The following is a 57,020-nucleotide window of genomic DNA, read 5'->3' as shown; positions in this document are numbered from 1 at the left end:
TGCTGCACGTTGCTCGTGCCCTTTTCGTGCTGCGTGATGCCCATGCCGTAGGTGACGATGGTGGCGTTGGAACGCGCATAGGCCTCGGCCACCAGTTCCAGGTCGCGCCGGCGCAGGCCGCTGGCCTGTTCGATGTCGGTCCAGCTCGTGGCGTCCAGGTCCTGCGCGAAGGCCTCGTAGCCGTTGGTGTGCCGCGCAATGAATTCGTGGTCCAGCGTGTTGCGCCCGCCGCGATCCGCGTCCATCAGCGCCTTCATGATGCCCTTGAGCGCGGCGGCGTCGCCGCCGACCTTGACCTGGTAGTACGTGGAGGCGATGGCCGTGGAGCCGAAGGTGCCCATCTCGATCGGGTCCTGCGGATCGGCAAAGCGTTCCAGCGAGCGCTCGCGCAGCGGGTTGAACACGATGATGGGCACGCCACGGCGCGCGCACTCGTGCAGGGTGCCCATCATGCGCGGATGGTTCGTGCCGGGGTTGTGTCCCATCGAGATGATGAGGTCGCATTTGTCGAAGTCGTCCAGCGACACCGTGCCCTTGCCGATGCCGATGGCCTTGGGCAGTCCGACGCTGGTGGCCTCGTGGCACATGTTGGAGCAGTCGGGGAAATTGTTGGTGCCGAACTCTCGGGCGTACAGGCTGAAGAGAAATGCGGCTTCGTTGGACGCGCGGCCTGACGTATAGAACTCTGCCATGTCCGGGTCGGGCAGGCTGGCAAGCGTCTGGCCGATGCGCGCGAACGCGGCGTCCCATTCGATGGGCTGATAGGTGTCGCTGGCGGTGTCGTAGGCCAGCGGATGGGTCAGGCGGCCCGCGTTTTCCAGGTCGTGGTCGGTCCAGGTCAGCAGTTCGGTCACCGTGTGCGCGGCGAAGAACTCGGGCGTCACGCGCTTGCGGGTGGCTTCCCAGGTGACGGCCTTTGCGCCGTTTTCGCAGAATTGGAATGTGGACGTATGCGCCTTGTCGGGCCAGGCGCAGCCGGGGCAATCGAAGCCGTCGGGCTTGTTGGTGCGCAGGAGCAGCACGGGCGCTTCGGCAATGCGCATCTGGTTGGCCACCGCCTGCGCGGTCGCCTTCAGGGCGCCCCAGCCGCCCGCCGGGGCGTCGTAGCGGTGGATGCCAATGGGTTTGCCTTGGGTCATGCGGGTCTCCGGGAACTTCAGGATGCGTTGCGCGCGGCGGCGGCAGGGGCGGCGGCAAGCCGGTCGCGGCGGGCCGCGCAGTAGCGGCTCGTCAGCACCGAGCCGGCCACCGCCACGATGATGGGAACAAGAAAGGCCTGGTCGACCCGGGTGAATTCCAGGATCAGCACCACCGCGGTCAGCGGCATGCGCATCGACGAGGCCAGAAAGGCGGCCGCGCCCACCACGGCAAACGCGCCGGGCGGCGAGTCGGGCCAGGCCATGCTCCACAGCCCCCCCAGCACGACGGCAAGCGACGCGCCGACGGCGATGGCGGGGGTGAGCAAACCGCCCTCCGCGCCCGCGCGCAGCGTGCAGGCGACGACAACCACCTTCATCACGGCCAGCGTGGCGGCCAGGGCGATGGTCAGCTCATTGTCGAAACTCAGTTGCGCCGGGCCCTTGCCGTTGCCCAGCAGCGCGGGCAGATAGATTGCAAGCAGGCCGAGCAGCGTGAAATTGACCAGGCAGGCCACGGGCAGTTGCCAGCCCCGGGCGGCCTTGGCGCGCGCTGCGGCCGTCAGCCGCTGAAAACCGTGGGCCGCGCATCCGAACAAGGGGCCGGCAACGATGGCCCAGGCCACCAGGCTGGCGCTGATCTGCATGGCGGGCACGGCGTACTGGATGTCGTTGCCCAGTCCCGCCCATGCCACCACCGCGCCAATGCAGCAGGCGATAAGCGCTGCGACCACCGCAGGCCAGGCGAACGATCCCAGCAGCACCTCCAGCACGAACAGGGCCGCGCCGAGCGGCACGTTATAGACGGCGGCCAGCCCCGCGCCGGCGCCACAGGCGATGACGATCCGGTGCTGCGCGGGCGGCAGCCGCAGCAGCGCGGCCAGCCGGCCGCCGGCCAGCGCGCCGACTTCGCGCGGGGCGACCTCGCGGCCCAGTGGCGAGCCCAGCCCGACGGTCACGATCTGCAGGATGGCGTGCGCCATGGTCGTCGCCGGGGGCATCGCTTGCGTGGTGTCTGACACCGCCTTCTTGACGCTGACCAGGGGACGGCCATAGCGATAGATCATCCACCATCCGCCGCCGGCCGCCAGGCCGCACAGCACCAGCGCCAGCACGCGGCGAGGTCCGCTGGCGGCCTGCACGCCTTCAAGGAATGTTTCGTGACTGATGATCTGGCCGCCGCCGTAGCCGTAGGCCAGGTGCTGGACGGCGTGCAGCAGCATGCCGAGCAGCATGCCGCCCAGCCCTGCGAAGAGGCCGGTCAGGACCACCGCGAGAAGAAACCGCGGTCGCAGCCAGGACGGATCATCGGACGTTGGATCGTTCATGCCAGGACGGGCTCCCATCGGGTGGTGCGCCGGCGCATCGGGCCGCGCGCTGCGATGAGGCAGTGTAGGGCCCGATCCTTTCATTCCGGCCACGTCGGGCCGCAAACCCATACCAATTGGTTAGGGCTTAATCCCGAATTCTCTCGGGCGCGCTCAAAAAGGCGCCCCTGATGACGCAATGCAGTTGCCGCGCCCATCCGAGCAAGGCCTGGTCTTCGTCGGTCCGCGCAACCCACTGCACGCCGACCGGCAGGCCATTGTCCGCGCAGCCCGTCGGCAGATGCAGTGCCGGCCAACCCAACAGCGACCATATGCGATTAAAGAGGGACGAGCCGGTGGATCGCACCCCCTCGGGCGCTTCGGACGGGGCGCTGGGCGTGATGATGAAGTCCACGTCGCCGAAACGCGCCTGCCACTCGCGGGCCAGCTGCACGCGGCGGTGCTGGAGCGCCACGTACTCCGCGTACGGAATCGCCAGCCCTCGGTCCACCGCCGCACGCAGCGCCGGCGACAGCAAGCTGCCTTGCGCGCCGAGCGCCACCGGCAGCAGGCCGCGCGCCAATTCGGCGAGCATGGTCTGCGAATGGATGTGCAGCAGTGTCTGCAGATCCCCATCCACTTCCGGCGCGGTAATGTGGGCGCCCTGTTCCCGCAGGACTGCCGCGCAGTCATTGAGCGCCGTTCGCGCGGCGTCACTCAGGTCGCCGATCGCGCTTGCGGTCACCAGTGCGACGCGCGGCGCGCGATCGGGACGCGGTGCGGCCGAGCCCGGCAGCAGCACCGAGGCCACCAGCTGGGACTGCTCCACGTCGCGCGTGAACCAGCCGATGGTGTCCAGCGAGTCGCACAGCACGTGCATCCCTTGCCGATGCACCCGGCCGAAAGTGGGTTTGAAGCCGACCACGCCGCAAAAGGCGGCGGGGCGGATCATGGAACCGCCCGTTTGCGTCCCCAGCGCCATGTCGACCATGCCCGCGGCGACCGCCGCCGCGGATCCGCTCGACGAGCCGCCCGGCGTATGCGCCGGATTGCGCGGGTTGCGGGTCGGCCCCGGCGTGACATACGCGTACTCGGCGGTTACGGTCTTGCCGATGGGCACGGCGCCAGCGGCGCGCAACTGCGCCACGCAGGTCGCGTCTCGCCGCGCGGGCTCGGCCGACTCAGCGGCGGAGCCCGAGCGGGTGGGCAAGCCCGCGACGTCGATCACATCCTTTACGCCGAACCCCGCGCCCGCCAGCCCGCCCGTCCCGGACTGGGCAACCGCGCTTTCATCGGCCAAGCAGACCCAGGCCTGGACCTGCGCATCCCCCGCCTTGCTTCGGGCAAGGGCTTCCTGCGCTGCCAGCATCATTGGACCTTGATCTGCTTCTGTTGGATGAGCTGCGTCCAGCGCGCGTTTTCGCTGGCGATGAAGGCCTGGAACTGTTCCGGCGTGCCGCCTGCCACCTCACCGCCTTGCGACTCCACCACGGCGCGGTACTGCTTGTCCTGCAGGGCGCGGTTGATGTGGTCATTCAGCGTCTTGATGACATCGGGCGGCGTGCCTGCCGGGGCGATGACGCCGAACCAGTTGGAGACGACCATATCGGGCATCCCCAGCTCCTTGAAGGTGGGTACGTCCGGCAGGCCCGGCGCGCGCTTGTCCGCAGCCACCGCCAGGATCCTGATGCGGGCATCGGGTCCCGAGGCGTGCGGCAGGAACAGGCTGGGCAGTTCGATGTAGAAGTCCACGTTGCCGGCGATCAGGTCGTTCACGGCGGGCGCGCCACCGCGGTAGGGCACGTGGGTCGCGTTCGCGCCGGCTTGCTCTTTGAACAGCTCGGTGCTCAGGTGCGACGCGCTGCCCGCGCCGGTGGACGCGTAATTGAGCTTTTCGGGATTGGCCTTGGCGTCACGCACGAGCGCGGCCGGGTCGGCATAGGGAGATTTGCTGCTGACGCCCAGCGCCATCGGGCCCAGTTCAATCAGGGCCACGGGCGCGATGTCCTTTGCCGGATCGAAGGGCATCGTATAGAGCGCCTTGTTGACCGACATGGGCGCGAAGTTGCCCAGACCGATCGTGTAGCCGTCCGGCTTTGCCGAGGCGATCTGCGCCGTGCCGATGTTGCCGCTTGCGCCCGGCTTGTTGTCGACCACGACGGGTACGCCCAGCGAATCGCTGAGTCTCTGGGCCAACTGGCGCGAGCGCGTGTCCGAACTGCCGCCCGCCGCGTACGGCACGATGAACTTGATGGCCTGGTTGGGATAGGCCGCTTGCGCCAGGGCGCCGGGTGAGGCAAGGCACAGGCTGGCGGCAAAGGCCCCGGCCAGGAACTTGAGGGTGAAGGAGGCAGCAGGCATGGCATTTCCCTTGTCATGGAGGCCGTCGTCCCGGCCCGTTGATTGTGAGCGCATAGTAGGAAGCCGCCATTAGGATGTCTAATACCTTATTCTCCCGCTATTGATTCGCCAGGAAAATAAATGCTCATCGACAGCCGTCTGCTCCAGGTGTTCGCCGTGGTCGCCGAAGAGCTGCATTTCGGGCGCGCGGCGCAGCGCCTGCATTTGAGTCAGCCTCCGTTGAGCCAGAGCGTGCGCAAGCTCGAGGAAGAGCTGGGCGTGCAGCTTCTGGAACGCACCACGCGCACGGTCAAGCTGACCGCGGCCGGCGCGGAGCTGCAGCGCCGGATCAGGCAGATGGCGGTCGAGCACGAGGCCACGGTACGGCACGTGCGGCAGGCGGCCAGCGGCGAAGCCGGCCAGCTGACAATCGGCCTGACGCCCAGCGCGGCCTATTCGAACGTGCCGCAGGCACTGTTCGTGTTCCGGCAGCGTTTCCCCGGCGTGGTGCTGGACCTGCAGGAAATGAATTCGAGCGAGATGCCCGAGGCGCTGCATCAGCGGCGGTTGGATCTGGCGCTGCTGCGCCCGCCGTTTGCGGATGCGGACCTGTCACCCTTGCCGCTGTTTTCCGAGCCGATGGTGCTCGCGCTGCGGCGCGGCCACCCGCTCGCGAGCAAGCGCTGGGTGACCATGGAGCAAGTGTTGGACCTGCCGCTCGTGGGTTATGCGCGCGACCGGTCGCGCTACTTCAGCCAGGTGCTGCGGCAGATGGTCGAAGCGGCGGGCAAGCCCGCCAACATCGTGCAGGAAAGCATGATCCCCACGATTCTGACCCTCGTCGAAGCGGGCTTCGGCGCGGCGGTGGTGCCCGCGTCGCTGGCGCGGATGCGCATGGATATCCTCGCGTACGTGGGCATCCGGGGGCGCGGGGCCTTCCGCGCGGAACTGGCCGCCGCACGCCATCCCGATCACCGGAATCCCGCGGTGGATGCCTTCGTGGCGATCATGCGGGAGACCAAGCAGCAGTCCCGCGAGCCGGCGTAATCATGACGCGGGCGCCTGCCGCGCGTTGAACGCCGGATAGTCCGTCAACCCGCGCGCATCGCCGCCGAACAGGGTGTTCCTGTCATGCTCGGCCAGCCGTTCGTCGTGACGCAGGCGCTCGGGCAGGTCGGGGTTCGCCACGAACGGACGGCCGAAGGCAATCAAATCCGCCCAGCCGGCTTGCAGCGCATCGCGGGCGCGCTCGGCCGTGTATTTGCCGGCGTAGATGAGCACGCCGGGATAGACGCGGCGTAGCGCCTCTTTGAAGGACAGCGGCATGTCGGGGGCGTCGTCCCAGTCGGCTTCCGCAATATGGATGTAGCCCACGCCGATCTCGCCCAGGCGCTTGGCGGCCGCGGTGTAGGTGGCGACAGGGTCCGCATCCACGCAGCCGTTCAGCGTCGTGAGCGGCGCCAGACGGATGCCGACGCGGGCCGGGTCGCCCAGCGTCTCGACCAGCGCGCGGGCCACTTCATCCAGGAAGCGGATGCGGTTCTCCAGCGAGCCGCCGTACGCGTCGGTACGGTTGTTGGCCTCGGAATCCAGGAACTGGTTGACCAGATAGCCGTTGGCGGCGTGCAGCTCCACGCCGTCAAACCCCGCGGCGATCGCGTTGCGCGCGGCCTGGCGGTATTCCTCGACAATGGCCTGGACTTCCGCGGCCGACAGCGCGCGCGGCGCCGAGGCCTGCACGAAGTTGGGGCTGCCGTCCTCGTTCTGGATGAAGACGTTGACGCCCTCTGCCTGAATTGCAGAGGACGACACCGGCGCCTGCCCGCCGAGCAGGCTGGTGTGGCTTAGCCTGCCCACGTGCCAGAGCTGCGCGTAGATGCGGCCGCCGGCGGCGTGGACGGCGTCGGTCACGCCGCGCCAGCCCGCCACCTGGGCGGGGGTGCACAGGCCGGGCGTGCCGGCATAGCCCTTGCCCATCGGCGAGATGTACGTGCCTTCGCTGACGATGAGGCCGGCGCCGGCGCGCTGCGCGTAGTAGCGCGCCATCAGCGCATTGGCGCAATCGCCCGGCTGCGTGGCGCGCGAGCGCGTCATCGGCGGCATGACGATACGGTTGGGCAGCGTCAGGCTGCCCAGCGCCAAGGGTTGGAACAGCGGATCAGTCGTGTGCATGGTTCGGTCCCCTTCGGTTCAATCCCACGTTGCGGCCAACCCTTCCGGGCTGACTTCGCGGCCATTGCGTTCCAGCGCGGCGATCTGCGCCATGTCTTCGTCCGTCAGGCGCAGGTCCTGGGCAAGCAGGTTGCTGGCCAGGTTCTCGCGCTTGGTGGACGAGGGGATCACGGCATAGCCCAGTTGCAGCGCCCAGGCCAGCGCAACCTGCGCGGGCGTGGCTTCGTGGCGCTGCGCGATCTGGCCGATGACCGGATCCTTGAGCACCTTGCCGTACGCCAGCGTCATGTACGAGGTGACGTGAATGCCCTGTTCCTTCAGGAAGGCGGTCAGCGTGCGGTTCTGCAGGTAGGGGCTGAGCTCGATCTGATTGGTGGCGATCTCATCGCGGCCGACGGCGGCGATGGCGGCGCGCGTTTCCGCGATGGGGAAGTTGGAAATGCCGATCTGGCGGGTCAGGCCCTGCGACTTGGCGTCGGCCAGCGCAGTCATGAATTCGTCCACGGAAACGCCGTTGTCCGGCGCGGGCCAGTGGATCAGCGTCAGGTCCACGTAGTCGGTGCGCAGCTTGGCCAGGCTGTCCTTCAGGCTGGGGACGAGCTTGTCCTTCGCGTAGTTGGGCACCCAGATCTTGGTGGTGATGAACAGGTCTTCGCGGGCCACGTTCGATTCGGCGATGGCCTGGCCGACGTCGGCTTCGTTCTCATAGATCTGGGCGGTGTCGATGGCGCGGTAGCCGACGTCCAGCGCGTTGCGCACCGAATCGACGACGGTCTGGCCTTGCAGACGGAAGGTGCCAACGCCAAAGGCGGGAATGCTCATGTAAAACTCCTGGGGGTGTGCGTGGCCGAACGTGCGGCGTTCGGGAATGGACGTAGTGTGCCTGCCGCATCCTTGCGGAAAAATACCGGTATGGGCGAAATACTTTTGATAAAACGTCAAATATGAAAACGACCCTCGACGAAATGCAGGTCTTCATCGCCATCGTGGACAGCGGCTCGATCACCGCCGCCGCCGACGTGCTGGGCCAGACCATCTCCGCGACCAGCCGCACCATGAGCCGGCTGGAAGAAAAGCTGCAAACCACGCTGATGCGGCGCACGACCCGGCGCCTGGCGCTGACCGAAGAAGGCAAGGCCTACCTGGAGCAGGCGCGGCGGATCATCGCGTCGGTCGAGGAGGCCGAAGAGTTGATGAACCTGCGCCGCAACCAGCCCGCGGGCCTCCTGCGCGTGGATGCGGCGTCGCCCTTCATGCTGCACGTGATCGCGCCGCTGGTGCCGGCCTATCGCAAGCGCTATCCGCAGGTGGAACTGGAGCTCACCAGCAACGAAGGCAACATCGACCTCTTGGCGCGGCGCACCGACCTGGCGTTTCGCATCGGGCGGCTGAAGGATTCGTCGCTGCACGCGGTGGCGCTGGGCACGAGCCGGGTGCGTGTGCTGGCCAGCCCGGGTTATCTGGCGCGGCACGGCACGCCGCGGCGCGCAGCGGATCTGGCCTCGCACGTGCTGCTGGGATTTGCCCAACTGGAACCGCTGAACGAATGGCCGCTGCTGGATGCGGACGGGCAGCCGGTGCATATCAAGCCGCAGGTGCGCGCTCACAGCGGCGAGACGCTGCGCCAGCTTGCGCTGAACGACGGCGGCATCGTGTGCCTGTCCGACTTCATGACGCGCGGCGACCGCGCAAGCGGTGCGCTGCAGCCGCTGTTTGTGAAGCAGTTGCTGGAAGAGCGGCAGCCGATCAACGCGGTGTATTACCGGAACACCGCGATCTCGTCGCGCATCAAGTCCTTCATTGATTTCGTGGTCGAGACGGTTGGGACGCGCGGATTCGAGGAATAGCCGGCCCGCGAAGATGTATCCAATGGCGACCTCGGCGATGAATGCGCCGGCGGGGTCCTTATACTGTCCCCGTTTTTATTTCGAACCTTGGATACGTATGAGCATCTTCTCCCGTTTCTTCGGCCGCAAGGAAGAACCCACCGGCGCCGCCGACCCCACGGATTCCACCGCCTTGCTGGCAAATCCGGACATCGCGCAACCGCTGAGCCTGCAAGTCCTCTTTGCCGCGCCGCTGGCGATTTCCGAGTCGGCGCTGGCTGAAGCGCTGCGCGCCTACCACCCGACCATGAAGGACGCCCGCGCCGAAATCGCGCCCGACATGCCGGAATTCCTGGGCATGGCCGGCTGGGACAAGCACGTCGTGCGGCTGGTGGGCTTCAATGCGCCCTATCCCAAGGACGCGCTGGAAACCTGCGTGGCGCCGTCGCACTATCCGGCCACGTTGAAGGATGAGGTCCGCGCGCATGTGAGTCACGTCATCCTGTATTACGCGGGCTACGAAACCGATCCGCTGGAGCAGTACGTGGCGCTGGCCGCAGTGGCGGGGGCGTTGGCCAATTTCAAGGCGCTGGCGGTGCTGAACGAGCATGCGCACACGTCGCTGCCCGCCGGCGTGTTTGCCGACGAGTCGCTGGGCGACGAGAGCATGGAACTGTTGCGCACGCTGCCGCTGAACATGCTGTATTGCGGCTTCGTGAAATACGAGGTGGAAGGTGTGCAGGGCGTGTGGATGCGCACCTATGGCGCCGATGCGTTCGGCCTGCCGGATTTTGCGGCGCTGGCAACGGGCCATGACGAGGGCGAGATGTACTCGACCATGTTCAACAACATCATGAGCTACATGCTGGAAAGCGGCGCCGTACTGGCCGCTGGCCACACCATGCAGATCGGCGAAGACGCCTACATGAAGCTGCGCGAACCGGCCAAGGAAGAGTATTACCTGGATGGCCCGGGGCAGGTGTTGGTCGCCGAGATCATCACGGCGGATCAGATCAACACGCCGGAGTAAGCCACGGAGTGCGTCACGGGGTACGTCACAGCAGGCCCGCGCTGCGGGCCCGCGCCACCGCCTGCGTCCGGCTGTCCGCACTGAGCTTGACGTTCAGGTGGCGCAGGTGCGTGCGCACGGTGCTCTCCGACACGAACAGTTGCCGCGCGATGGCGCTATTGGAATGGCCCTCGGCCAGAAGGCGCAGCACGCGCAGTTCCTTGGGCGTGAGGCCTTCCACGCCGGGCGCCTCGCCCACGGGGGCAATCGGCGCCGCCGGGTTCAAACGGGCCTGCGCCAGGTAGCGCTGCCACCACGCGCGCGCGCCGTCCGGCGCCAGCCATGCACTGCCGGCCGGCGACGCGGCATGGCGCTGCAACAGGCCGGCCAGCGTCGCGCCCTCGTCCACCAGCACGCGGCACAGGCCTTCGGATTGCGCCGTGTGCAATAGCGGCGCAAGCTGCGCCGCCGCCGCGCCATCGTCCTGCATGCGCGCCAGCGCGACCGCGCGAAACAGCTGAAGCTTGTACGCGCGCCGCACGCGCTGGGCGGCCAACGCCTTTGCGATGTCCTGATCCAGTTCACGCAGCGCGGCGGCGGGATCGCCGTCAAAAGCCGCGCACCGCAATCGTCCCAGCCGCGGATACAAGAGGTCATTGGCCGGCAGCCGCAGTGCTTCCACGCGGCGCCACAGGTCCGCGTCGTCCGCGCGCAGCAGTTCGTCGCGCGCGGCGTGCGGATGGCCCTGCATCAGCAGCACGCGCGCGCGCTCGACGCGGGCGCTGGCCGCGATGCGCGGCAGGCCGCGCTGATGGCCCAGGTATTCCAGTTCGCCCAGCAGGTAGAAGGTCTGCTCGGGATCGCCTTCGTAGAACGCCACACGCGCCTGCATCAGGTAGCCCAGGATCAGGTGGTCCGGCAGCCCGACGTCGCGTCCGAGCGGCACGTACACCTGCAGCAGCCGCGCGGCCTGCGCGAGGTCGCCGGTCTCGTAGACCCACGCGGCATACAGCACGCCGGCCCAGGCGTTGCCGTTGGCCTGTCCGTACGCGCCCTTGCGCGTGGCCCGCACCGCCATCCGAAAACGCGCGCCGGCCTGGCGCATGCGCCCTTCCTGCAGGTCGATGATGCCTTCGACCGCTTCCGAGTACATCAGGTTGAACGTGCTGGCGCTGCGGCTCTGCGCGCGCCGCGCGGTGTCCAGCAGTGCGCGCGCCTCGTGGTAGCGGCCCAGTACGGCGCTGACGTTGGCCATGGCGTTGGCCAGCGCGGTATCGGTGAACGACAGTGCGTCGCCCAACGACGCGACGCTGGGCAGGCCGGCGGCGTAGGCTTCCTCGTGGCGATCCATCATCGACAACAGCAGGGGTTGCAACGCGCGCACGTGCGCCTGCACCGCGGGATCGGCGCTGCCGGCCAACTTCAGGTCTGCCATCAGCGCAGCGGCCTCGCCGGGACCGCGCGTGAAACAGGTGGCCCACACCTGCATGGCCTGCAGCAACGGCCGCGTGGCGAGTACGGCCGCGGGCAGCTGGCCCAGCCAGCGCGACAGCAGGCGCATCCGGCCCTCGGCCAGCAGCGGCTCGGCGTGCGTCTGCAACAGCGCCAGCGCGCGGCCGAAGTCGCCGCCGTCGATGGCGTGGTCAATCGCTGGTACGGGCCGGCCCTGCGTCTCGTACCAGCGCGAGGCCGCAAGATGCAGGTGTGCGATGTCGCCGGGCGCCTGCGCGCGCAGCTGCGATTGCAGGTAGCTGGCGAACAGGCTGTGATAGCGGTAATGGCGCTCGTCGGCTGCGGTGCGCGTGAGCAGCACGTGGCCGTCTTCAAGTTGCCGCAGCAGGTCCGCGCAGTCCATGTCGGGCACAAGGGCCTGACACAGCGGTGCGCTGAGCTGCTTGAGAATGCTGGTGCGCAGCAGGAAGCGGCGCAGCGCGGGCGTCTGGCTGGCAAGCACGTCCTGCGCCAGATAGTCGGCCACGGATTGGTCGCTGCCGGAGAACCGTTCGATGAACGCGGCGGCGGACGGCTGCCGCGCGAGCGAGGCGGACGCCAGGCACAGCGCGGCCGCCCAGCCCTCGGTCTTGCGATGCAGCAGTTCGACTTCGGCGGACGTCAGCATGGGCTGGCGGCGCGCAAAGAACTGGGTGGCCTCGTCCATCGAAAAGCACAGCTGCGCGGCGTCGATCTCCAGCAACTGGTTGGCCGCGCGCAACCGGCCCAGCGCCAGGCCGGGCGAATGCCGCGAGCCGATCAACAGCCGGCCGTGCGCGGGCAGGCGTCCGATCAGGTCCTGCACCAGGTCCAGCACGGCGGGGGCGGTGATGGCTTCGAATTCGTCCAGCACCAGGGCAAACGGCGCCTCGTGCGACGCCACGGCCTCGACCAGCGCCAGCGCCAGCGTGTCCTCCGAATCGCGGGCTGCGAACGCCGGACTTGCGCCGCCGGACAGTGTGCCCAGCGCCGCCATCAGGCAACGCAGAAAGCGCGAGAGGTCGTTGTCGGCGCGGTCCAGCGTCAGCCAGGCGGTGCGCATCGGTCCGGCCTGAAGACGCGCCTGGCACTGCGCCAGCAACGTGGTCTTGCCGTAGCCTGCGGGACCGCGCGCCACCACCACCTTGGGTCCTTCCGGACGGCAGATCGCCTCGCACAGCGCAAGCCGGGCGACATGGTCGCCATGCGCGGCCGGGGCATTGAGCTTGCCGCTGGCCAGCGCCTGTTCCATCGAGAACGAATGACGCATGGGCTGCCTGTTCAGGGACTGCGGTTTGCGGGGATCGTTGCGGGAAAACCCGCGATACGCACGAAAAATCGTCGCTTTGGACGAAGGCGAAATCGCGTGCCTACGATACAAAAGGACGCTCCCCGGAGCAATACGCACACCGCCGCAAAGACGGCGTAAACCGATAACGGAGACAAGTCCATGGCAATCCCCAAACTGACGCTCGCGCTGGCGGGCGCGATCCTGGCCGCAAGCGGCGCGCACGCGCAAAACGCGGCGGCCCCCGTGAAGATAGGCATCATGGCCGACATGAGTTCGGCGTACTCGGACATCGGCGGCAAGGGGCTGGTCGAGGCCGCGCGCATGGCGGTTCAGGACTTTGGCGGCTCGGTGCTGGGCAAGCCGATCGAGCTGGTCTTCACGGACGGCCAGAACAAGGTGGACGTCGCCAGCGCCGCCGCGCGCCGGTGGTTCGACCAGGACGGGGTGGACATGATCACCGACCTGCCGACGTCCGCGCTGGCGCTGGCGATCAGCGAACTGGGCCGCGAAAAGAAACGGGTTGTCATGGTGACCAGCGCATCCACGTCCGAACTGACGGGCAAGGCGTGTTCGCCCTACACGGTGCACTGGACCTACGACACCTACGCTCTGGCCAACGGCACCGGTGCGGCCGTCACGGAACAGGGCGGCAAGAACTGGTTCTTCATGACGGCGGACTATTCGTTCGGCTACGCGCTGCAGGGCGATGCATCGGCGGTGATCGAGCGCAACGGCGGCAAGGTGCTGGGCGCGGTGCGCTCGCCGCTGAACACGCCCGATTTCAGCTCGTACCTGTTGCAGGCGCAAAGCTCCAAGGCCGGCATCATCGGCCTGGCGTTGGGCGGCAACGATGTCATCAGCGCGATCAAGCAGGCCGCGGACTTCGGCATTGGCCGGCCCGGCAGTTCGCAGCGCCTAGTGGCGCTGCTGGCGTTCCTGTCCGACGTCAAATCCATCGGCCTGCCGCTGGGCCAGGGGCTGCTGCTGACCGAAGCCTTCTACTGGGACCAGAACGACGCCACGCGCGCGTGGTCGCAGCGCTTTCAGGACAAGGTCGGCCGCAAGCCCACGATGACGCAGGCGGGCACGTATGGCGCCGTCACGCACTACCTGAACGCGGTCAAGGCCGCGGGCACCAAGGACGCCGACGCCGTCATGGCCAAAATGCGTGAGATGCCGATCAACGACTTCATGACGAAGGACGGCAAGCTGCGCGTGGACGGCCGCGTGGTGCGCGACATGTACCTGTTTGAAGTGAAGAAGCCCGCGGACTCCAAGGGCGAATGGGACCTGTACAACCAGGTCGCGGTGATTCCGGGCAACGTGGCGTTCCGTCCGCTCGACAAGGGCGGCTGCGCGCTGGCCAAGTCCGGGGGCGCGGAATGATCAGCTATCAGGTCACGGCATTTGGCGAACCGCTGACGCGCGCCGAACGCCCCACGCCCGCGCCGCAAGGCAGCGAGGTGCTGCTTCGGGTGCTGGCCGCGGGCGTGTGCCACACCGACATTCACACCTGGGAAGGCTCGTATGACCTGGGCGGCAGCAAGCGCTTGAGCATGCAGCAACGCGGTGTGTCGCTGCCGTTGACGCTCGGCCACGAGACCGTGGGCGAAGTGGTTGCCACGGGGCCGGACGTGCCCGCAAACGTGCAACCGGGGCAGCGCTACCTCGTCTATCCCTGGATCGGCTGCGGCGACTGCAAGGTGTGCCGCCGCGGCCGTGAAAACCTGTGCGCATCGCCGCGCTTTCTGGGCATCTTCCGCCCCGGCGGCTACAGCGATCACATCGTGGCGCCGCACGCGCGCTATCTGGTGGATATCGGCGAGCTGCGCCCCGAGCAGGCCGCGCCCTATGCGTGCTCGGGCCTGACCACGTACAGTGCCATTCTCAAGATCCCGCAGGACGTGCTGGCCGAGGAATCGGTGGTGGTGATCGGCGCGGGCGGGCTGGGGCTGATGGGCGTCACGCTGCTGCGCGCGATGGGCTGCGGCAACGTCGTCGTGGTGGAGCCGGACGGCGCGCGCCGGGGCGCCGCGCTGGCCGCGGGCGCGCATGCGGCCATCGACGCCGGCGCAGCCGATGCCGCCGCGCAGGTGGGGCAGGCGGCGGGCGCGGTGTGGGCCGTGATCGACTGCGTGGGCGCGGCCAGCACGGTGCAGTTGGGCCTGGATCTGCTGACCAAAGGCGGCCAGCTCATCCTGGTGGGTCTTTTTGGCGGGGAGCTGACGTTGTCGCCCGCGCTGGTGCCCATGCGCGCCATCAGCATCGAAGGGTCGTATATCGGCAACCTGGACGAACTGCGCGCGTTGATGGCGCTGGTGCGCGAACGCCGGCCCATTGCCATTCCCACCGCATGCCGCTGTCTGGATAACGCGCAGTCCGCGCTGGCGGATCTTGCCGCGGGCCGCGTGGTGGGACGGCTGCTGCTCGGTCCCGCCGCCGGCACGAAACCCCATGCATCCCCGGTCACTCTTGAACAGGCAACACAACCATGAGCATGAATCTGGATTCCGATTACACGATGACGGTGAACGGCCGCGCGGAAACGTCGCCGCAGACCTTCGACGTGCTCAACCCTGCCACCGAGGAGCGCATCGCGGCCGCGCCCGATGCGTCGCTGGACCAGTTGAACGCCGCCATCGCGGCGGCCCGCGCGGCGTTCGGCCCGTGGCGCGACCGGCCCATCGGCGAGCGCCAGGCGGCGTTGCGCAAGCTGGCCGATGAACTTGAACAACACGCCGACGGCTTCATGCGTCTGTTGACGCGCGAGCAAGGCAAGCCGCACGCGGACGCGCGCGCCGAGGTTGGCCGCTGCGTCGCATGGCTGCGCGCCTTTGCCGCGCGCGACCTGCCGGTGGAACATCACGACAGCGGCGCGGGCCACCGGTTCGAAACGCGGCGCGTGCCTATCGGCGTGGTCGCCGCCATTGCGCCGTGGAATTTTCCGATGACGCTGGCCATCTGGAAGATCGCGCCGGCGCTGCTGGCCGGCAATACGGTGGTGCTCAAGCCCTCGCCGTACACGCCGCTCACGTCCTTGAAGATGGGCGAACTGTTTCGCGGCCTGCTGCCACCCGGCGTGTTGAACGTGGTCAGCGGCGGCGACCGCCTGGGTCCGTGGCTGACCGAGCATCCCGGTATCGACAAGATCGCCTTCACCGGCTCCACGGTGACCGGCCGCCGCGTCATGCAAAGCGCATCAAGCCGGCTCAAGCGCGTGACGCTGGAGCTGGGCGGCAACGACGCGGCCATCGTGCTGCCCGATGTCGACGTCAAGGAGACGGCCGCCAAGCTGTTCTGGGGCGCGTTCCGCAATTCGTCGCAGTATTGTCTGGCGACCAAGCGGCTGTATGTGCACGAGTCCATCTACGACGCCTTCGCTGACGCGCTGGCGGGCGAGGCGGCCAGCGTCGTCGTGGGTGACGGTTCGCAGCCCGGCACCGGACTTGGTCCCATCCAGAACCGCGCGCAGTTCGAACGCGTCAAGGACCTGATCGCCGACGCGCACCGGACCGGCGTGCGCTTTCTGACGGGGGGCGAGGTGCCGGAGGGCAAGGGCTACTTCGTGCCGGTAACCATCCTGGACAATCCGCCCGACGACGCGCGCAGCGTGGTGGAGGAGGCTTTCGGGCCGGTGCTGCCGCTCTTGAAGTACCGCGACATCGACGAGGTGATCCGCCGCGCCAACGATACCGAGTACGGATTGGGGGGATCGGTGTGGTCCAAGGATGTGGCGCTGGCGCAATCGATTGCGCGGCGGCTGGAGACCGGCACCGTGTGGATCAACCACATCCACGTCATGTCCCCCGACGTGCCTTTTGGCGGGCACAAGCAGTCTGGCGTGGGGGTGGAAAACGCGCTGGACGGACTGCTGGAATACACCAACACGCAGACGGTGTCGGTGCTGGTGTAGCGGGAACGGCCGGCGCCGCGAGACGCCGGCCCGATCCTCACGCGGCGTAGCGGCTGGCCTCGCCGTTGCGGTTGCTGGCGGGCCACAGGCGCAGGGCCAGCGCGGCGGCCGCGGCGCCTGCCGCCGTCAGCGTCACGCCGGTCCAGCCCCAGTGGGCCAGCGCCAGGCTGCCCAGCGCGCCGCCGGCGGCCATGCCGATGAAGACGCCCGTCATCAGGATGGCGTTCAGGCGGCTGCGGGCGGCCGGGTCGATGCCGTAGACGATGCTTTGATGCGCGATCAGCGAGGTCTGGATGCCCAGGTCGAAGCCGACCGCGGCGCCGCCGATCAGCCACAGCGCAGCGTGCGTGGGCAGGAAGGGCAGGAAGATCATGGCGGCAAACGACACCATCGTCAGGCCGGCGCCCAGGCTGGCGACCGCCAGCGGACCCCGCGTGTCGGCCACGCGGCCGGCCAGCGGCGCGGCCAGGGCGCCTGCCGCGCCGGCCAGGCCAAACGCACCGGCGGCGCCCGCGCCCAGATGGAACGGCGCGTCGTGCAACATCACGGCCAGCGTGGACCAGAAGGCGCTGAAGCCCAGCGACAGCAACCCCTGCGCGGTGGCGGCGCGGCGCAGACCGGGGTGCTGGCGCCACAGCGTCAGCAGCGACCCCAGCAGCGCGCTGTAGGCCAGCCGCGTCGTCGGCTCGAACCGCGGCAGACCGCGCCACAGTGCCGCGCCCAGCGCCACGATGCTGACGGCGGCGGCCGCGAACATCATGCGCCAGCCGAACTGCTCGGCGACAAAGCCGCTGACCACCCGCGACAGCAGGATGCCCAGCAACAGGCCCGTCATGACGGTGCCGACGATCTTGCCGCGCTGGTCGGCCGGGGCCAGGTGGGCTGCGGCCGGCACGATGTCCTGCGCCAGCGTGGCGGACAGGCCGATGGCGAAGCTGGCGGCCAGCAGCAGGCCGATCGTCGGCGACGCGCCGGCCAGCAGCAGCGCCAGGGCCAGCACGGCGGCTTTCACCAGGATGATGCGCTTGCGGTCATAGCGGTCGCCCAGCGGCGCCAGCATCAGGATGCCGAAGGCGTAGCCCAGTTGCGTCAGCGTGGGAATCCAGCCCAGCGTTTCGGCGCTGGCGTGGATGTCCGCGCCCAGCACGCCGAGCATCGGCTGGCTGTAGTAAAGGGAGGCGACGCCCAGGCCGGCGCCCACGGCCAGCAGGAAGACCAGGCCGCGCGATAGGGAGGGGTGGGAAGTGGGGGATGACATGGTGGTGTCCGGTGGCTTTGAGTACGGGGCAAATTCTGGGCTTGCCGCCGGGGTTTTGGTAGCCGACCTTCGGGTACATGCGTTATACGATAGGCGTATGACCACCCCCGCCCTCCCCGTGGCAGCCGGCACCGACCGCATGCTGCTGATCGAAACCTTCGTACGCATCGTCGAGGCCGGCAGCCTGTCCGCCGCCGCCGCCCAGATGGGCGGCACCCAGCCCACCGTCAGCCGCCGCCTGCAACTGCTGGAACGCACGATGGGCGTGCGGCTCCTGAAGCGCTCCACCCACGCCATCCGCCTGACCGAAGACGGCCAGCGTTGCTACGAGCGGGGCAAGGAGCTGCTGGCGTCTTGGCAGTCCTTCGAAAGCGAGGTGCGCGGCGCGGACGATGATCCGGCCGGGATGCTGCGCGTGGTGGCGCCACATGTGTTCGGCCAGGATCAGTTCATCGAGCCGCTGGCCAAGTACCTGAAGCGCTATCCGAACATGCGGGTGGAATGGCTGCTGCACGATCGCATGCCGGATCTGATCGCAGAAAACGTGGATTGTGCGATTCGTGTGGGCGCCGTGACGGATCCGTCGGTGATTGCCGTGAAGCTGGGCGAGGTGCCGCGCATCGTCGTCGCCTCGCCGGACCTGCTTGCGGGCGGACCGGTGCCGCAGGACGCCTCAGACTTGGCGCGCCTGCCGTGGCTGGCGCTACGCACCTTCTATCGCACCGAGGTCAGCCTGACGCATTGCGGCAGCGGGGAAAGGCAGTGCTTCGACATCCAGCCGCGGCTGTCCACCGACGGCCTGCATGCGTTGCGCAACGCGGCCATCCAGGGGCTGGGCGTGGCGCTGGGGTCGGCCTGGGCCATGCAGGGCGATCTGGCCGCCGGCCGCTTGGTGCACCTGGCGCCGCAGTGGCGCGCGGACGCCCTGCCCGTCTTCCTGGTCTATGCGCCATCGCGCTTTCAGCCGGCGCGCCTGCGGCGCTTCATCGAGATCATGCGCGAGCATCTGCCGATGGAGCTGGCGGGGGCCTGACCTTCGCGCGGCGCCGGCCCCCTCGCCGCCGATCAGGGGGTGATTACGATGGCGCCGGTGACCGCGCGGCTTTCAGCAGCGCGGTGGGCATCCTGGACCTGTTCCAACGGATAGCGCGCCCCGATGGCCGCGCGAACCGCACCGGTTCGCATGGCGTCGAAAACATCCGACGCATTGGCGCGGAACGTCTGCGTGTCGGCGTTGTGCGGAAACACGGACGGGCGCGTGAGAAACAGGCAGCCTTTCTTGTTCAGCAACTCCGGATCGATGGCCGGGGCCGGGCCGGATGCCGCGCCAAAGAGCACCACCATGCCGAACGGCGCGGCGCAGTCCAGCGACCCCATGAACGTGTGCCTGGCCACGGAGTCGTAGACGACCCGCGCCTTCTTGCCGCCCGTGGCCGCCACAACCTGTTCCACCCAGTTTTCCTGCGTGTAGTCGATGGCCACATCGCAGCCGGCTGCTCGCGCAGCCTCGCACTTGGCGGCCGAGCCCGCCGTGCCGATGACCCGGGCGCCCAGCGCATGCGCCCAGCCGCTCAGAATCTGTCCGACCCCGCCCGCGGCAGCGTGCACCACCACGATGTCGCCGGGCTGGACCGCATGGGTTTTCTTGACCAGGTATTGCGCCGTCATGGCTTTGAAGAACACGGCGGCGGCGTCTTCGTCGGAGATGCCCGCCGGGATCTTCACCAGTTTGGCGGCCGACACGTTGCGCCGGTTGGCGTAGGCGCCCACGCCCGCGTTCATGTAGACGACATGGTCGCCCACGCGCAGGTCCGTCACGCCTGCGCCCACCGCCTCGATCACGCCGGCTGCTTCATGCCCCAGGCCTGTCGGCGTGGGCAGCGGATACTTGCCCGCGCGCTGATAGATGTCGATGTAGTTGAAACCGATGGCCGTCTGGCGCAGTTGCGCTTCGTCCGGCCCCGGGGGCGGCAGGTCGGCGTCGACAAGCCGCATGACTTCCGGGCCGCCGAACTCGGTCAATTGGATGGAACGGGCCTGCGTCATGGGTTGTCTCCTTTTGAGTCATGGGTAAAGCACCACCTGCCATCATTCCTTCACGGATTCGTACACCAGCGTCGCCAGCGTCAGGTCTTCCAGCGCGCTGCCCACCGCCTTGAACACCGTGATCTCCTGATCGTTGCGGCGGCCGGGGCGTTCTCCCTTGGTCAGCTGGTGCAGGTTGCCCTGGATGCCTTCGCGCGTCAGTACGCCGGCGTCAAATGCCGACAGCAGATCGCCCGACTTGGTGGGCGCCTCGTCGGTGTCGACATACACGGTGGTGCCGTCAAAACACGCCGGGTCCGTCTCGCGCATCTCCGGCTTGAAGCTGCCGATCAGGTCCAGGTGCGTGCCGGGGCGCAGCCACGCGCCGTGGATGAGCGGTTCGGTGGACAGGGTGGCGCAGCTGACGATGTCGGCTTGACCGGCGGCGGCTTGCAGATCGGTGACCGCTTGCGCATCGAAGCCCTGCTCGCGCAACGTTGCCGCCAGCGTCTCGGCGCCAGCCGGCCGCACATTCCACACCAGCACGCGCTGGATCGGGCGCACCGTGCGCATGGCCTGCGCCACCAGGCCGGCGATGCGGCCGGATCCGACGATCAGCAGCGTGCGGGAATCGGCGCGCGCCAGGTAGTCCGCGCCCAGCGCCGCCGCGCCCGCGGTGCGGTACACGGTGACGATATCGCCGTCGACCTGCGCAACCGGCACGCCCGTGGTGGCGCTGTACAGGTTGTAGGTGGCGTGCAGGCCCGGCAGGCCCTGATGCGTGTTCTCGGGGAAGATGTTGATGATCTTCACGCCGAAGTAGCCGCGGTCGCTCCACGCCGGCATGATCAGCGAGGTGCCGTGCGCGTTGCCGGACTGGATGGCGTGCACGTGGCGGGCGGGCACCGTGGCGTCTTCGCGGAAGGCGTCCCGCAGGGCGGGAATGACGGTGTCGAAGGACAGGGCGTTGCGGGTCTGGTCGGTGTCGATTAAGCGCATCGGATCGTTGCCTGCGTGGTCGGTCTATCAAGGAGTCTGGGGCAGTCTAGCAGCGTGCGAGCGGCCGCTGCCAAAAGAAATTGCCCGCGATGTCGCGGGCAATCGGGGTGACTCGGCAGGCGTGCGGCGTCAGTCCACGTCGGGCCGGGGCAGCGGGTCGCCCGCGCCGGTGCGTTCGACGATGAGCTTGTAATGATGCGGGCTGCGATGCTTGGCGAAATTGAAGACGTGGTCGCGGAAGGTCTGGCCCAGCGCCAGGTCGATGCGCGCGGTGATGACTTCGTCTTCCTCGCCGCTGGCGCGCGCCACGATCTCGCCGGACGGCGCAACGATCATCGAACTGCCGATCATGTGATGGCCGTCCTCATGTCCGCACTTGGCGGCCGCGCCAATCCACACCGCGTTCTGGTAGGCACTGGCCTGCAGCACGATCTCGTGCGTGGTGGTGCGCAGGTGCGCGGGTTCGTTCCAGTGGATGTTCAGCGACGGCGTGTTGTAGCCCAGCACGATCAGCTCGGCGCTTTGCAGCGACATGACGCGATAGGTCTCGGGCCAGCGGCGGTCATTGCACAGGCACATGCCGATCTTGACGTCGTTGGTCTCCCACACGCCAAAGCCCAGGTCGCCGACTTCGAAGAACTTCTTTTCCAGATGCTGGAAAGGCGCGTCGACCTTGTGGTCCGAGTGGCCCGGCAGGTGGATCTTGCGGTACTTGCCGATGATCTTGGCGCTGCGGTCCACCAGGATGGCGGTGTTGAACTGGCGGCCTTCCGGCGTCAGCTCGGCGTAGCCCAGGTAAAAACCGATGCCCAGCTCGCGCGCCGTGTCGAACAGCGGCTGCACGTCGGCGTTGGGCATGGTTTTTTCGAAATAGCGCTCCACCGCTTCGGCGTCATCCATCCAATAGCGAGGAAAGAAGGTCGTCAGCGCCAGCTCGGGAAACACGACGAACTCCGCCTGGCGGGCGGCGGCTTCGCGCATCATCTCGACAAGGCGGCGCACGACCACCGCACGGGTGTCGGCCAGATTGACGGCGCCCATCTGGGCGACGGCCAGGCCCATTTTGCGGGACGGGGAAGAGGGGTTCACGAAGGTCTCCAGATTCTTGCGGGGGGGCCGCCGCGCGGGGGAGGTGCGCGTTCTAGGCCGAAGGCGCAAGCATGCCCGGCCGCGGACCGGTCCGATACCGCAGTCCGGCCGCCTGGCGGGCAGCATTGCTGGACCCCTCTCGGCTTCCCAACGCCTTGATCTGCATGGGAAAACCCAGGGAATTGCGCGGCCGAAATCGCACCTGTGCATAACGCGCGATCATGGGCGTCGCGCAAAGTTTTATATCGGGTTTCCCCGTAGATCCGGTCTCGCGGGGGCCGCCCGGCGCGGATCGCCCGGCGATTTTCCTAGCAATGCGTCCATTTCCGAAAGCCACAATTAGCGGGTCAGGAGGGGCGAATTTGCGGTTTAAGCACCTGGAAGTTCGGTTACATTGCCTTACGCGCAGAATTGCATGCAACGCGCCGCCCATGTGCACCGGTCCCCCATGTCACGTTCCAGAATTGCGGCTTTTGTGTTGTTGTTGTCGGCGCTTGGATTCCTCGCGGGGGTGCTGGCTGGACGCCAGATCGAACTGAACCAGGCCGACGACAAACTCGCCGGGCATAACGCCCGGCTGCTTGCGCACGCGCTTCGGGTGGCGCAGGAAAGCCATCGCCTCATGGCAGCGGCCACCCAGGGCGGCGCGCTATGTTCGGAAGCGGACGTGGCGACTCTGCGCGTGCTGCTCTTCAATTCCACCTACATCCGGGACATCGGCCGCACGCTGGGCGGCATGCTGCGCTGCTCCGCGGCCTGGGGCAAGCTGCCCGATCCCCTGACGCTGCCGCCGCCGGCCTTCACATTGACCAGCGGGCTGCAGCTCTGGGTGGGCGCCGCCAATATCGTCGACCGCCGCATCATCGGCGACATGGCGGCAATGCGCGACATCATCGTGTTCACCGCGCCGGGCGCGTTCGACGGCTTTCCGGAACCGGGTTCCCGGATCGACGCCAAGATCGTGACGCGGGATGGCGACCATGTGTACCGGCGTTTCGGCCGCGCGCACGACCTGGACATGCCGCGCGAAAACGAGGATGACCTGGGTTTTGCGCCCGAACGGCGCGCCTCGCTGTGTGCGCCGGACGGCGGTCCGGACATCTGCGTCGTGTCGCGGTTGCGGTCCGACGCCTGGTTCCAGCTTCCGGCAATGGTGCTGTCCGTGGTTGGCGCCCTGGCCCTTGCCTTTCTGGCGGGCCTTTGCGTCCTGTGGCGCATACACGCGGGCAGCGCCAAGAGCGAGCTGCGCAAGGCCATCCTGGGCGGCGACATCCAGGTCCACTACCAGCCGTTGCGTCAGCTGGCCACGCGGCAGCTGGCGGGCTTCGAGGCGCTGGCGCGGTGGAGCGCCCGGGGCCGCGACGTGTCGCCCATCCTGTTCGTGCCGCTGGCCGAAGCCATGGGGCTGGGCCGCGCGCTGTCCAGGCTGGTGACGTCGCGGGCGCTGCGCGACCTGCACGAGCGTCTGCGCGACGATCCCGCGCTCTACGTCAGCATCAACGTGTCGGCGGCGGACCTGAAAGATGCGGGCTACCGGAATTTCCTGCTGGACGCCGTCAGCGAGCGCGGCCTGACGCCCGCCAACGTGGCGCTGGAGATCACCGAAGGCACGCCGCTGTCCGACGGCCACGTGCTGGCGATGGTCAAGGCCTTGCGCGGCAAAGGCTTCAAGGTGTTCATTGACGATTTCGGCACGGGCCATTCCAACCTGAACTATCTGGCCGAAATGCAGGCCGACGCGATCAAGCTGGACCGCAGCTTCACCAGCGCCATCGGCGCCGAGGACGCGGGCACCCTGATCGTCGACCATGTCATCGCGATATCGCGGGAGCTGGGCATCAATCTCATCATTGAGGGCATCGAGACCGAAGCGCAGGCCAGCTATCTGCTGGCCCGCCAGCCCGCTGCCGTGGGCCAGGGCTGGCTGTTTGGCCGCCCCGTCCCGCTCGCGGACATCGTGACCGATTGACCGCTGGCGGGCAGGTTGTCGTATGTCCATTTTATTTTTGGGACAACCGACATAATACAAAGTGCGCGGCCAAAGCGCCGGACGCATTATCTGGAATGCGGCAAATCATTATTGGCTGCTTTTGCAGATAGAATGCGGGGCGATATTTAACGGGTTAATTTGCTGTATCTGCCATGGGACATAACCAGACGCTCGTCGACAACCTGCTGCGCATCCTGCCGTATGTTCGTAACGAAGAAACCGATGCAATGGCGATGGGCATGGGCATGGCGGAAATCCGCGACCGGCTGGCCGCGTTGCAGAATCCGGTGCCCGACGACAAGCAGATCCGCCGCACGCTGCTTAAGTTGGATAGCGTCGGCAGCGTGGGCGCCACGCGCGGCAAGCTCTGGTACAGCACCCTGCGGCGCACCGATTTCCACATTCAGAACATGAACGCGAACATGGCAATGGCGATGTGCGCGCTCAAGCAGGTGGCCGACCGCCACCTGCCGGCCGTCGTGCTGGACGATCTGGCAACCACGTTCGACAGCGCGTGGCGCTATCTGGAAACACACCGGTCCCAGCCCGCGATCGGGCCGGCGCATGACTGGGCGCGCAAGATCCTGCGCATCGACGGCACCCATCCCACCGTGCTGCCCACGGTGCCTGCCGAGGTCTACCGCCAGGTCAGCGGCGCGTTGTACTACAACCGCAAGCTGTCGTTTCGCAATACGCCCTTCGGCGAGAAGGCCCCCGCCGACCGCCTATATGTCATGACGCCGCTGGCGATGGTCGACCGCGCCGGCGTGCTGTACATGGTGGCGTGGGGCGCGAGTCAGCCGGGCAGGCGCTTCCTGTTCCGCATGGACAGGCTGTCGGAAGTCCGGCTGCTGGACGAGGCCGCCGACCCGGACCCCACGTTCGATCTGCAGGATTACGTGCGCCGCGAAGAAGCCCTGAACTTCGATCCGGGCGAGGAAACCCGCATCCGGCTGCATGCCGCCGAACCCGTGCTGGACGATGGCCGGCGCCAGCGCCATCCGCTGCGCGAGTTCTGGCTCTCGGCGGACCAGATGATCGACGAGGACGAGCACGGCTTCACGCTGACCGCCACCGTGCGCCCGTCGGTCATGCTGTGGCAGCTGCTGCACGGGCACGCGTCCTCGATCGAGGTGCTGGAACCCGAAGTCATCCGCGAGCGTTTCGCCCGCGAAGCCCGCGAACTGGCGCGCCGCTACCTCTAATCCGCCGGCCACGGGCTCAGCCGCCAGGCCAGGCGCGCGCCAGCAGCAGCGGCAGCACTTTCTCGGCCGCGCCCCGGATGCAGTGACTGGCCACGCGATCCAGCGTCGTGGGATTGGGATTGATCTGCACGAGCTGCGCACCGCGCCCCACTGCCTCGTAGCAAAGTTCGGCCACCGCGGACGTCTGGCACGACGTGCCGGCCGTCAACACCAGATCGGCATTGGCAGCCAGTCCCTTGGCGACGCGCCAGACGGGGGGCGCGGGCGCCTCGCCGTGCCACAGCCGTCCCGGACGTACCAGGTTGCCGCAGATGCGGCAGGCGGGCGGCGCGGGATACGGGCCATGCCGCGCAGGCTTTTCCGGCGGGGCGCTCAGCGTGTGGGACATGCCGCAGCTCGAACATCGCGGCTGGTCGAACCGGCCATGCAGATGCAGGATGCGCGGGCTGCCCGCCTGTTCATGCAGCGTGTCGCCGTTCTGCGTCACCACAAACGTGCCAGGCACGTGCTCGGCCAGCGTGGCGATGGCGCGGTGCGCCGCGTTGGGGGTGGCCAGCAGCGCCCGGCGCCGCCGCTCCTCATGCCAGGCCCACACCAGCGACGGATCGTTTTGAAAGCCCGCGGCCGACGCCAGTGCCGCGGCGTCGTAGCGCGCCCACAGGCCGCGCATGCCATCGCGGCTTTGCGGCAGGCGGCTGGCGGGGTTCAGGCCCGATCCCGTCAGCACGACGATCAGGCGCGCCGCGCGCAGCGTCTGCACCAGGGAATCGGAAATATCGAGGGTGAGAAGTTTCATGCGAACCGCCCGCCACTGCAAAAGAGGCCGCAAAATCCGGCGCGATCAAGGCTGCAGATAATCAAATCGAACAAACCAGGCATGTCGCTTCCAATTACTGAAACAGCCTGGATTATGAAACCGCATTTGGACATTTGAGGGTTGAATTAATCGGAACAGATTTCAGCCGATTACGCGGTTATTCGCCGGATAATGTCCGGATCCTTCTTTTGCTATTCTTGGCCTCCGCAAATCGCGTCCGGCCTCTATACGCACCATGCAAAAAACCGGCGACCGCCTGTTGTTTTCCGCTTCCGACCTGGTCGGTTTCCTGGAATGCGAGCATCTGACCACGTTGGATCTGCTCAACCTCGAATCGCCGCTGCCGGCCGGGCAAGAGGACGAACAGCTCGAACTGATCCAGCAGAAAGGGCTGGACCACGAGCGCGCGTATCTCGAGCGCCTGCGTGCCGGCGGCCGGCACATCGTGGACGTGAGTGACGCGGGCGGCGGGCTGGCGGCGCGCATGGCCCGCACGCGGGAGGCCATGGCAGAGGGTGCCGACGTCATCTATCAGGCGGCGTTTCGGCATGGCCAATACATCGGCCATGCCGATTTCCTGCTGAAGACCGAACGCCCTTCACGCCTGGGCGATTACAGCTACGAGGCCAGCGACACCAAGCTGGCGCGGTCGGCGCGCGCCAAGTTCGCCATCCAGCTCTCGTTCTATTCCTGGCTCCTGGGCCTGGAACAGGGCGCGGCGCCGCTGCACATGCACGTGGTGCTGGGCAGCGGCCGCGAGGTGTCGCTGCGCGTGGCCGACTATGCCCATTACTTCCGCCAGGTCATGCGCCGCTTCGAGGCGCACGTCGATCAGCGGGACGCTGCGTCAACGTATCCCGACCCCTGTGAGAAATGCGCCCAGTGCCGCTGGGATCCGCTGTGCAAGACGCGCCGCGCGGACGACGATCACCTGTCGCTGGTCGCCAACATCACGCGGCAGCAGATCCGCAAGCTGAACGGCCAGGGCATCCGCACGCTGGAACAACTGGGTACGCTGCCGCCCGATGCGGCGGTCGCACGCCTGGAACCCGCCATCCTCTCCAAGCTGCGGTCGCAGGCGGCGCTGCAGCTGCGCGCCCGGACCGACGGCGGCCGCCATTGGGACCGCATCGCCAAGGACCCGGACGACACCTCGCTGCGCGGCTTCGAACGCATGCCGCAGCCGGACGCGGGCGATATGTTCTTCGACATGGAAGGCGATCCGCTGGAGGAAGGCGGGCTGGAATACCTGTTTGGCCTGTATGTCATCGACGACGGCCAGGAACGCTTCGTGCCGTTCTGGGCGCACAACCGCGGCGAAGAGAAGCTGGCCTTCGAGGCCTTCATCGACTACGTCGTGGCGCGCCTGCACCGCCATCCCGATGCGCACATCTACCACTACGCGCCCTACGAGGCGACGGCGATCAAGAAGCTGATGTCCGTACACGCCACGCGCGAGGCCGAGGTCGACAACCTGCTGCGCATGAACAAGCTGGTGGATCTGTACCAGGTCGTGCGCGAAGGCGTGCGCGTGTCCGAGCCCGGCTACTCGATAAAGAACATCGAACACTTCTACCTGCCGCAGCGCGCGGGCGGCGTGACAAACGCGGGCGCCAGCATCGTCTACTACGAACGCTGGAAGCGCACCGGCGAGGCGCAATTGCTGCAGGACATCGCCGACTACAACCGCGACGACGTGCTGTCCACGTACAAGCTGCGCGAATGGCTATGCGCGCTGCGTCCCGACGGCATGTCCTGGGCGAACCGCCGCGACACGCAGCAGCAGATCGATGCCGCCCGGTTCCAGGTCGGCGAAAAGACCGCGGCCGAACTGCGCCTGGAACCGTACCGCGCCGCGCTGCTTGGCTCCCTGCCCGCCGACGAGCTGGACTGGTCCGAGCGCGATCGCTATCGCGCGCTGGTCTATCAGTTGCTGGACTTTCATCGCCGCGAACAGAAGCCGGAATGGTGGGCCATGTTTGCCCGCATGGAGGCCACCGAGGCCGAACTGGTGGAAGACAACGAATGCCTGGCTGGACTCGCGCGTGACGACACCGTGGCGCCGGAACCGGTGGCGCAGTCGCTGCGCTACACCTACCGTTTCCCGCCGCAGCAGACCAAGTTGCGCACCGGGTCGGCCTGTACGGACGTGCGCGGCGGGCCGGCGATCAGCCGGCTGACGGTGGATCCTACGGCGGGCGTCGCCACCTTCACCATGTCGCGCAAGGCGACGCCGCCGCAGCGCCTGTCGCTCGGGCCGGGCAAGCCGGTCAGCATCGACGAGCTGGCCAACGCCATGTTCCGCTACGGCGACGCGCTGCTCGCGTCGGGCGATGGCGCCAGCACGCCGTTTCGCGCGGTGGACGCGCTGCTCAAGCACGAGCCGCCGCGCATCGGTGGCGTGCCGCCCGGCACCGCGCTGGCCGATCCGAGCGCGAAGCTGCTGGATCAGGTCGTGGACATCGTCGGCCGCATGGACGGGACCACCCTCTTCCTGCAAGGGCCGCCCGGCGCCGGCAAGACCTACACCGGCTCGCGCGTGCTGGTGAACCTGCTGCGTCAAGGCAAGCGCATCGCGGTCACGTCCAACAGCCATCACGCCATCAACAACCTGCTTTCTGGCCTGGAAACGGCGGCGCGCGAGGCGGGCCTGGCGTTCACCGGCGCCAAGAAGTCGGGCAAGGAGGGTGACGACTCCTGTTTCAACGGCAACTTCATTGAAGACGTCTTTGCCAACGACAAAATCGATCTGTCGCGCCACCAACTGGTGGCGGGCACGGCGTGGCTTTTCAGCCGGGCCGATTTCCAGCAGCAGTTCGACTACCTGTTCGTGGACGAGGCCGGCCAGGTCAGCCTGGCGAACCTGGTCGCGCTAGGCCAATGCGCGCGCAACATCGTGCTGCTGGGCGACCAGATGCAGCTCGGCCAGCCGACCAAGGGCACGCATCCCGGCCGCTCGGGCGAATCCACGCTGGAGTACCTCTTGAATGGCCACGCCACCATCGCGGCCGATCGCGGCATCTTTCTTGACACGTCCTACCGCATGCACCCGGCGATCTGCGGCTTCATTTCCGAGGCCATCTACGACGGGCGGCTGCGCGCCGCGGAATCGGCGGCGGTCCAGGGCCTGGTGCTGGGCGCGGATGCCGCCGGCGCGCTGGCCGCCAGCGGCATCCGGTACGTTCCGGTCGTGCACGAGGGCAACACGCAGTCCAGCGACGAAGAGGCGCGCGAAGTGGCCGCGCTATATGCCAGCCTGATGCGGCAGCGCTATCTGGACAAGCACGGGCGCGCGGTGCCGATGACGCCCGACGACGTGCTGGTGGTGGCGCCCTACAACGTGCAGGTCAACACGCTGCGGCAGGCGCTGCCCGAGGGCGCGCGCGTGGGCACCGTCGACAAGTTCCAGGGCCAGGAAGCGCAGGTGGTGATCATTTCCATGGCCACCTCCAGCGGCGAGACCATGCCGCGCGACATGGAATTCCTGTTCAGCAGGAACCGCCTGAACGTGGCGGTATCGCGCGCCAAGGCGCTGGCGATCCTGGTCGCCAGCCCCGCCCTGCTGTCGGTGCGCTGCCAGACGCCGGAGCAGATGGCGCTGGTCAACACGCTGTGCTGGGTCGCCGAAGCCGGTCAGAACGAATAGCGCGCGGTCAGCGTGACGCTGCGCGGTTCGCCAAAGAAGTTCGCGTCCGTCATCGAGCCCACGCTGGCGTAGTAGCGGCGGTCGAACACGTTGTTCACGTTCAGCGCAAGATTCAGCTGTTTGTTCACGTCCACGCCCGCGTTCAGCCCCACGACCGCATAGCCGCCCTGGCTGACACCCCACGGCGTGTAGATGCGGTTCTGCACGTGCAGCGATCCGCCCACGCGCCAGCGGTTCCATTCGCCCGGCAGGCGATAGGTCGTGAAGAGCTTGAACAGGTGGCGCGGGATGTTGGTGCCGTAGCGGTCGCCGACCGAAAACGTGCCGGTCGGATCGTAGCTGGAAGACTCGCCGCGCCGCTTGGCCGAGGCGTAGGTGTAGCCGGCCGCCAGTTGCCAGCCGGGCAGGATCTCGCCGGAGATTTCAGCTTCGAAGCCCTGACTGCGCACTTCGCCGGCCGGCGCGTAGCAGCTGGTCAGCCCGCCCTGGCACTGCGCATTCGGCAACTGATCGGGCAGGTTGTCCAGGTCGATGCGGAACACGGCCAGGCTCGTGTTCAGGCGTCCTTCCAGGTATTCGCCCTTGATGCCCAGCTCATAGTTGGTGCCCTCCTGCGGCGCCAGCAGTGCGCCGCTGGCGGTGGCGTAGTTCTGCGGATTGAAGATCCGCGTCCAGCTCGCATAGACCGAATGCACCGCGTCCAGGTCATACACCACGCCGGCATACGGCGTGAACTTGCGCACCACGTCGTACTTGCCTTCGCCGTAGGGATAGTCGCCGTCGTACTGCACCGTGTCCATGGAATACCAGTCCACGCGGCTGCCCAGGACGACGGAAAGCCTGTCGGTGGGACGCATCCGCGTCATGGCATACAGGCCGCTCTGCCTGACCTCCTGTTCCTTGCGCCATTGGCCGTACTCGCCGATGGTGGGCAGCGGGATCGCGCCCGGATTCCAGTTCAGCGGATTGAACGTCGCCAGCGTGAAGTCGCCGTCCTGCGTGGCGCCGCCGCCGACATCGTGCCAGCTGCTGCGGCGATGGCTCGCACCCACCACCAGATCGTGCTGGCGGCCGAACAGCGAGTACGGTCCCGACAGCGAGGCATCGAACGTTTCCTGGTCGCGGTCATAGTTGTAGCCGCCGCCGCGCAGCGTCATGGAAGGGTCGCCGTTCTCGTCCCACGTCGACTGGCCGATGTACGTGCCCAGCATGTCCATCTTGCTGCGGATCGCGGCGGCCGACAGCTTGCCCTTCCAGCCGTTCGCGAACTCGTGGTCGATGCCGCCGAAGATCGTGACGCTGCGCTTGTTCCAGTACGACCAGTCGGGGCTCATGCGCGTCGAGCGCGAGATCGGCAGGAAGCGCCCGTCGGGATACGTGCCCATGCCGTTCCAGTCGACGCCGGGATTGTCTTCCTTGCTGTACGAGGCGCCCAGGCTGACGGTGGTGCGATCGGTCACGTCGGCTTCCAGGATGCCGTACAGCAGCGTGCGCTTGTTGCGGTAGCTGTCAATGTACGAATGCTTGTCCTGATAGGACATGACGCCGCGCGCGCGCAGGGTGCCGGCTTCATTCAGGGGGCCGCCCGCGTCGAGGTCGGCAAGATAGTTGTCCCAGCTGCCCGCGGCGGCGGTGAAGGAACCCTGGAACTCGCGCGTGGGGCGCTTGCGGATCAGGTTGATCGAGCCGCCCGGCGTGCCGGCGCCTTCCATCAGGCCGGAAACGCCGCGCACGATCTCGACGCGGTCGTACATGGACATGGGGCCGGTGGACAGGGCGGCCTCTTCGTATTCGATCGGCAGGCCGTCGACCATCAGGTTGTTGATCTGGAAGCCGCGCGAGGTATAGCGCTCGCGTTCGCCGCCCCATTTGGTCACCGTGAGGCCGGGCGTGGCCTTGACGGCGTCGCCCAGCGTTGCGATGTCCTGGTCCTCGATACGCTGGCGCGTGATGACCGAGACCGTCTGCGGCGTTTCGCGCGGCGATAGCTCAAGCTTGGTGGCCGAACCCATCGCGCGCGTCGTGTACGAGCCCGTGCCCTCCGTCAGGCCGGCAAGCGCGGTCCCGCTTACCGTCACTGCGGGCAGAACCGCCGTTTGCCCGCCGTCGGGCGCGCGGCGCAGGACGTAGCCGCCGTCCTCGCGGCGCACGGCTTGCAACTGCGTGCCCGCAAGCAGGGCGTCCAGCGCGGCCTGCGGCCCGTAGGCGCCGTGCAGGCCGGCACTTTGGCGGCCCTCGGCCAGCGCGCTGGCGCCCGCGATGTAGACACCCGACTGGTTGGAAAAGCGCGTCAGCGTCTCGGACAGCGGTCCGGCCGGGATGTCGTATTGGCGGGTTGAGCCCGATGCGGCGGGCGCCGCGGCGGGGGCGGCAGCCGGTTGCGCCCAGACAGGCGGCGCGATCGCGGCGGCCAGCGCGCCGGCCAACGCGGCCTGGCGGACCCGGGCGAGCCGCATGCGGCGCAAGGGGTTCGAGTGCGCCGGCAGGCGCGGGGCGGTGAAAGGATGACGCATGAAATCCGGCTTCCAGAGGGCGGTGGGTTGAGGAGGCGCCCGCCCCGCCCCGCCACGCCGCGCGGGCGGCAGGCAGGGGCAGCGAAACACGCTTCCTTTCCCTGTAAGTCGGATAGGTCGGAAAAAAGCGGAACTGCGCAGTGAAGAAAGTTCAGGGCCGGGCGTCGATGCTGGTCCACCACGGCAATGGATGGCGGATCCGGATCGGCAGGACGTCGGCCAGCAGCGCCAGCGTCTGGTCGGTATCGTGCAGCGGAAAGCCGCCATATACGCGCAGGTCCGCCACGGCGGGATCCAGGCTCAGATGGCCGCGGCGATGGCGGTCCAGTTCGCGGATCACCTCGGCCAGGGGAATGTCGCGCGCCAGCAGGATGCCGCGCGTCCAGGCCTCGCGCGCGGGGTCGGCGGGCGCGGCGCTGCCGATGCGGTCGTGCGTGAAGCGCAGTTGCCGGCCGGCGTCCACCACTTGCAGGGCCTCTCCGGACCCGAGGCGAATCTCCACGGCGCCCTGGTAGACCGCCAGCAGCGTCGCGTCCGCCTCCTGGCGCACGGTGAAGCGCGTGCCCAGCGCCCGCAGGCGGCCCTGCGGGGTGTCGACCACCAGCGGGCGGTCATCCTTGGCGGTATCGACGAGGATTTCGCCGGCCACCAGCGTCAGTTGCCGCACGCCCGCCCGGTAGTCCACATCCAGCGCGCTGGCCGAGTTCAGCCAGACCTGCGTGCCGTCGGCCAGACGCACCTGCCGCGTCGCGCCCGTGGGACTGCGATAGTCGGCCGTCATCGCCAGCGCCGTGCCGCGCACGGCCGGCACGCGCCATGCGGCCAGGCCCAGCACGCCCACGCCGGCCAGCAGCGCCAGCGCGCGCCGCCGCGGCCGGTGCAGCGTGCGAGCGCGCTGCAAGACCGCGGCGGCGGTGCGGGGATCGGGCTGGTCCTGCATCGGGGCAAAGCGCCGGCTGACGCTTTCGACGTAGCTCCAGGCGCGGCGGTGGTCCTGGTGTCCTTCCAGCCAGCCGCGCCACGACGCCTGGTCGGCGGGCGTCGCGACGCCGGAGGACAGCAGCGCGAACCATTGCGCGGCCTGCTCCATCGCCGCGTGCGGGGGCAGCGCGTCCTGCAGGGAAGCGTCCGCCATGCTCATGGCGCGCTGCCGGTCTGGGTTGGGGTCGGGGTCTGGGTTTGGGCCTGGGCCGGCGCGGAATTGCGGGCCTCGTGCAGCATGCAGTGCAGCGTGGCCTGCGCCACGTACTTGCGCACCATGCGTTCGGACACGCCCATTTCCGCGGCAACCTCGCGGTGCGTCATCTCGCAGCCGACGGCCAGCACGAAGGCGCGCGCGGCGCGTTCGGGCAGCGCGCGCAGCATGGCGTCGATTTCCTGCAGCGCCTGCAGCACGATGAGTTGGTCTTCCGCCGAAGCCGCGTAGGCCTCGGGACGCTGCGCCAGCGTTTCCAGCCATGCCTGCTCGACCTCGCGGCGGCGCCAGAGGTCCGCGCACATGTTGCTGGCCATGCCGCGCAGGTAGGCGCGGGCGTGGCCGGCATCCGTGAATGCGCGGGGTTTGACCAGCAGCCGCAGGAACGCTTCCTGGGCGAGGTCGGCGGCTTCCCAGGCGTTGCCCAGGCGCCGGCGCAGCCAGTCCTGCAGCCAGGAGTGGTGCGCGACGTAGAGCGTGCCCAGGCTGTCTGAGGGCGAAGGGGGCGGCACGGTAGGTCGGAAAGCTTGCGAATAGGAATTAGTCGCAATTATTCAGCAAACCGTGACGCATGGCAATGCGAGGGAAAGACGGGCGCGGCGGACCGGACAGAATTTGCCCGGCCTGGCGCGCCCGCAGGCGATGCCGTCAGCCTCGGCTGGGCGCTTCGGCGGGCGGCGTGCCGTTGTGGAACAGGGACTTGAGCTGCGAGCGCAGTTCGGGCGAGTCAGCGTGCTTGTGCACCGCGGTGGCGTGCTGCACCGCGGCTTCGAGCAGTTCCTCGTCCGAGTCCGCGGACAAGGCCACCGAGCAGTTCATCTCGCTCGGATACTCGCGGCAATCGATGTACTTGCGTGTCATGGGGCTCTCCCCGCGCATGCCTGCAAAGGCATTGCGTGCTTGAACAGCCGGCGCGCCAGGCGCAACACACCGGCGCGATGGCGCGTCGCATCGCGGCCGGTGTTCTGAAAGTATAGGTCTGCGGCGCGCGCCGCAGACGCCTTATTTCGCGGGGTTGCGCCGGATGCGGCCTATGCCGGCGCGGTATCGGCGGCGGCGTCGTCGTGCGACACCGGACGGCCCAGCAGATACCCCTGAAAGTGCGAGCAGCCCTCCGCCGTCAGGCGTTCCAATTGCGCCGGTGTTTCCACACCTTCGGCCGTCGTGGGGATGTCCAGGCTGCGGCCGATGCCGTTGATGGCGCGGATGATGGCCAGCGCCTCGCGGCTGGATTCGACGTCTTGCGTGAACGACTTGTCGATCTTGATCTTGTCGAACTCGAAGGTACGCAGGTAGCCGAGCGACGAGTAACCGGTCCCGAAATCGTCCAGCGCCACCTTGACGCCCAGTTCCTTCAGGCGGTGCAGCGTCGCCAGGTTGCCGGAGGAATTGGCGAGCAGCACCGATTCGGTGATCTCCAGTTCCAGACGGCTCGCGGGCAGGCCGGACTTGGCCAGCGCGGACTCCACCAGCGACACCAGCGCGCCGTTGGTGAACTGGCTGGCCGACAGGTTGACCGCCACGGTTTCATGGTCGTTCCAGCGCATGGCTTCGACGCAGGCCTCGTGCAGCGTGAAGGCGCCCAGTTCGTGGATCAGGCCGGTTTCTTCCGCGATGGGAATGAAGTCCTGCGGCATGATGAGCCCCTTCTTCGGGTGCTGCCAGCGCATCAGCGCCTCGCGGCCCACGATGCGCACATGGCTCACGTCCATGATGGGTTGGTAATAGAGCTGCAGCTGATGCGAGATGATCGCCTGGCGCAGATCCATCTCGACCTCGTGGCGCCGCAGCGCGGCGGCTTCCATTTCCGGCTCGAAGAACGCGAGGCAATTGCGGCCGTTGCGCTTGGCTTCGTACAGCGCCATGTCGGCGTAGCGCAGCAGGTGGTCGGCCGATAGCGACTGCGATTCCGATATGGCGATGCCGATGCTCACGCTGACGGGCACGGTGTGCCCCGCGATCTCGAAGGGTTGGCGCACCGCTTCGATGAGGCGCTCGGCCAGCTTGCGCACGTCGTCCTGTTCGGCGATGTTGGGCAGCACGATAGCGAATTCGTCGCCGCCCAGCCGCGCCAGCGTGTCCTGTTCGCGCAGGTGCTTGGGCAGCCGCTTGGCCAGGAGGCGCAGCAGTTCGTCGCCGGACTGATGGCCCAGCGTGTCGTTCACGCACTTGAAGTTGTCCACGTCCAGGCACAGCACCGCGGTCGAGCGGTCCCGGCTTGCGCCCAGCGCGCTCAGCAGCCGGTCGCGGAACAGGCGGCGATTGGGCATGCCCGTCAGCGTGTCGTGGTGCGCCATGTAGCGCACCTGTGCGTGGGCGGCATTCTCGTCCGTGACGTCGTCCGCGATCAGCAGCACGTAGCGCGAGCGCGGGTCGTTGCTGTGAAACGCCAGCGTCTTGGTGTGCAGCGTGCGCGGGCCGCGCGCGGTGGCCAGTTCCTCTTCCTCTTCGCGCATGGCGCCGTCCGAGCGCAGCGCGTCGTTGGTCAGGCGGTCGAAGAACGCGCACACCAGGTCGGGCAGGCAATCCTTCGCGGTCTTGCCCTCCAGGCCGCCTGGCTTGCCGCCAAAGGTTTCCTCGGCCTGCCGGTTGGCCAGCAGGAACTTGCGCGACACGGCATCCAGCACCAGCACGCAGGACGGAATGTGCGACACCACCGCCTGCAGGAAGGACGACATGGACGTGAGCTCGCTGTTGTAGTGGTCGGCCAATTGTTTGGCCCTCAACAATTGCTGCTCGCGTTCGCGGCGTTCGGTGTTGTCGCGCGTGACCTTGGCAAAGCCGATCAGCGCGCCCGAGTCGTCGTGGATGGCGTCGATGACGACGTGCGCCCAGAACAGCGAGCCGTCCTTGCGCACACGCCAGCCTTCGGCTTCGAACTTGCCGGTTTCGCGCGCGGTGGCCAGGCCGCGCTGGGGCACGTCGCGCGCCTGGTCTTCCTCGGTGTAGAAGCAGGAAAAGTGCCGGCCGACGATTTCGGCAGCGGTGTAGCCCTTGGCGCGCTGCGCGCCGGCGTTCCAGTTGGCGACGATGCCATCCGGGTTGAGCATGTAGATGGCGTAGTCGACGACGCCTTGCACCAGGTGGCGGTACATGACGTCGGAATTGGCGAGGATCATTGGAGGCGGCGGGCTCGCGCTCCGGCCGCGTTGGGACAACGCGCCTGCGCGGATGTGCCCTGAAGAACTAGGGGTTATACGGATTTACGTCGTGAAGCCGGCAATATTTACCTTACTGTCACGAAAAAGACCAATCTATCGAATCGTGTCGCACAAACTCAATTAATTGCATCGGCCCGCGATCAAAATTTGACGCGTTGCTTCAATGCCTGCGCGATCATCGGGACGTCGATGTCCTTGCCCGGATTCTTCAGGCAGAAGTCGTGCAGCACCGCGATGTAGGCATTGCCCAGCAGCTTGGTGATGGCGCCAGCGGTGGTCGCGGCGATGGTGCCGCCGACGGCGCTACCGGCGCCCGGAATGAACTTGAGCATGCCCGAGACGACCGAGCGGCCGATGAGCGTGGCGGCCGACGCGCCCAGCGTGGACGTCACCAGCGTGGTGATCGCGGTGGTGTTCAGTTCCATGCCGAAGGTGATGCCGATCTTGGCGATCATGCCGACCTGGATCGGCACCAGCGCAAAGGCGTCGGAGAATGGAATGGGCGCGGCGGCGGCCGAGGCGGCCAGACCGGCGGCCACGTTCACCTCGATCTCAGCCCGCTTTTTTTTTACTTCCAGGGCTTTCTTGTTGCGGGTGGACAGCGCGTTGGCGTAGGCGCGTTGCTGCGCCTCGGGCACGTGTTCGGCTGTCACCTCGATCAGGCGGTCCAGCCCCATGGGCGGCAATTCGGCGTCCAGCTCCTCGATCCATTCGGGCAGCGCGCGCACCGCCACGACCTGCCTGGCGCGCGGCAACAGCTTGCGCGCGTCTTCGACGAAAGGACTGTTCTTGCGCGCCTTGGTCAGCACCGCGACGACCGGGATGCCGGCCTTGTCCAGCATGTCGCACAGTTCGATTTCCGCGTCTTCGACACGATGGCTGCTGTCCTGAATGCACAGCCACGCCACGTGCAGGTGCCGGTCCTGATCGTCCGACGCCGAGCGTTCCTGGATCAGTTCGGCAAGCTGCGCGCGCGATTGCTCGTAGTCGCCGACTTCCAGGCCGCGCGTGTCGATGATCGTGAGCGGATGGCCGGGCCGGGTGAATTCCTGGGTGGTCTGGGTGACGGGCTTGCCCGCGCCCGTGCGGGCCAGATCGCCGCGGAACACGGCGTTGAGCAGCGTGCTCTTGCCGACGCCTGTCTTGCCGGCGACCAGGATGTTGACGCGGCCGGCGCCCCGCGTGGCGGTGCTGATGGCATCCGCGATGGCGTCCTGCAGGTCGGGGTGGTCGGGGCGGATGGCGCTCATTGAGGGGACTTGGAAAGCGGGGAAGGATGCCGGAACGATATCAGACGACGACTTCTTTGGCGCAAAACGTAATCGGCGGCCAACGGGTCGTACGTTCGGGGGACGCCATCGGCACGAGGCCGGCCGACGTGCCGCATCGGCATGCTCGCGGGGGAATCGCCTTTTTTCCGCCGCGTGAAAGAAGGGGCCGTAGCGGACGCTGCCGCGCGCAAATTTGGGGGCAGATTGACTGAAACTTCAAAGGGTTACATCTCACATAATCCCCTCGCGTTTTCCCAGAGGGCGCTGCGTAGAATCAGGCTGTTGTAAGGCTACGCCGCGGTACTCGCGCAACCATCATGCACCGTCTTGCGCTCGTCCCCCGCTTGCTGCGCTCGCGCCCCGTGACCAAAGGGCTGCGCTACTTGTATCGCTACACGCGGTCCAGGGCGGACCGTCACAACGAAACGCTTTGGCCCTTCGTGACCGTGCGCCGCGACGGCCCGGAGCGGCTGACCGGTTGCGATGTGCATGGCGTGCGGGGTCCGGCGACCCTCCCGCTGGATGAATTACCGCGAGGCATCGGCGGCGATGCGCACCTGATCCTCAGCGGCCCCTCCGTCGCGCAGATTGATTACACCCAATGCCGGATGCGCTCAGTGATGGGCGTAAATGGCTCGATTGCCCTGCGCGCCCGTCATCCGGCGCTGCGGTTTGATTACTACGCCATGCTCGACGCGGGGTTTGTGAAGAAGCGCCGCGACCTGGTGGCCGAGGTGCTGGCGCAGGATCTGATCCTGTTTGTGACGCCCGAGGTGTACCGCTGGATTGCGCTGCTGTTCGACGACCGGGCGGTGCGCTGCCGCATCGCACTGTTCGAGGAAGTGCACCAGCGCGCGCAGCGGCCGCGCGCGCAACCGCAGGCGCTTGAGTCGCAACTGCGCGCTGACGAGGAACTGGTGCTGTTCGATGCGCATCATCCGATGCACGCCCACGGCTTCAGTCTGAATGCCGCCCGCGGCCTGTTTGGCGGCGGGACGGTGGCTTACACGGCTTTGCAGCTGCTGGCGTGGCTGGGCGCAAAGACGGTCTACCTGCATGGCCTGGATCTGACGGCCACCGCGGGCCCGCGTTTTTATGAAAGCGCCGGCGCGCAGTTGCCTACCGCGCTGGACCGCCAGTTTGCGGGACACATCGAACCCGCGTTCCGGCAGGCCGGCAAGCTGCTGCGGGCGCGGGGCGTCCAGGTCTACAACCTGTCGCTGCTGAGCCGGCTGGGCGACGACGTATTTGAAAAACGGCATTGGAGTTGTTTGCTTGAAGCTCCCTCCCTGCAACCGCCGACGAGACCCGAATCATGAAGATCCTCTATACCAATTTCCACCAGGGCGATGGCGGCGGCCACACGACGTACGTGATGTCGCTGGCGCGTATCCTGTGCCAGAAATCGCAGGTCATGGTCGGCGCGCCGCGCAAGAGTCGGCTGCTGGCCGAAGCCGAGGCCCTGCCCGGCCTGCGCACCGTTGACCTCGAATTCAAGGGCAGCCTGTTCGAACAGCTTGCCGCGCTGCGCCGCCTGCGCCACCTGGTGCGCCAGGAACAGTTCGACGTCATCCACGTCAACGGTTCCGCGGATCACCGGCTGTGCATGCTGGCCACCATGGGCATGGGACGTAAGCGCCCGTTCATCGTGTACACGCAGCACAACGACCGCGACGCCAACAGCCTGGGCGTGCGCGTGCGGGCCAAGTGGGGCACCAACCGTGTCATCTGCGTGTGCAGCCACACGTTCCGGCGCATGCGGCAATCGGTGTTCCGCAACGAAGATCTGCGCGTGGTGCACAACGGCGTGGACACCCAGAAGTACCGTCCGGCCTGCCGCACGGAAACCGTCAACGCGCGCACGCGCTTTCTGCCGCCCGCGCTGCGCGACCGGCTGGTGATCGGCAGCAATGCCGGCACGGCGGACTACAAGAGCTGGATCGACATGGTGGCGGCCGTGTCCCTGCTGCCCGCCGGGCAGCGCGAGCAGGTCGCCATCCTGATCGCGGGCGCGATGCCGGGCGACGACATGCTCAACCAGGTTGCCGGATTGGGCATGCAGGATCAGGTGGTCTTCACCGGCATGCTCGACAACGTCGAGCCGGTGCTGGCGGCGCTGGATGTGGGGTTTGTGCTGTCGTCGCGGCTGGAGACGATTTCGTTCGCGTGCCGCGAGATGATGGCCGCGGGCAAGCCGGTCATCGTGACGAGCGTGGGCGGTCTGACGGAAAACGTCACCGAAGGCCGCAATGGCTGGATCGTGCCGCCCGGGTCCCCAGAATCGGTGGCCCGGACGCTGTCGGAAATTCTGGCAAACCGCGGCGTGCTGCACGCCATGGGCGTGGATGCGCGCAGCACGGCGCTCAAGGAGTTTTCGCTGGCGACCTTCGTCGGCAATACCGAACGCGTCTACCGCGAGAACGCCTACGTCAGTAGTGGATCACCGTCCGGATCGACTTACCTTCATGCATCAGATCGAAGGCTTCGTTGATACGGTCCAGCGGCAGCGTGTGGGTGACGAAGGGGTCCAGATCGATCTTGCCGCTCATCGCGTCTTCGACCATGCCCGGCAGCTGCGTGCGGCCCTTGACGCCGCCGAACGCTGAACCGCGCCACACGCGGCCCGTCACCAGCTGGAACGGACGCGTGCTGATTTCCTGACCGGCGCCGGCCACGCCGATGATGATGCTCTCGCCCCAACCCTTGTGGCAGCATTCCAGCGCGGCGCGCATCACGTGCACGTTGCCGATGCATTCGAACGAGAAGTCCACGCCGCCGTCGGTCAGTTCGACGATGACTTCCTGGATGGGCTTGTCGTAGTCCTTGGGATTGATGCAGTCGGTCGCGCCCATGGCGCTGGCCAGCACGAACTTGTTCGGGTTGGTGTCGACGGCGATGATGCGGCCGGCCTTGGCTTGCACCGCGCCCTGGATGACCGCCAGGCCGATGCCGCCCAGCCCGAACACCGCGACGGTGTCGCCTTCCTTGACCTTGGCAGTGTTGTGCACCGCGCCGATGCCGGTCGTCACGCCGCAACCCAGCAGGCAGACCTTTTCATGCGGGGCCGCCGGGTTGATCTTGGCCAGCGAGATTTCGTTGACCACGGTGTACTCGCTGAACGTCGAGCAGCCCATGTAGTGATACAGCGGCTTGCCTTCGTAGCTGAAGCGCGACGTGCCGTCCGGCATGACGCCCTTGCCCTGCGTGGCGCGCACTTTCTGGCACAGGTTGGTCTTGCCCGACAGGCAGAACTTGCACTCGCGGCATTCGGCCGTGTAGAGCGGAATGACGTGATCGCCGGGTTTCAGCGAGGTCACGCCTTCGCCCACTTCCACCACCACGCCCGCGCCTTCGTGACCCAGTACGGCGGGGAACAGGCCTTCGGGATCGTCGCCGCTCAGCGTGAAGGCGTCCGTGTGGCAGACGCCCGTGTGCGTGATCTGCACCAGCACTTCGCCGCGCTGCGGGGGCGCGACGTCGATTTCAACGATTTCCAGGGGCTTGCCGGGGCCGAATGCGACTGCTGCGCGTGATTTCATAGCGATGCTCCACGTAGATGGGTTTATTTCAGATAGGAACGGACGATGCGCATGAGGTCATCGATCTGCGATTCGGTCTCGGGCCTGGGGTCCGGCGGACTTTTCTGAGCAGACTGCAGGAACGTTTCCCGCAGATGACTCTCCAGCACTTCGGCCATCAGGCCGTTCGTGGCGCCGCGCAGCGCCGCGAGCTGCTGCAGCAGCGCGCCGCATTCCGTGCCTTCGTTCACCGCGCGTTCCAATGCTAACGCCTGCCCTTGAATGCGGCGCAAGCGGGTGACAACGCGTTTCTTTTCTTCTGGGGAGTGCGGCACGGCAGGCTCCGATTCGATACAGGGGGGGAGTATACGGATTCCGGGGCGGCGCGTCCAGGGCACCTATAATTTCGCCTGTCTTCCGCCCGATCCTAAAGGACGCATCCGTGACCATGACCCCCTCCGACGTGCGGCTGTACCGGGCCGCGGACTATCCCCGCATGCCGTGGCGCAATGGCGGGGGCACGACCCAGGAAGTTGCCTGCAACCCCGGCGGCAATACGGCGTCGTTCGGCTGGCGTCTTTCGCTGGCCGATGTGGCGCAAGATGGCGGCTTTTCTGCCTTTGGCGGCTACCAGCGCATCATCACCGTGCTGGAAGGCCACGGCATCGAACTGACGGTGGACGGGCAGCGCCAGCCGCCGCTGGCGCCGCGCACGGCGTATGCGTTTTCCGGCGACGCGCAGGTGGCGTGCCGTCTGCTCGACGGCCCGATCCGCGACTTCAATCTGATCTACGCGCCCGGCCGGTGGCACGCCCGCCTGCAATGGGTGCGCGGCGCGCAGTCCTGGGTGTTTCACAGCAGCGCGTCGAGCGTGCTGGTGTTCAATGCCGGTGACGGTCTGACGGTTGAGCTGGACGGCGCGCAGCATCGGCTGGCCTCGCGCTACGATTGTCTGCACGCCGAAGGGCGGGACGGGCTTGGCCAGTATCGTCTTAGCGCGGAACACGGCATCGACGCGTGTGTCATTGAACTGTCGCCGCGCGCGGTCTGATGCGCGCCGCGCGGCTGTAAACAACGCGTCAGCGCCACCAAAGCCAAGACAACAGCGCATCAACGGCGCTTCGAAAAAGGGGTGTGCATGCGGATCTGCATGATGGAAGGCCCGGCGGGGCTGATGCCGGAAGGCGCGAACTGGGAAGGCATCGCCGGTCGCATCGACGAATTGGCGCCTGACCTGCTGGTCACCAACGAGATGCCGTTCGGCCCCTGGCTGGCGGCGTCGCCGTCCTATGACGCCGCGCTGGCCGCCGAGTCGGTGCGCATCCACGAGGCGGGTCTTGCCGCGTTGGCGGCGCTGAACGTGCCTGCCATCGTGTCTTCACGCCCTGTGTTCGCCGGCGAGCGGCTTGCCAATGAAGCCTTCGCGTTGCAGGACGGGCGCTATGCGGCGCTGCATCACAAACAGTATTTTCCGCAGGAACCGGGCTTTTTCGAGGCGGCCTGGTTTCACAGTGCGCGGGACGGGTTCGAGGTCGCCGACGTGGGCGGCATTCGCGTCGGCGTGCTGTTGTGCACCGAGCTGATGTTCAACGAACGCGCGCGCCGCTATGGCCGCGATGGGGCCGAGCTGATCGTCGTGCCGCGCGCCAGCGGCGCGTCGCGCGGCCGTTGGCTGACCGCCGGCGCCATGGCCGCGCTGGTGTCCGGCTGCTATGTGGTCAGCTCGAACCGTGCCGGGCGCACGCCCGAGGGACAGGTGTTCGGCGGCGTGGCGTTTGCGTTCCAGCCGGGGGGCGAGCCGCTGGCGCAAAGCACCGATACGGAGTCCATCGTGGCGTTCGACGTGGACCCCGCCCGGTCGCGGGCGCAGCAGGCGCTGTATCCCTGCTACGTGAAGGAATAGTCCCGGGACCGGCGCCAGGAACAGCGCCCGCGCCCGGGCATGCCGCCATCAGGCCGGCAACAGCGCCGGCTGGCCGTAGGCGGGCACCGCCTGCTGCGCGGCGCCTTGTCCCTGCGCCGGCAGTCGGAATGCGCTGACCGCCGACTGCAGCCGCTGGGCCTGCGTTTCCAGCGACGACGCGGCCGCCGCCGCTTCCTCGACCAGCGCCGCGTTCTGCTGCGTCACCTGGTCCATCTGCGTGACGGCGGTATTGACCTGGTCGATGCCGGTCACCTGCTCGTTGGACGCGGTGGCGATGTCGTTCACCAGCATCGTCAGCCGTTCGATGGTCTCCAGGATTTCGGTCATCGTCAGGCCCGCGGCTTCGACCTGCGCCGAGCCGGCCTGCACCGTGGCGCCGGAGGCATCGAGCAATTGCTTGATCTCCTTGGCGGCGCTGGCGCTGCGCTGGGCCAGCGACCGGACCTCGGCGGCCACCACGGCAAAGCCCTTGCCTTCCTCGCCCGCGCGGGCCGCTTCCACCGCCGCGTTCAGGGCCAGGATGTTGGTCTGGAACGCAATCCCGTCGATCACGCCAACGATGTCCTCGATGCGGCTGGAATCCTGCGCGATCTCGCGCATCGTGCTGACCGCAGCCTGCACGGCGTCGCCGCCGCGCTGCACCACCTCGGACGCGGTGCTGGCCATTTCGTTGGCCAGCCGGGCGTTTTCGGCATTGCTGGTCACGGTGGACAGCAGTTGCTCCATGCTGGCCGCGGTTTCCTCCAGCGACGCCGCCTGTTGTTCGGTACGGCTGGACAGGTCCTGGTTGCCCGCCGCGATCTCGCTGGAGCCCGTGTTGATTTCGACCACGCCGTCGCGCACGGCATGCACGGTGCGCACCAGGCTGGCCTGCATTTCCTGAAGGAAGGGGATTATCTGGCCCACGCAGTTCTTGCCGAACGACGGAATCGGCGTGGTCAGGTCGCCGCCCGAGATGCGCTGGAAATGGCCCTTGATCGAATCCAGCGGACGTTTGACGAAATACACGACGTAGCGGTCGCCAAGGATCAGCAGCAGCAGGCAGATGCCCAGCACCACGCCCATGCCGACGTAGGCCTGGCTGCGGTTCGCGTCGGCGTCGGCCCAGAGCTGGATTTCGCGTGCCTTGGCGTACGCCTCGTATTCCTCCATGCTTTTGCCGAAACTGCGGCTGGCTGTGACGACCGGCCCGGCCGCCTGGGCGCGGGCCTTGTCCACCGCTCCCGCTTCCAGATGCTGGCGCTGCACGGTAATGCCCTCCGCCAGCGCATCAAAGCCGGAACGCATGGCGTCCAGCAGCGCCGCCGGCGCGTCGCGGCGGGCCAGCTCGATGAACTGCGCCTGCTGCTTTCTGGCTTCGGCCAGCGCCGTGTCGATGCTGCGCCCTTCTGCCGCGGCCTGATCCTTCTGGCCCTCGGCCACATATTCCAGCTGGCGCGACAGCCGCAGCCGGGCGCGCATGATCTGGTCGTTGACGCGGGAAAGCGCGGACACCTCGTGCAGGAGTTCGTTGCTGGCTGCGAGCGCTTCGCCGGCGCTGCGCAGCCCATGGACGCTGATGGCCGACAAGCCGGCGATGAAGAGGCTGATCACGAGCAAGGTGCCCAGGATCATGCGGCGGATGGTGATGTCTTTCAGAAACTGTGTCATGCGCGTCGTCCCAAAGGTGCAGCAAGCCTGCATAAGGACAACGGCCCCGCCAGAACCATATTTAGCGGATGTTGCACATCTTACGAATATGACGTCCGTGCGGTTGAATATATCGACATGAACGGCAACAGTGTTGCGTGATTACGTTGTCATTGGACCGCCGGCGCGTCAGCGCGACGCCGGCGTCTGTACCGGTTCACTCGCGTCGAACCGCAGGCGGGCAAAGCTGGCGATGCAGGCCAGCCCGGCGCACAGGCCGCCCAGCCACAGGGCGGCGATGGCGCCGTGCGTGGTCGACACGTTGAAACACGCGGCGACCATGGCCGCGCCCGTGGCCTGTCCCAAGAGGCGCACCGTGCCGATCATGCCGCTGGCGCCGCCCGCGCGCGACGCCGGGGCGGAGGTCATGATGGCCCGCAGGTTGGGCGACTGGAAAAAGCCAAAGCCCGCGCCGCAGATCGCCATGCGCCACGAAATGTCCAGCACCGACGGGTCGGCCGGCATCAGCGCCAGCAACGCCATGCCCAGCGCCAGAAGGGCAAGCCCCACGCCGCCCAGCATGCCTGCGGGATAACTGTCGGACAGCCGCCCCGCGATCGGCGCCATGAAGGCCACGACGACGGGCCATGGCGTGATGAGAAAGCCGGTCTGGACCTGGCTGTAGCCCAGCACCGACTGGAACAGGAACGGCAGCGACACGAAGGCCAGCGCCTGGGCGGCGAACGCGCACACCGCGGTGGCTGCGGACAACGCAAACAAGGGGCGGCGCAGCAGGTCCACCGCCAGGATGGGTGCGGGGTGGCCGGCCTGGCGCCGCATCAGCAGCCAGAGGCTGGCGGCCGCCAGACCGCCTTCCAGCGCCACGCGCGGCCACGGCGCGCCGTGCGCAAGTTCATTGGTCGCCAGGACAAGCAGCCCCAGCGCCATGGCGCACAGCAGCGCGGCCAAGCCGTCGAACCCGTGGCCGGAGCGCGTGGTGTCGGGCAGGCCGCGCAGGGCCAGCACCGCCGCCAGGATGCCGATGGGGAAATTGACGAGAAACAGCCAGTGCCAGGACCCGAGCAGCAGGATGGCCGACGCCACGGTTGGCCCGCCGGCAAACGACAGTCCGACCACCATGGCGTTCAAGCCCAGTCCGCGGCCCAGCATGTGCGAGGGGTAGATGAAGCGCAGCAGCGCGCCGTTCACGCTCATCACCCCGGCCGCGCCCAGCCCCTGCAGGATGCGCGTGGCCACCAGCACGGGCAGGGAAGGCGCCAGGCCGCTTGCCAGCGAGGCCAGCGTGAACACCGCGAGCCCGACGATGTAGACGCGCCGGTGTCCCAGGATCTCGCCCAGCGCGGCCGCCGGCAGCAGGCCCGCCACCATCGCCAACTGATAACCGCTGATCACCCAGATCGAACCCGCCTCGCTGGCCTGCAGGTCGCGCGCGATGGTCGGCAACGCGGTATTGGCGATGGCCGTGTCCAGACTGGCCATGCAGACCGCCAGCATGACGGCGATGAGGGCGCCCAGGCGTTCGGCGGCGGGCAGGCCGACGCCGGCCGGATAGACGGTACTACGGGAGAACGAGAGCATGAATGGGCTGCGCTGCGAGGGGCGTCCGGGCGAAGCGTCCGGAGTCGTAGGGTCAGATTCTAATGCGGTCTGCCTGCTTGAACCCCGCGCGTGCCGCGATTATCGGTTTGGATAATCCCCGCGCAATTGTCACGTAATGAAACTGCTCAGAAAATTCAATCACAACAATATGTACAACGAAATTTCGGGTCGTCGCAGAGGAGACATCAATTACTGCAGTGCGATATTCCGGGCTGATTCGTTAATAATCGTAATAAATACCCCCTGAATAAGAAACTATTTGGTGCCGCATACCAATATTTGGACGTACGATTATCCGCAGCAAGATTGATGGTGCAACCGTATACCGTGGAGGCATTTTTCATGAAACGCTCGACCATTCGCGCAGCGACTTTGTGTTTGTTTATCGGTGGTGCGGCGCCCGGCATTGCGCTCGCTCAGACGGCCACCGCCAATTTCAACGTCACGCTCACCATTACCGCCAATTGCGTCATTTCCGCGACTGACCTCAATTTCGGCAGCCAGGGCGTGCTGAATACCGCGGTCACCGGCAATACCAATCTTTCCGTTACTTGCAGCAATACCACGCCGTATACCGTTGGCCTTAATGCGGGTACGGGCACGGGCTCGACGGAAACGCAACGGTTCATGAGCGGCGCCGGCGCCAATACCGCGACGGTGGCTTACCAGCTCTACAAACCGGGCAGCACGACGGTCGTGTGGGGCGACGCCGACGTGGCGGCCCGGGTAGGCGGCACCGGCACCGGCGCCGCGCAGCCCATCCAGGTGAATGGCGTCGTGCCCGCGCAGACCACGCCCGCGCCTGGCACCTACTCTTCCACGGTCACCGCGACGGTCTACTTCTAAGGGAGCCGCCCGATGCGGATGTTTTTACGGGCGCTGCTCGCGGCCTGCCTGGCGGGCTGTGGCGGCGCAGCGGTGGCGGCTGCCCTGCAGATTTCTCCGGTGCTGGTCGAGCTTGCGCCCACGCAAGGGGCAAGCGGCATCATGCTGCGCAATCCGGGTTCCACGCCGATCTATGGCCAGGTGCGCATCTACGGCTGGGAACAGGCGGATGGCGATGACGTGTTGTCGCCCACAGAGGTCATCCAGGCCAGTCCGCCCATCATCCAGGTGCCGCCGGGCGGCGAGCAACTGGTGCGGCTGGTGCGCGTGTCCAAGGACGCGCCGCCGCTGCAGCAGGGCTTTCGGCTGATCATCGACGAGATTCCGGATCCGTCATCGCCCGGCGTGAACGGCGTGGTGCTGCGCCTGCGCTATTCGGTGCCGGTGTTCGTGGCGGGCATGACGCCGTCTCCCGAGCCCGAACTGGCGTGGCGCGTGGAACGGTCAGGCGGCGACTGGGTGGTGCGGCTGTCCAATAGCGGCAGCCGCTATGCGCAGGTGGCCGCGCTGCAAATCCTGAATGCGGCAGGCAAGCCGGTGGCCGAGATGGAGGGGCTGCTGGGCTATGCGCTGGCCAACAGTGCGCGCCAATGGAACATCCCGGGTAAGCAGGGCGCGGCCGGGCCGGTGAAGATCAGGGCAATGATCAACGGCGACATGGTCACCGTCAGTCCGCGTTGACAGCATGACCGCGTTCCGGTGCGCCGCATGGCCCGCCGGCAACCACAGAAGGGCAGTCTATGGCATTGCGCGCTACCCGTCACCGCGGGCAACGCGCCTTGGGTCTCGCACTCTTCCTGCTGGGTGCGCCGGCCCTGGCGGCGGATACGCCCGATCAACTGGTCTCGTTCGGCAGCATCGCCGAGCGCGACGTGTACCTGGAGGTCAGCATCAACGGCGTGAACACATCCCAGCTGCTGCGCTTTCACGACACGCACGGGCGCCTGTCCGTCAGCGGCGCCGCGCTGCGATCGCTGGGCGTGGACCTGTCCGCGATCGGCATGCCCGATACGCGCGAAGTCAGCCTGGATGCCGTGGCGGGCTTGCGCTACGTGTACAACCCGGCGGCGCAGACGGTGGACCTGGTGCTGCCCGACTCCCTGCGCATGCCGTACGAGGTGAACACGCGCGGCCTGCCCGCCACGCCGCTCGCGACGGCCGGGCGCGGCGTGGTGGTGAACTACGACGCTTATGCGCAGACCGACTACGAGTACGGGCTGTCGCTGTATTCCGAACAGCGCTACTTCGATTCGAACGGCGTGTTCAGCAATTCCGGCACGGCGTATCTGGGCGGGCGCGGTGATGAATACGTGCGCTACGACACGTTCTGGACGCGATCGGATCAGGAGACCCTGCGCACGCTGCGCCTGGGCGACACCATCACCTCGTCGCTGAACTGGTCGCGGTCGGTGCGCGTGGCCGGCGTTCAATGGGGCCGCAACTTTGCACTGCGCCCGGACCTGGTCACGTTTCCGGTGTCGTCGCTGAGCGCGTCGTCGGTCGTGCCGTCGTCGGTATCCCTGTTCGTCAATGGCGTGCAGCAGTATTCGGGCAACGTGCCGCCCGGGCCGTTCGTGGTCAACCAGATACCGGGCATCACCGGCGCGGGCCAGGCCACGCTGATCACGCGCGACGCGCTGGGCCGCACCGTCAGCACGTCGGTGCCGTTGTACATCGACCCGCGGATGCTGGCGGCGGGGCTGTCCAGCTGGTCGGTCGAGGCGGGCTTTGTGCGCCGCCAGTTCAGCGTGCGCTCGTTCGACTACGACAGCAAGCCGGTGCTGACCGCGTCGGGCCGCTATGGTTACACAGACGACTTGACCCTGGAGGCGCACACCGAGGCCGGCCCGGGGCTGTATAACGCAGGCGCCGGCGCGATGGTGAAGCTGGGGCAGCTGGGCGTGCTGAGCGGCTCGCTTTCCGGCAGCGCGGGCGACTTCAGCGGCGGACAGGTGAGCCTGGGCTACCAGTACGTGCGGCCGGAATTCAGCGTGGATACGCAGGCCACACGCCTGATCGGCAACTATGGCGACCTGGGCTCGCGCGAGGACGCGCCGGTGCCGCGCCAGACCGAGCGCGTGACGGTGTCGATGCCGCTGGGCCGCTCGCAAAGCGTGGCGCTCAGCTACATCGGCTACCGCATGCCGAACGTGCCGATGGCAAAGGTGGGGTCGGCCTCGTACACGGCCAACCTGCACAGCCGCGTGGTCCTGACGCTGAGCGCGTACAAGGATTTTTCGCAATCGAATTCGGAAGGCGTGTTCCTGGGCCTGGCGGTGATGCTGGGCGAGCGCGCGCAGGCCGGCGTGTCGATCGGCCGCCAAGCCGGCGAGGACACCTACAGCGTCAGCGCGCAGAGCAGCGTGCCTTACGAGGGCGGCTGGGGGTGGGCGGTGCAGAATGGCCGCAGCGGCGGCATGCAGCTCAACCAGGGCCAGCTCCAGTATCTGGGCCAGTACGGGCTGGTGAGCGGGCTGGTGCAGGACTACGGCGGCAGGACGCAGGCGTCGGTGCAGGCGTCCGGGTCGCTGGTGATGATGGACGGCACCGTGATCCCGTCGCGCCGCATCAACGACAGCTTCGCGCTGGTCTCCACCGAGGGCACGGCCGATGTCGCGGTGCTGCACGAAAACCGCCGGCTGGGCCGCACCAATGGCAGCGGCCACCTGCTGGTGCCGGACCTGAATGCCTACCAGACCAACCGCATCTCCATCGACCCGGAAGACCTGCCCGTGGACGTGCGGCTGGACTCGACGCGGGCGGTCGTCGTGCCGCAGTCCGGCGCCGGCGTGCTGACCACGTTCAAGGTGGAAAAGTACGACGCGGCCTCGGTGATTCTGACCCTGCCGGACGGGGGCTTCGTGCCGGTCGGGGCGGAGGTCGCCCACATCGAGAGCGGCAAGCGCACGGTGGTGGGCTACGACGGCCTGACGTTCGTGGAGGACGTGGGGGCCACCAACCGGTTGCGGGTGCGCGGGGGTGGCGTGTCGTGCGAGGCCGTGTTCGATTACGCGCGCTCGGATGCCGATCCGCTACCGACGCTGGGACCGATCGTGTGCGAGCCATTCAAACGAGAGCAACCATGAGGATCGCACTGCTGCTGGCCGCCCTGGGCGCATGCGCGGGGTACACGGGAACCGCGCAGGCAAACACCTGCGCGCTGTCGGCGGGCACGACCGCCACGCTGGACTTCGGTACGGTCAATCCCTTGCTGCCGGGGGACACGGTGGCGGACGGAACGGTCGCCGTGACCTGCAATTTCTCGCTGCTCGCCATCGGCGCGCGCCTGTGCTTCAGTCTGGGCGTGGGCAATACCAGTCCGTCCATCGCGGCGCGCGCCCTGGGCGCGGGCACGAACCGCATGAACTACAACCTTTACACGGACGCGGCGCGGACCCAGATTTGGGGCGCGGCGACCGCCGGGCAACCCACGTCGCAGACGATGACCGGCCCGCTGCTGGGGGGCGGCAACGTGTCGACCACCTTCCGGTTTTACGGCAAGCTTCCGGGCGGGCAGTCCACCGTGAGAACCGTGAACAACGCCAACACGGTCTACAGCGAAACCTATGCCACGACTGGCACGCTGGACGTGCTGTTCGGCCTGCTGTCGGGCCTGTCGAATTGCCCGCTGGCGGCGCCGACCCAGCGCATCACGATACCCCTGGTGGTGCGCACGACCGTGCAGAAGAACTGCACCATCAACGCGACGGACATGGCGTTTCCCCCGCGCGGCGTGCTGAACGCCGCGGTCACGGCCAACAGCCAGATCACCGTCCGATGCACCAACGCCAACGCCTTCTCGGTGGCCTTGAACGGCGGCTCGGTCGCCGGCAACGTGCTGGCGCGCAAGATGAAGCACACGACCGCCGCCGACACGGTGAATTATCAGCTTTACCAGGACGCGGCCTACGGCACCGTCTGGGGCGATGCCTCGGGCGGCGCGCCCCGGGCGGGCGTGGGCACGGGCGCCAACCAGACCTTCACGGTGTATGGCCGCGTGCCTGCGCAGACGACGCCCCGGCCCGGCACTTACCGCGACGTCGTCACCGCCACGATCACGTTCTGATCGCGCGGCGTTGCGGCCACGCCCGGTCAGGCATTCACGCGCCGCATCAGGACTCGACAGGCGCCGCTCGCGGCTTGACCGGCCAGAACAGCGCTGCCGGGCGCCGCAGGATCCGGCGGCGCACGCCAGCGGTCAACGACATGCGATCGTCGCGGCCCATCCCGCGCGACGCCAGCGCCACGTTGAAGGCCAGCGCGAAACTGACGATGACGTTCAGCGCGCCCGTCGCCGCGGTGCCCGCCACGGCCAGCCAGAACACCTGCGTATGCACGAGTTCCCAGCCCAGCGTTGCAACTGCGGCCGCGATCTGTCCGGCGCTGAGCGACACATGGCGCACCTCCAGCTCCGATCCCAGCGCGCTGACTAGTGCCGGCAGCAGGCCCAGCATCAGTCCCAGCGACACGTTGGCGGCGATCTGCGAAACGTTGCGCCGCCAGAAGCCCGCCCAACGCACGGCGCCGCGCGCCCCGAGAAGGTGGCGGGTGCGCCGGCCGTACGCCATGACGTCGTGCACGCGATGCAGCGCGAACCAGTTGTCGGCCCAACCGGCGATCAGGCTGGACACCCAGATCAATGCGCCGGTCACCGCGGCATACAGCGGGGTCGGTCCCCAGAACGACAGCGATTGCAGCGTGTCGTGCGCCTTGTCGGCATCGATGAGCGGCTGCTCCAGGAACCGCATTGCCAGCCATTGAATCGCCCAGGCCAGCGGAAACACCACGGCCAGGTTGCCCGCGATCGCGGCGGCGTTCGAGCGCAACATCGCCAGCGTGTCGTCCACGAATGCCTCGCGCCCGTCGGGCGAGTAGGCCGCGTCCAGCCGGCGGGCCAGCGCCGGTCCCGTCATGGCCGGCTGCTTGGTCGCAAGCGTGAAATGCGCGAACTGGATCACGAGAAAACTGCCGGCGTAGTTCAGCGCGTTCAGCAGGCCTTCCACCCACTTGTCCAGGTGGGCCGACGTGATGATGAACTTCACATAGACCGTGAACGCCACGACAAAGCCGCCGCCCATGGATGCCTTGACCATGTCCATGTATTCCAGCGTGTCGCGCGCGATGTAGTGTTCGCCGGTCTCGGCGCTGCGGTCCATCACGCGCCGCGCCAGTTGGGCGAGCGACGACGCCGCCAAGTGCCGGATGCTGCCGCGCGCCAGCGTGCAGCGGATCAGCTCGGCGATCAGGTACGCGTACCGGTGGCGCTGCGTCGGATCGATCCACACGCCCAGCAGCAGCTCGATGCGCGCCAGGCGCAGCTTCATGCACTCGATCTGGTAGACCACGTCGACCGCGACGCCATTGCGCTTGAGTTCCTCGTAGACGGCGTCCCCCGCCGCGCGGCAGTCGTCCAACAAGGCGCGCAGCACGTTCAGGCGCTGGCCCACCACCTCGCGCGGTGTGTCCGGCGTGCTGTCGAACAGTTCTGCTGCCGTGGCCTCCAGCGTGAAGAACGGCGACTCGTCCACGCGGCCCGGCACACGGGAGCGGATGTCCTGGCTAAGCCCGACGGCGCGTACCTGGCTGACGAGCACCTGCATGCTGCTGGTCAGCGCTTGATCCAGCCGCTGGGCAAGCGCGTCCGGCGTGGGGGCAGGCAACGCATCGGCTGCCTGCGCCAAGCTGTGCGCTTCCAGACGCAGCAACGCGCGCACGCGCGCCAGCGTCTCGTCGTCCAGCGACTCGATCCATTGCGCGTCGCCCGCGCGGCGAAACAGCAGCGTGAAGAGGCCCGACATATCGCCCTGATTGACGGTCGGCGGCAGCATCCAGGCCACGATGCGGCGCCAGAACTCACCCCAGAATCCAGGGCGCGAGGCGACGCCGGTATCGCACAGGAGGGCGGTGGGGTCGTTGTCCACCAGCACCGAGCGCAGCGTGGCCGCCGTGCGGGCCGCCACAGTGGGATTGCGTTCCAGCACCTGCAGCAGGTAGCGCAAGCGGGCATGGCGCGGGTCGCGCCCGTCGTCCTGCGCCGGTTCGCCGTCCGGCCGGTTCAGCCAGCGGCCAAGATCGACCAGCCACAGATTGCGTTCGGCCAGTGGGGCTTGGGGATCGGCAGAGGACAGGATGACGTCGAGCTGCGGCCCGCCACGCCGCCAGGCCCGCCAGTTGCGCCACAAAGAGGTAAGCATGGTCGGACCTCGCGCGTCATCGGGTATCGGGGGCGCGGCGCAGCGAGAAACCCTGCGCCTCGTTCATGGCCAGGTAGCTGACGTTGCGCGACACCATGGGCGGCTTGTCGCCCGCGTGCAGTGCGCGCACCTCGTCCAGCACCATCTTGTCGGCCAGTGTCATGCGGTCGATCATCCGCAGGTACTGCATCCAGCTTTCCACCAGGAAGACCTCGCGCCAGACGCCCTCGCGCTCCAGGTCGCGGAACAGCTGCCACTGCTGCGCGCCATTGCGCAGCCGCAAGAGGCGCAGCGGCCGGGCGGCGTGGATCAGCGCGGCCAGCTTGTCCGGATTGACCAGGTATTCCACCGCAACCAGCACCGCGCCGCGCTGCGTGTTGAAGCCAGCGTCGGCCAGGGCCGGTTCGGTGTCGTCGGCGCGGGTGAGCGATCGCGCGTCCACCTGTTCCGGCAGGCGCGAGCGGTACAGCAGCGCCACGGTGACGCCCAGCACGATGCCGGCGGCCGACATCGCGCCGGACACGCCCATCGTGCCCGCGAAATGGCCCCACATGAACGAGCCCGCCGCCAGGCCGCCAAAGATCGCGGTCTGGTACAGCGCCAGCGCGCGCGCCTTCACCCAGTCCGGCACCAGCAGCTGCACGGTCGTGTTGTAGGTGGCCAGCACGCCGATCCAGCAGCCGCCCGACAGCAGCAGCGCCGGAAACGCGACCCACAGCGTATCGGTCAGGCCCAGCGCCAGCAGGCAGGCGGCCAGCAGCGCGGCGGCCACGCTGATCAGGCCGCCGGATCCCCACGCCGCGCGCGCCCGGCGCACCAGGACGCTGCCCAGGATGGCGCCCACGCCCAACGCGCCGAGCATGTAGCCGTACAGCAGCGCGCTGCCGCTTTCGTGCTCGTGCGCCAGCAGTGGCAGCAGTGCCCACAGTGCGCTGGCCGACAGGCCGAAGGCGAACGAGCGCAGCATCACCACGCGCGTCACGGTCGAGTGCTGTGTGTAGCGCAGCGCGGCGACCACGCCTTCGAAGAGGCCTTCGGGCGGTAGCCGGCGTACGGGCAAGTCGCGCTTCCAGCGCCAGATCGCCCAGATCAGGCCGCCGTAGCAGAAACAGTTCAGCAGAAAGACCCAGGACGTGCCCAGCGCGCCCAGCAGCAGGCCGCCGATGGCCGGCCCCACCGCCCGCGCCACATTGAAGTTGACGCTGTTCAACAGCACGGCGCTGCCGACGTGCTCGCGCGGCACCTGTTCGCCCACGGCGGCCTGCCACGCCGGCGTGACGACCGCGCTGCCGATGGCGATGCAGAACACCGATGCGATCAGCGTGATGGGGTGCAGCAATCCCGCGAAGGCCAGGATGGTGATGAAGACGCCGCCCGCCAGCTCCAGCAGCATGCCCGCAAGCATCACCTTGCGGCGGTCGTGGTTGTCAGCCAGCACCCCGGTCAGGATCGACAGGGCGACCAGCGGAAACGCCGCCGCCACCTGGATCATCGCGACCATCAGCGGGCTGCTCTGCTCCGTGGTGATGACCCACGCCGCGGCCACCGATTGCGCCCAGGTGCCCAGATTGGCAAACAGGTTGGCGATCCAGATGACGCGAAAGGCGGGGAAAGCGAGTGGGGAAAGCGTGCTGACCTGAAGGACAGGCGCGGGCGCGGCCGGGGGGGCCGCCGGCAGGTCGGTCGAAGCCGAAACGGGCTGCAGCATGGGAACGTGGCCGGACGCGAGGATCGCGCCCGTTCTGGGCTGGGTCGGGGTCGCTCAATGGTACGCCCAAGGCAGGCGGCCGAGGAGGGCGGCACGCGCTTTTCCGGTAACCTGCGCGCTGGCCTTGTTACCGGCCTGGGCGCGGGCGATGCGGCGCCGCTGATGCAGTCGCCACGCCCCAGCCCTGTTTCACTATTTACGTTTGCTGATTCAATGACCCTGACTTTCAACGGGCGCGCGTTCGCCGCCCTGCTTGCCGTAACCGCCGTGCTGGCGCTGATCGCCACCGTGGGCGCGCCCTATCCCTTCCTGCGTGGTTTCGTGGGCGACGTGGTGGCGGTGGGCTGGGCCTATCTGCTATACCGCAGCTTCGTCCGCGCGGGCGTGCTGCCGCTGGCCCTGGCCGCGCTGTTCACGGGCTATGCGGTCGAATTGGGCCAGTACCTGGCGCGGCATTTCGGCTGGCGCATCGAGCAGCCGGTGTTGCGCGTGGTGTTCGGCAGCGTGCCGGACTGGTGGGACGTGCTGGCCTACACCGTGGGCTTTGCCATCGTGCTGGCGCTCGCGGGCGGCAACGCCCGCCGTCAGCGGAGCGTGGCGCTGCAAAACGCCCGGATGCAGGCCAGTCTGCGCGCGAGACGCTAGCGGCGTAGCGCCAGCCCGGGAAGGCGTCCCGGGCTTTTCAAGCCAGGGCGTTCAGTCCCTGGCTTTTCTTTCAGCCAGCTTGGCAGACCGTGTCGTCGCGTTGCGTGCGCGCGGCGGGTGCGGCTGCGCGCAGCGGTTGCAGACGGGCATTGCGGAACGGAGCCAGCAGTTCCGCCCAGGACGACGGAAACAGCGGCGTCGCGTGGCGCACCGCGTCGCGGCGGGCGTAGTGGGTGAGCAGTTGTTGACCGATCGGGGCGTCGCCCAGCGGGTGGCGGGTGTTCATGGTATTTCCGTATTGCGTTGAAATTGTATTCATTGTACGCCGACAACGCGTCTCGGTCCAATTGGCCTTGAGGGGGCCAAGTGCTTGATCTGTTTGAAACTGTCCCTCTTTAAGGGGCTTACCTCGGGATTGCCCTAGCGGTCCAAAACAGTAGACGGTATACAATGTTCATCATGGCCGGGCTGAGACAGGCCTGGAATTTCTCCCACTGGACCTGGAGCGAGTCATGGCAGAACTGATGAACCGAGATGAATTCCGCACGGCGCTGGAAAACGCGATCAAGGGCAAGAGCGCAAACGCATCGCCCTTTTCGATCGCCTGGGCCGAGGGCAAGCTGAGCCGCGAGCATCTGTCGCGCTGGGCCGAAAACCACTATCACTACGTCGGCCCCTTCGCCGACTACCTGGGCTACCTGTACGCCCGCACCCCGGACACCTACACCGAGGCCAAGGATTTCCTGCTGGCCAACATGTACGAAGAGGAAATCGGTGGCGACCGCCATACCGATCTGCTGATCCGCTTTGCCGAAGCCTGCGGCACCACCCGCGAACGGGTCACCAATCCGGACAACATGTCGCCCACGACCCGCGCGCTGCAAAGCTGGTGTTATGCCGTGGCCATGCGCGAGGATCCGATCGTGGCGGTGGCAGGCCTGGTGGTGGGCTTGGAATCGCAGGTGCCGTCCATCTACCGCAAGCAGACGCCGACCCTGCGCGAGAAGTACGGCTTCACCGATGAGGAAGTGGAGTTCTTCGACCTGCACATCGTGTCCGACGAGATCCACGGCGAACGCGGCTACCAGATCGTGCTGGAGCACGCCAACACGGTGGACCTGCAACAGCGCTGCCTGAAGATCTGCGAGATCGGCGCGCAGATGCGGCTGCTGTACACCACGGCGCTCTATACCGACTACGTGCAGGACGAGATCAAGCTGCCCGAACTGGGCCTTGCCGCCTGATCGCACGTACCCACCCGGCC

The 57,020-nt window shown here is 67.5% G+C and carries 45 protein-coding genes (1 of these 45 running past the window's edge); 20 read left to right on the top strand and 25 right to left on the bottom strand.

Features of this window, described 5'->3' with window-relative positions:
* The 4 genes from AC6LJW_RS16780 to AC6LJW_RS16765 form a co-directional block, all read right to left on the bottom strand.
* Nucleotides 1–1,139, bottom strand: partial view of an FdhF/YdeP family oxidoreductase gene (locus AC6LJW_RS16780; protein WP_498087804.1) — the 5' portion only. Its footprint begins 1,129 nt before the window's first position; the window shows 1,139 of its 2,268 coding nt (coding positions 1–1,139); its start codon is at nt 1,137–1,139; its stop codon lies beyond the left edge, outside the window.
* 17 nt (nt 1,140–1,156) lie between these two features.
* Nucleotides 1,157–2,464, bottom strand: a complete 1,308-nt coding sequence (locus AC6LJW_RS16775) for a chloride channel protein (RefSeq protein ID WP_498087803.1) — start codon at nt 2,462–2,464, stop codon at nt 1,157–1,159.
* A 127-nt stretch (nt 2,465–2,591) separates the two neighbouring features.
* Complete coding sequence (locus tag AC6LJW_RS16770) at nt 2,592–3,815, bottom strand: amidase (RefSeq protein WP_498087802.1); 1,224 nt, start codon at nt 3,813–3,815, stop codon at nt 2,592–2,594.
* The gene (locus AC6LJW_RS16765) at nt 3,812–4,804 is read right to left on the bottom strand and encodes a Bug family tripartite tricarboxylate transporter substrate binding protein (RefSeq protein ID WP_498087801.1); all 993 of its coding nucleotides are present in this window, start codon (nt 4,802–4,804) and stop codon (nt 3,812–3,814) included. The genes AC6LJW_RS16770 and AC6LJW_RS16765 overlap by 4 nt, the downstream gene beginning before the upstream one ends.
* Nucleotides 4,805–4,924: 120 nt before the next feature.
* Between AC6LJW_RS16765 and AC6LJW_RS16760 the strand changes: the two genes are divergently transcribed.
* The gene (locus AC6LJW_RS16760; RefSeq protein WP_498087800.1) at nt 4,925–5,830 is read left to right on the top strand and encodes a LysR family transcriptional regulator; all 906 of its coding nucleotides are present in this window, start codon (nt 4,925–4,927) and stop codon (nt 5,828–5,830) included.
* Here AC6LJW_RS16760 and AC6LJW_RS16755 read toward each other — a convergent pair whose 3' ends face one another.
* A complete protein-coding gene (locus AC6LJW_RS16755; RefSeq protein WP_498087799.1) occupies nt 5,831–6,955 on the bottom strand; it encodes an alkene reductase in 1,125 nt (374 codons plus the stop codon).
* A gap of 18 nt (nt 6,956–6,973) precedes the next feature.
* Complete coding sequence (gene dkgB, locus AC6LJW_RS16750) at nt 6,974–7,777, bottom strand: 2,5-didehydrogluconate reductase DkgB (protein WP_498087798.1); 804 nt, start codon at nt 7,775–7,777, stop codon at nt 6,974–6,976.
* Between the two features lie 122 nt (nt 7,778–7,899).
* On the opposite strand from dkgB, the gene AC6LJW_RS16745 reads away from it, so the two are divergent.
* Nucleotides 7,900–8,802 carry a LysR substrate-binding domain-containing protein gene (locus AC6LJW_RS16745; RefSeq protein ID WP_056565248.1) on the top strand — a complete coding sequence of 301 codons (903 nt, stop codon included), beginning with the start codon at nt 7,900–7,902 and terminating at the stop codon, nt 8,800–8,802.
* A 97-nt stretch (nt 8,803–8,899) separates the two neighbouring features.
* The gene (locus AC6LJW_RS16740) at nt 8,900–9,811 is read left to right on the top strand and encodes a DUF4261 domain-containing protein (protein ID WP_498087797.1); all 912 of its coding nucleotides are present in this window, start codon (nt 8,900–8,902) and stop codon (nt 9,809–9,811) included.
* Between the two features lie 25 nt (nt 9,812–9,836).
* Here AC6LJW_RS16740 and AC6LJW_RS16735 read toward each other — a convergent pair whose 3' ends face one another.
* Nucleotides 9,837–12,530, bottom strand: coding sequence for a winged helix-turn-helix domain-containing protein (locus tag AC6LJW_RS16735; RefSeq protein ID WP_498087796.1), 2,694 nt, complete (start codon nt 12,528–12,530; stop codon nt 9,837–9,839).
* 180 nt (nt 12,531–12,710) lie between these two features.
* Between AC6LJW_RS16735 and AC6LJW_RS16730 the strand changes: the two genes are divergently transcribed.
* Genes AC6LJW_RS16730 through AC6LJW_RS16720 form a run of 3 tightly spaced genes read left to right on the top strand, consistent with a single transcriptional unit; the run spans nt 12,711 to nt 16,464 of the window.
* Nucleotides 12,711–13,937, top strand: a complete 1,227-nt coding sequence (locus AC6LJW_RS16730; RefSeq protein ID WP_056565240.1) for an ABC transporter substrate-binding protein — start codon at nt 12,711–12,713, stop codon at nt 13,935–13,937.
* A complete protein-coding gene (locus AC6LJW_RS16725; protein WP_498087795.1) occupies nt 13,934–15,046 on the top strand; it encodes an alcohol dehydrogenase in 1,113 nt (370 codons plus the stop codon). Before AC6LJW_RS16730 ends, AC6LJW_RS16725 begins: the two co-directional genes overlap by 4 nt.
* Entirely contained in the window at nt 15,043–16,464 is a 1,422-nt protein-coding gene (locus AC6LJW_RS16720) for an aldehyde dehydrogenase family protein (RefSeq protein WP_498087794.1), read from the top strand. Before AC6LJW_RS16725 ends, AC6LJW_RS16720 begins: the two co-directional genes overlap by 4 nt.
* Before the next feature lie 37 nt (nt 16,465–16,501).
* Here the strand turns inward: AC6LJW_RS16720 and AC6LJW_RS16715 are convergent, their stop codons facing one another.
* Nucleotides 16,502–17,722 (bottom strand): MFS transporter, encoded by a 1,221-nt coding sequence (locus AC6LJW_RS16715; protein WP_105237042.1) that lies wholly within the window; start codon nt 17,720–17,722, stop codon nt 16,502–16,504.
* Nucleotides 17,723–17,819: 97 nt separating this feature from the next.
* Between AC6LJW_RS16715 and AC6LJW_RS16710 the strand changes: the two genes are divergently transcribed.
* Nucleotides 17,820–18,755 (top strand): LysR family transcriptional regulator, encoded by a 936-nt coding sequence (locus AC6LJW_RS16710; protein ID WP_056565233.1) that lies wholly within the window; start codon nt 17,820–17,822, stop codon nt 18,753–18,755.
* 32 nt (nt 18,756–18,787) lie between these two features.
* Here AC6LJW_RS16710 and AC6LJW_RS16705 read toward each other — a convergent pair whose 3' ends face one another.
* From AC6LJW_RS16705 to AC6LJW_RS16695, 3 genes are all read right to left on the bottom strand, one after another.
* Nucleotides 18,788–19,768, bottom strand: coding sequence for a quinone oxidoreductase family protein (locus AC6LJW_RS16705; RefSeq protein WP_498087793.1), 981 nt, complete (start codon nt 19,766–19,768; stop codon nt 18,788–18,790).
* Nucleotides 19,769–19,810: 42 nt separating this feature from the next.
* Nucleotides 19,811–20,746, bottom strand: a complete 936-nt coding sequence (gene lhpI, locus AC6LJW_RS16700; protein ID WP_498087792.1) for a bifunctional Delta(1)-pyrroline-2-carboxylate/Delta(1)-piperideine-2-carboxylate reductase — start codon at nt 20,744–20,746, stop codon at nt 19,811–19,813.
* Nucleotides 20,747–20,875: 129 nt separating this feature from the next.
* Nucleotides 20,876–21,808: an N-carbamoyl-D-amino-acid hydrolase gene (locus AC6LJW_RS16695; RefSeq protein ID WP_056565224.1), complete on the bottom strand. Its 933-nt coding sequence runs from the start codon at nt 21,806–21,808 to the stop codon at nt 20,876–20,878.
* A gap of 475 nt (nt 21,809–22,283) precedes the next feature.
* Here AC6LJW_RS16695 and AC6LJW_RS16690 point away from each other — a divergent pair, with 475 nt between their 5' ends.
* Complete coding sequence (locus AC6LJW_RS16690) at nt 22,284–23,804, top strand: EAL domain-containing protein (protein ID WP_235512134.1); 1,521 nt, start codon at nt 22,284–22,286, stop codon at nt 23,802–23,804.
* Nucleotides 23,805–23,977: 173 nt separating this feature from the next.
* Entirely contained in the window at nt 23,978–25,030 is a 1,053-nt protein-coding gene (locus tag AC6LJW_RS16685) for a helix-turn-helix transcriptional regulator (protein WP_498087791.1), read from the top strand.
* A gap of 16 nt (nt 25,031–25,046) precedes the next feature.
* Here the strand turns inward: AC6LJW_RS16685 and AC6LJW_RS16680 are convergent, their stop codons facing one another.
* The gene (locus AC6LJW_RS16680) at nt 25,047–25,826 is read right to left on the bottom strand and encodes an SIR2 family NAD-dependent protein deacylase (RefSeq protein ID WP_056565219.1); all 780 of its coding nucleotides are present in this window, start codon (nt 25,824–25,826) and stop codon (nt 25,047–25,049) included.
* A 256-nt stretch (nt 25,827–26,082) separates the two neighbouring features.
* On the opposite strand from AC6LJW_RS16680, the gene AC6LJW_RS16675 reads away from it, so the two are divergent.
* Nucleotides 26,083–29,493 (top strand): TM0106 family RecB-like putative nuclease, encoded by a 3,411-nt coding sequence (locus AC6LJW_RS16675; RefSeq protein ID WP_498087790.1) that lies wholly within the window; start codon nt 26,083–26,085, stop codon nt 29,491–29,493.
* Here AC6LJW_RS16675 and AC6LJW_RS16670 read toward each other — a convergent pair.
* The 6 genes from AC6LJW_RS16670 to AC6LJW_RS16645 form a co-directional block, all read right to left on the bottom strand.
* Nucleotides 29,481–32,006: a TonB-dependent siderophore receptor gene (locus tag AC6LJW_RS16670; RefSeq protein WP_498087789.1), complete on the bottom strand. Its 2,526-nt coding sequence runs from the start codon at nt 32,004–32,006 to the stop codon at nt 29,481–29,483. The genes AC6LJW_RS16675 and AC6LJW_RS16670 overlap by 13 nt on opposite strands.
* Nucleotides 32,007–32,157: 151 nt before the next feature.
* Nucleotides 32,158–33,147, bottom strand: a complete 990-nt coding sequence (locus tag AC6LJW_RS16665) for a FecR domain-containing protein (RefSeq protein ID WP_498087788.1) — start codon at nt 33,145–33,147, stop codon at nt 32,158–32,160.
* Entirely contained in the window at nt 33,144–33,713 is a 570-nt protein-coding gene (locus AC6LJW_RS16660) for a sigma-70 family RNA polymerase sigma factor (protein ID WP_427986681.1), read from the bottom strand. Before AC6LJW_RS16660 ends, AC6LJW_RS16665 begins: the two co-directional genes overlap by 4 nt.
* A gap of 136 nt (nt 33,714–33,849) precedes the next feature.
* On the bottom strand, nt 33,850–34,062 hold the full coding sequence (locus AC6LJW_RS16655) for a DUF1059 domain-containing protein (RefSeq protein ID WP_400522535.1): 213 nt from the start codon (nt 34,060–34,062) through the stop codon (nt 33,850–33,852).
* Nucleotides 34,063–34,232: 170 nt separating this feature from the next.
* The gene (locus AC6LJW_RS16650) at nt 34,233–36,320 is read right to left on the bottom strand and encodes a putative bifunctional diguanylate cyclase/phosphodiesterase (RefSeq protein WP_498087787.1); all 2,088 of its coding nucleotides are present in this window, start codon (nt 36,318–36,320) and stop codon (nt 34,233–34,235) included.
* A 182-nt stretch (nt 36,321–36,502) separates the two neighbouring features.
* Entirely contained in the window at nt 36,503–37,612 is a 1,110-nt protein-coding gene (locus AC6LJW_RS16645) for a YcjF family protein (protein ID WP_056565208.1), read from the bottom strand.
* 338 nt (nt 37,613–37,950) lie between these two features.
* On the opposite strand from AC6LJW_RS16645, the gene AC6LJW_RS16640 reads away from it, so the two are divergent.
* Together AC6LJW_RS16640 and AC6LJW_RS16635 are read left to right on the top strand one after the other, a co-directional pair.
* The gene (locus AC6LJW_RS16640; protein ID WP_498087786.1) at nt 37,951–38,952 is read left to right on the top strand and encodes a WaaZ-like lipopolysaccharide core biosynthesis protein; all 1,002 of its coding nucleotides are present in this window, start codon (nt 37,951–37,953) and stop codon (nt 38,950–38,952) included.
* Nucleotides 38,949–40,124, top strand: a complete 1,176-nt coding sequence (locus AC6LJW_RS16635) for a glycosyltransferase family 4 protein (RefSeq protein WP_082578897.1) — start codon at nt 38,949–38,951, stop codon at nt 40,122–40,124. The genes AC6LJW_RS16640 and AC6LJW_RS16635 overlap by 4 nt, the downstream gene beginning before the upstream one ends.
* Here AC6LJW_RS16635 and AC6LJW_RS16630 read toward each other — a convergent pair.
* Both AC6LJW_RS16630 and AC6LJW_RS16625 read right to left on the bottom strand, forming a co-directional pair.
* Nucleotides 40,063–41,172, bottom strand: a complete 1,110-nt coding sequence (locus AC6LJW_RS16630; RefSeq protein ID WP_056319378.1) for an S-(hydroxymethyl)glutathione dehydrogenase/class III alcohol dehydrogenase — start codon at nt 41,170–41,172, stop codon at nt 40,063–40,065. The genes AC6LJW_RS16635 and AC6LJW_RS16630 overlap by 62 nt on opposite strands.
* A gap of 23 nt (nt 41,173–41,195) precedes the next feature.
* Nucleotides 41,196–41,486 (bottom strand): metal-sensing transcriptional repressor, encoded by a 291-nt coding sequence (locus AC6LJW_RS16625; RefSeq protein WP_400522529.1) that lies wholly within the window; start codon nt 41,484–41,486, stop codon nt 41,196–41,198.
* Between the two features lie 113 nt (nt 41,487–41,599).
* Here AC6LJW_RS16625 and AC6LJW_RS16620 point away from each other — a divergent pair, with 113 nt between their 5' ends.
* Together AC6LJW_RS16620 and AC6LJW_RS16615 are read left to right on the top strand one after the other, a co-directional pair.
* The gene (locus tag AC6LJW_RS16620; protein WP_498087812.1) at nt 41,600–42,202 is read left to right on the top strand and encodes a HutD/Ves family protein; all 603 of its coding nucleotides are present in this window, start codon (nt 41,600–41,602) and stop codon (nt 42,200–42,202) included.
* A gap of 87 nt (nt 42,203–42,289) precedes the next feature.
* Nucleotides 42,290–43,054, top strand: coding sequence for a carbon-nitrogen hydrolase family protein (locus AC6LJW_RS16615; protein ID WP_498087785.1), 765 nt, complete (start codon nt 42,290–42,292; stop codon nt 43,052–43,054).
* A gap of 48 nt (nt 43,055–43,102) precedes the next feature.
* On the opposite strand, the gene AC6LJW_RS16610 is transcribed toward AC6LJW_RS16615, so the two are convergent.
* The gene (locus tag AC6LJW_RS16610) at nt 43,103–44,725 is read right to left on the bottom strand and encodes a methyl-accepting chemotaxis protein (protein WP_056565192.1); all 1,623 of its coding nucleotides are present in this window, start codon (nt 44,723–44,725) and stop codon (nt 43,103–43,105) included.
* A 168-nt stretch (nt 44,726–44,893) separates the two neighbouring features.
* Nucleotides 44,894–46,303, bottom strand: a complete 1,410-nt coding sequence (locus AC6LJW_RS16605; protein WP_056565189.1) for an MFS transporter — start codon at nt 46,301–46,303, stop codon at nt 44,894–44,896.
* A 363-nt stretch (nt 46,304–46,666) separates the two neighbouring features.
* Here AC6LJW_RS16605 and AC6LJW_RS16600 point away from each other — a divergent pair, with 363 nt between their 5' ends.
* The 4 genes from AC6LJW_RS16600 to AC6LJW_RS16585 are packed head-to-tail and all read left to right on the top strand — an operon-like array spanning nt 46,667 to nt 51,275.
* The gene (locus AC6LJW_RS16600) at nt 46,667–47,170 is read left to right on the top strand and encodes a Csu type fimbrial protein (RefSeq protein ID WP_056566931.1); all 504 of its coding nucleotides are present in this window, start codon (nt 46,667–46,669) and stop codon (nt 47,168–47,170) included.
* Between the two features lie 12 nt (nt 47,171–47,182).
* A complete protein-coding gene (locus AC6LJW_RS16595) occupies nt 47,183–47,890 on the top strand; it encodes a fimbrial biogenesis chaperone (RefSeq protein ID WP_056565186.1) in 708 nt (235 codons plus the stop codon).
* Between the two features lie 59 nt (nt 47,891–47,949).
* On the top strand, nt 47,950–50,295 hold the full coding sequence (locus AC6LJW_RS16590; RefSeq protein WP_498087784.1) for a fimbria/pilus outer membrane usher protein: 2,346 nt from the start codon (nt 47,950–47,952) through the stop codon (nt 50,293–50,295).
* The gene (locus tag AC6LJW_RS16585) at nt 50,292–51,275 is read left to right on the top strand and encodes a Csu type fimbrial protein (RefSeq protein WP_498087783.1); all 984 of its coding nucleotides are present in this window, start codon (nt 50,292–50,294) and stop codon (nt 51,273–51,275) included. Before AC6LJW_RS16590 ends, AC6LJW_RS16585 begins: the two co-directional genes overlap by 4 nt.
* 46 nt (nt 51,276–51,321) lie before the next feature.
* Here AC6LJW_RS16585 and AC6LJW_RS16580 read toward each other — a convergent pair whose 3' ends face one another.
* A complete protein-coding gene (locus tag AC6LJW_RS16580) occupies nt 51,322–53,403 on the bottom strand; it encodes a site-specific recombinase (RefSeq protein WP_498087782.1) in 2,082 nt (693 codons plus the stop codon).
* A 16-nt stretch (nt 53,404–53,419) separates the two neighbouring features.
* A complete protein-coding gene (locus AC6LJW_RS16575) occupies nt 53,420–55,111 on the bottom strand; it encodes an MFS transporter (protein ID WP_498087781.1) in 1,692 nt (563 codons plus the stop codon).
* 213 nt (nt 55,112–55,324) lie between these two features.
* On the opposite strand from AC6LJW_RS16575, the gene AC6LJW_RS16570 reads away from it, so the two are divergent.
* Nucleotides 55,325–55,756, top strand: a complete 432-nt coding sequence (locus tag AC6LJW_RS16570) for a ribosomal maturation YjgA family protein (protein ID WP_056565174.1) — start codon at nt 55,325–55,327, stop codon at nt 55,754–55,756.
* Between the two features lie 70 nt (nt 55,757–55,826).
* Here AC6LJW_RS16570 and AC6LJW_RS16565 read toward each other — a convergent pair whose 3' ends face one another.
* Entirely contained in the window at nt 55,827–56,042 is a 216-nt protein-coding gene (locus tag AC6LJW_RS16565) for a hypothetical protein (protein WP_105237066.1), read from the bottom strand.
* A 226-nt stretch (nt 56,043–56,268) separates the two neighbouring features.
* Between AC6LJW_RS16565 and AC6LJW_RS16560 the strand changes: the two genes are divergently transcribed.
* Nucleotides 56,269–57,000, top strand: coding sequence for an iron-containing redox enzyme family protein (locus AC6LJW_RS16560; protein WP_056319353.1), 732 nt, complete (start codon nt 56,269–56,271; stop codon nt 56,998–57,000).
* Nucleotides 57,001–57,020 lie beyond the last annotated feature (20 nt).

Source organism: Achromobacter sp. 1012554356 (assembly GCF_059760815.1).
This window is presented reverse-complemented; position numbering and strand designations above follow the sequence as displayed.

What these genes read in the sequence shown, in the direction of transcription:
- AC6LJW_RS16675 (WP_498087790.1), top strand. Translation starts at nt 26,083, where the DNA reads ATGCAAAAAACCGGCGACCGCCTGTTGTTTTCCGCTTCCGACCTGGTC.
- AC6LJW_RS16730 (WP_056565240.1), top strand. Translation starts at nt 12,711, where the DNA reads ATGGCAATCCCCAAACTGACGCTCGCGCTGGCGGGCGCGATCCTGGCC.
- AC6LJW_RS16645 (WP_056565208.1), bottom strand. Translation starts at nt 37,612, where the DNA reads ATGAGCGCCATCCGCCCCGACCACCCCGACCTGCAGGACGCCATCGCG.
- AC6LJW_RS16760 (WP_498087800.1), top strand. Translation starts at nt 4,925, where the DNA reads ATGCTCATCGACAGCCGTCTGCTCCAGGTGTTCGCCGTGGTCGCCGAA.
- AC6LJW_RS16620 (WP_498087812.1), top strand. Translation starts at nt 41,600, where the DNA reads ATGACCCCCTCCGACGTGCGGCTGTACCGGGCCGCGGACTATCCCCGC.
- AC6LJW_RS16635 (WP_082578897.1), top strand. Translation starts at nt 38,949, where the DNA reads ATGAAGATCCTCTATACCAATTTCCACCAGGGCGATGGCGGCGGCCAC.
- AC6LJW_RS16585 (WP_498087783.1), top strand. Translation starts at nt 50,292, where the DNA reads ATGAGGATCGCACTGCTGCTGGCCGCCCTGGGCGCATGCGCGGGGTAC.
- AC6LJW_RS16590 (WP_498087784.1), top strand. Translation starts at nt 47,950, where the DNA reads ATGGCATTGCGCGCTACCCGTCACCGCGGGCAACGCGCCTTGGGTCTC.
- AC6LJW_RS16605 (WP_056565189.1), bottom strand. Translation starts at nt 46,303, where the DNA reads ATGCTCTCGTTCTCCCGTAGTACCGTCTATCCGGCCGGCGTCGGCCTG.
- AC6LJW_RS16665 (WP_498087788.1), bottom strand. Translation starts at nt 33,147, where the DNA reads ATGAGCATGGCGGACGCTTCCCTGCAGGACGCGCTGCCCCCGCACGCG.
- AC6LJW_RS16565 (WP_105237066.1), bottom strand. Translation starts at nt 56,042, where the DNA reads ATGAACACCCGCCACCCGCTGGGCGACGCCCCGATCGGTCAACAACTG.
- AC6LJW_RS16720 (WP_498087794.1), top strand. Translation starts at nt 15,043, where the DNA reads ATGAGCATGAATCTGGATTCCGATTACACGATGACGGTGAACGGCCGC.
- AC6LJW_RS16650 (WP_498087787.1), bottom strand. Translation starts at nt 36,320, where the DNA reads ATGATCCTCGCCAATTCCGACGTCATGTACCGCCACCTGGTGCAAGGC.
- AC6LJW_RS16735 (WP_498087796.1), bottom strand. Translation starts at nt 12,530, where the DNA reads ATGCGTCATTCGTTCTCGATGGAACAGGCGCTGGCCAGCGGCAAGCTC.
- AC6LJW_RS16775 (WP_498087803.1), bottom strand. Translation starts at nt 2,464, where the DNA reads ATGAACGATCCAACGTCCGATGATCCGTCCTGGCTGCGACCGCGGTTT.
- AC6LJW_RS16770 (WP_498087802.1), bottom strand. Translation starts at nt 3,815, where the DNA reads ATGATGCTGGCAGCGCAGGAAGCCCTTGCCCGAAGCAAGGCGGGGGAT.
- AC6LJW_RS16755 (WP_498087799.1), bottom strand. Translation starts at nt 6,955, where the DNA reads ATGCACACGACTGATCCGCTGTTCCAACCCTTGGCGCTGGGCAGCCTG.
- AC6LJW_RS16765 (WP_498087801.1), bottom strand. Translation starts at nt 4,804, where the DNA reads ATGCCTGCTGCCTCCTTCACCCTCAAGTTCCTGGCCGGGGCCTTTGCC.
- AC6LJW_RS16680 (WP_056565219.1), bottom strand. Translation starts at nt 25,826, where the DNA reads ATGAAACTTCTCACCCTCGATATTTCCGATTCCCTGGTGCAGACGCTG.
- AC6LJW_RS16595 (WP_056565186.1), top strand. Translation starts at nt 47,183, where the DNA reads ATGCGGATGTTTTTACGGGCGCTGCTCGCGGCCTGCCTGGCGGGCTGT.
- AC6LJW_RS16745 (WP_056565248.1), top strand. Translation starts at nt 7,900, where the DNA reads ATGAAAACGACCCTCGACGAAATGCAGGTCTTCATCGCCATCGTGGAC.
- AC6LJW_RS16575 (WP_498087781.1), bottom strand. Translation starts at nt 55,111, where the DNA reads ATGCTGCAGCCCGTTTCGGCTTCGACCGACCTGCCGGCGGCCCCCCCG.
- AC6LJW_RS16685 (WP_498087791.1), top strand. Translation starts at nt 23,978, where the DNA reads ATGGGACATAACCAGACGCTCGTCGACAACCTGCTGCGCATCCTGCCG.
- AC6LJW_RS16600 (WP_056566931.1), top strand. Translation starts at nt 46,667, where the DNA reads ATGAAACGCTCGACCATTCGCGCAGCGACTTTGTGTTTGTTTATCGGT.
- AC6LJW_RS16655 (WP_400522535.1), bottom strand. Translation starts at nt 34,062, where the DNA reads ATGACACGCAAGTACATCGATTGCCGCGAGTATCCGAGCGAGATGAAC.
- AC6LJW_RS16580 (WP_498087782.1), bottom strand. Translation starts at nt 53,403, where the DNA reads ATGCTTACCTCTTTGTGGCGCAACTGGCGGGCCTGGCGGCGTGGCGGG.
- AC6LJW_RS16705 (WP_498087793.1), bottom strand. Translation starts at nt 19,768, where the DNA reads ATGACGCAGGCCCGTTCCATCCAATTGACCGAGTTCGGCGGCCCGGAA.
- AC6LJW_RS16610 (WP_056565192.1), bottom strand. Translation starts at nt 44,725, where the DNA reads ATGACACAGTTTCTGAAAGACATCACCATCCGCCGCATGATCCTGGGC.
- AC6LJW_RS16670 (WP_498087789.1), bottom strand. Translation starts at nt 32,006, where the DNA reads ATGCGTCATCCTTTCACCGCCCCGCGCCTGCCGGCGCACTCGAACCCC.
- AC6LJW_RS16640 (WP_498087786.1), top strand. Translation starts at nt 37,951, where the DNA reads ATGCACCGTCTTGCGCTCGTCCCCCGCTTGCTGCGCTCGCGCCCCGTG.
- dkgB (WP_498087798.1), bottom strand. Translation starts at nt 7,777, where the DNA reads ATGAGCATTCCCGCCTTTGGCGTTGGCACCTTCCGTCTGCAAGGCCAG.
- AC6LJW_RS16725 (WP_498087795.1), top strand. Translation starts at nt 13,934, where the DNA reads ATGATCAGCTATCAGGTCACGGCATTTGGCGAACCGCTGACGCGCGCC.
- AC6LJW_RS16570 (WP_056565174.1), top strand. Translation starts at nt 55,325, where the DNA reads ATGACCCTGACTTTCAACGGGCGCGCGTTCGCCGCCCTGCTTGCCGTA.
- AC6LJW_RS16695 (WP_056565224.1), bottom strand. Translation starts at nt 21,808, where the DNA reads ATGGGCCTGGCCGTCGCCCAGATGGGCGCCGTCAATCTGGCCGACACC.
- AC6LJW_RS16615 (WP_498087785.1), top strand. Translation starts at nt 42,290, where the DNA reads ATGCGGATCTGCATGATGGAAGGCCCGGCGGGGCTGATGCCGGAAGGC.
- AC6LJW_RS16630 (WP_056319378.1), bottom strand. Translation starts at nt 41,172, where the DNA reads ATGAAATCACGCGCAGCAGTCGCATTCGGCCCCGGCAAGCCCCTGGAA.
- AC6LJW_RS16710 (WP_056565233.1), top strand. Translation starts at nt 17,820, where the DNA reads ATGACCACCCCCGCCCTCCCCGTGGCAGCCGGCACCGACCGCATGCTG.
- AC6LJW_RS16715 (WP_105237042.1), bottom strand. Translation starts at nt 17,722, where the DNA reads ATGTCATCCCCCACTTCCCACCCCTCCCTATCGCGCGGCCTGGTCTTC.
- lhpI (WP_498087792.1), bottom strand. Translation starts at nt 20,746, where the DNA reads ATGCGCTTAATCGACACCGACCAGACCCGCAACGCCCTGTCCTTCGAC.
- AC6LJW_RS16560 (WP_056319353.1), top strand. Translation starts at nt 56,269, where the DNA reads ATGGCAGAACTGATGAACCGAGATGAATTCCGCACGGCGCTGGAAAAC.
- AC6LJW_RS16740 (WP_498087797.1), top strand. Translation starts at nt 8,900, where the DNA reads ATGAGCATCTTCTCCCGTTTCTTCGGCCGCAAGGAAGAACCCACCGGC.
- AC6LJW_RS16690 (WP_235512134.1), top strand. Translation starts at nt 22,284, where the DNA reads ATGTCACGTTCCAGAATTGCGGCTTTTGTGTTGTTGTTGTCGGCGCTT.